This window comes from Peptostreptococcus equinus, from assembly GCF_027125355.1.
Taxonomy (GTDB): Bacteria; Bacillota; Clostridia; order Peptostreptococcales; family Peptostreptococcaceae; genus Peptostreptococcus; species Peptostreptococcus equinus.
This window is the reverse complement of sequence record NZ_CP114052.1, coordinates 1,557,133-1,614,803: the sequence shown is the minus strand read 5'-3', so window position 1 is coordinate 1,614,803 and position 57,671 is coordinate 1,557,133. Positions and strand designations below refer to the sequence as shown.

General features: G+C 28.0%; 55 protein-coding genes, 1 pseudogene and 1 CRISPR repeat array (2 of these 57 only partly in view). Of the genes and pseudogenes, 47 read left to right on the top strand and 9 right to left on the bottom strand.

The window, feature by feature from the left end:
• From grdB to O0R46_RS07930, 11 genes are all read left to right on the top strand, one after another.
• On the top strand, positions 1-18 hold the final stretch of the coding sequence (gene grdB, locus O0R46_RS07980; protein WP_269311227.1) for a glycine reductase complex selenoprotein B. It extends 1,293 nt beyond the left edge of the window; only the last 18 of its 1,311 coding nucleotides appear in the window; its start codon lies beyond the left edge, outside the window; its stop codon occupies positions 16-18.
• A gap of 91 nt (positions 19-109) precedes the next feature.
• Positions 110-1,645 carry a glycine/sarcosine/betaine reductase complex component C subunit beta gene (grdC, locus tag O0R46_RS07975; RefSeq protein WP_269311226.1) on the top strand — a complete coding sequence of 512 codons (1,536 nt, stop codon included), beginning with the start codon at positions 110-112 and terminating at the stop codon, positions 1,643-1,645.
• Between the two features lie 12 nt (positions 1,646-1,657).
• Positions 1,658-2,800, top strand: a complete 1,143-nt coding sequence (gene grdD, locus O0R46_RS07970; protein WP_269311225.1) for a glycine/sarcosine/betaine reductase complex component C subunit alpha — start codon at positions 1,658-1,660, stop codon at positions 2,798-2,800.
• A 295-nt stretch (positions 2,801-3,095) separates the two neighbouring features.
• Complete coding sequence (locus O0R46_RS07965; protein ID WP_269311224.1) at positions 3,096-3,797, top strand: DUF1129 family protein; 702 nt, start codon at positions 3,096-3,098, stop codon at positions 3,795-3,797.
• 385 nt (positions 3,798-4,182) lie between these two features.
• A complete protein-coding gene (cas12a, locus tag O0R46_RS07960) occupies positions 4,183-8,220 on the top strand; it encodes a type V CRISPR-associated protein Cas12a/Cpf1 (protein ID WP_269311223.1) in 4,038 nt (1,345 codons plus the stop codon).
• Positions 8,213-8,770 (top strand): type V CRISPR-associated protein Cas4, encoded by a 558-nt coding sequence (cas4, locus tag O0R46_RS07955; protein WP_269311222.1) that lies wholly within the window; start codon positions 8,213-8,215, stop codon positions 8,768-8,770. The genes cas12a and cas4 overlap by 8 nt, the downstream gene beginning before the upstream one ends.
• A complete protein-coding gene (gene cas1 / locus O0R46_RS07950; protein WP_269311221.1) occupies positions 8,767-9,732 on the top strand; it encodes a type V CRISPR-associated endonuclease Cas1 in 966 nt (321 codons plus the stop codon). Before cas4 ends, cas1 begins: the two co-directional genes overlap by 4 nt.
• 4 nt (positions 9,733-9,736) lie before the next feature.
• Positions 9,737-10,012, top strand: a complete 276-nt coding sequence (gene cas2, locus O0R46_RS07945; protein ID WP_269311220.1) for a CRISPR-associated endonuclease Cas2 — start codon at positions 9,737-9,739, stop codon at positions 10,010-10,012.
• Positions 10,013-10,148: 136 nt separating this feature from the next.
• Positions 10,149-10,684: direct repeats of the CRISPR family, unit length 36 nt; unit sequence GATTACTATATATATTAATTTCTACTTAGTGTAGAT.
• Positions 10,685-10,724: 40 nt separating this feature from the next.
• The gene (locus O0R46_RS07940) at positions 10,725-11,693 is read left to right on the top strand and encodes an alpha/beta hydrolase fold domain-containing protein (RefSeq protein ID WP_269311219.1); all 969 of its coding nucleotides are present in this window, start codon (positions 10,725-10,727) and stop codon (positions 11,691-11,693) included.
• Between the two features lie 170 nt (positions 11,694-11,863).
• Positions 11,864-12,367, top strand: a complete 504-nt coding sequence (locus tag O0R46_RS07935; RefSeq protein WP_269311218.1) for a ferritin — start codon at positions 11,864-11,866, stop codon at positions 12,365-12,367.
• Between the two features lie 176 nt (positions 12,368-12,543).
• On the top strand, positions 12,544-13,863 hold the full coding sequence (locus O0R46_RS07930) for an MATE family efflux transporter (protein WP_269311217.1): 1,320 nt from the start codon (positions 12,544-12,546) through the stop codon (positions 13,861-13,863).
• A gap of 34 nt (positions 13,864-13,897) precedes the next feature.
• Here O0R46_RS07930 and O0R46_RS07925 read toward each other — a convergent pair whose 3' ends face one another.
• Together O0R46_RS07925 and O0R46_RS07920 are read right to left on the bottom strand one after the other, a co-directional pair.
• Positions 13,898-14,086, bottom strand: a complete 189-nt coding sequence (locus O0R46_RS07925) for a helix-turn-helix domain-containing protein (RefSeq protein ID WP_269311216.1) — start codon at positions 14,084-14,086, stop codon at positions 13,898-13,900.
• Positions 14,087-14,117: 31 nt separating this feature from the next.
• Positions 14,118-14,684: a TetR/AcrR family transcriptional regulator gene (locus O0R46_RS07920; protein ID WP_269311215.1), complete on the bottom strand. Its 567-nt coding sequence runs from the start codon at positions 14,682-14,684 to the stop codon at positions 14,118-14,120.
• Positions 14,685-14,902: 218 nt separating this feature from the next.
• Between O0R46_RS07920 and O0R46_RS07915 the strand changes: the two genes are divergently transcribed.
• The 14 genes and pseudogenes from O0R46_RS07915 (at position 14,903) to asrC (ending at position 31,062) form a co-directional block, all read left to right on the top strand.
• Complete coding sequence (locus O0R46_RS07915; RefSeq protein ID WP_269311214.1) at positions 14,903-15,817, top strand: ABC transporter ATP-binding protein; 915 nt, start codon at positions 14,903-14,905, stop codon at positions 15,815-15,817.
• A complete protein-coding gene (locus O0R46_RS07910) occupies positions 15,817-16,755 on the top strand; it encodes an ABC transporter ATP-binding protein (RefSeq protein ID WP_269311213.1) in 939 nt (312 codons plus the stop codon). Before O0R46_RS07915 ends, O0R46_RS07910 begins: the two co-directional genes overlap by 1 nt.
• Positions 16,756-16,844: 89 nt before the next feature.
• The gene (locus tag O0R46_RS07905) at positions 16,845-18,140 is read left to right on the top strand and encodes an ABC transporter permease (RefSeq protein ID WP_269311211.1); all 1,296 of its coding nucleotides are present in this window, start codon (positions 16,845-16,847) and stop codon (positions 18,138-18,140) included.
• Between the two features lie 65 nt (positions 18,141-18,205).
• A pseudogene (locus tag O0R46_RS10230) lies at positions 18,206-18,879 on the top strand (HAD family hydrolase).
• 519 nt (positions 18,880-19,398) lie between these two features.
• Positions 19,399-20,700 carry an ABC transporter ATP-binding protein gene (locus tag O0R46_RS07890; protein ID WP_269311207.1) on the top strand — a complete coding sequence of 434 codons (1,302 nt, stop codon included), beginning with the start codon at positions 19,399-19,401 and terminating at the stop codon, positions 20,698-20,700.
• Between the two features lie 8 nt (positions 20,701-20,708).
• On the top strand, positions 20,709-22,361 hold the full coding sequence (locus O0R46_RS07885; protein WP_269311206.1) for a glycine betaine ABC transporter substrate-binding protein: 1,653 nt from the start codon (positions 20,709-20,711) through the stop codon (positions 22,359-22,361).
• A 27-nt stretch (positions 22,362-22,388) separates the two neighbouring features.
• A complete protein-coding gene (locus O0R46_RS07880; RefSeq protein WP_269311205.1) occupies positions 22,389-23,024 on the top strand; it encodes an ABC transporter permease in 636 nt (211 codons plus the stop codon).
• 301 nt (positions 23,025-23,325) lie between these two features.
• Positions 23,326-24,801, top strand: coding sequence for an aldehyde dehydrogenase family protein (locus O0R46_RS07875; RefSeq protein WP_269311203.1), 1,476 nt, complete (start codon positions 23,326-23,328; stop codon positions 24,799-24,801).
• 211 nt (positions 24,802-25,012) lie between these two features.
• A complete protein-coding gene (locus O0R46_RS07870) occupies positions 25,013-26,485 on the top strand; it encodes a protein adenylyltransferase SelO (RefSeq protein ID WP_269311201.1) in 1,473 nt (490 codons plus the stop codon).
• 226 nt (positions 26,486-26,711) lie between these two features.
• Positions 26,712-27,464, top strand: coding sequence for a type I 3-dehydroquinate dehydratase (gene aroD, locus O0R46_RS07865; protein ID WP_269311200.1), 753 nt, complete (start codon positions 26,712-26,714; stop codon positions 27,462-27,464).
• 17 nt (positions 27,465-27,481) lie between these two features.
• Entirely contained in the window at positions 27,482-28,165 is a 684-nt protein-coding gene (locus O0R46_RS07860; RefSeq protein WP_269311199.1) for a Crp/Fnr family transcriptional regulator, read from the top strand.
• Between the two features lie 105 nt (positions 28,166-28,270).
• A complete protein-coding gene (gene asrA, locus O0R46_RS07855; protein WP_269311198.1) occupies positions 28,271-29,269 on the top strand; it encodes an anaerobic sulfite reductase subunit AsrA in 999 nt (332 codons plus the stop codon).
• 15 nt (positions 29,270-29,284) lie between these two features.
• Positions 29,285-30,079: an anaerobic sulfite reductase subunit AsrB gene (asrB, locus tag O0R46_RS07850; RefSeq protein WP_269311197.1), complete on the top strand. Its 795-nt coding sequence runs from the start codon at positions 29,285-29,287 to the stop codon at positions 30,077-30,079.
• Positions 30,080-30,090: 11 nt separating this feature from the next.
• Positions 30,091-31,062, top strand: coding sequence for a sulfite reductase subunit C (gene asrC, locus O0R46_RS07845; RefSeq protein WP_269311195.1), 972 nt, complete (start codon positions 30,091-30,093; stop codon positions 31,060-31,062).
• 292 nt (positions 31,063-31,354) lie between these two features.
• Here the strand turns inward: asrC and O0R46_RS07840 are convergent, their stop codons facing one another.
• Entirely contained in the window at positions 31,355-32,089 is a 735-nt protein-coding gene (locus O0R46_RS07840; protein WP_269311194.1) for a LytR/AlgR family response regulator transcription factor, read from the bottom strand.
• 8 nt (positions 32,090-32,097) lie between these two features.
• Positions 32,098-32,682, bottom strand: coding sequence for a sensor histidine kinase (locus tag O0R46_RS07835; protein WP_269311193.1), 585 nt, complete (start codon positions 32,680-32,682; stop codon positions 32,098-32,100).
• 308 nt (positions 32,683-32,990) lie between these two features.
• Here O0R46_RS07835 and O0R46_RS07830 point away from each other — a divergent pair, with 308 nt between their 5' ends.
• The 5 genes from O0R46_RS07830 (at position 32,991) to O0R46_RS07810 (ending at position 38,665) form a co-directional block, all read left to right on the top strand.
• Entirely contained in the window at positions 32,991-35,552 is a 2,562-nt protein-coding gene (locus O0R46_RS07830; protein WP_269311192.1) for an ABC transporter permease, read from the top strand.
• A gap of 2 nt (positions 35,553-35,554) precedes the next feature.
• On the top strand, positions 35,555-36,217 hold the full coding sequence (locus O0R46_RS07825) for an ABC transporter ATP-binding protein (protein WP_269311191.1): 663 nt from the start codon (positions 35,555-35,557) through the stop codon (positions 36,215-36,217).
• A gap of 223 nt (positions 36,218-36,440) precedes the next feature.
• Positions 36,441-37,301 (top strand): cation diffusion facilitator family transporter, encoded by an 861-nt coding sequence (locus tag O0R46_RS07820; protein ID WP_269311190.1) that lies wholly within the window; start codon positions 36,441-36,443, stop codon positions 37,299-37,301.
• A 178-nt stretch (positions 37,302-37,479) separates the two neighbouring features.
• Positions 37,480-38,175 carry a ferric reductase-like transmembrane domain-containing protein gene (locus tag O0R46_RS07815; protein WP_269311188.1) on the top strand — a complete coding sequence of 232 codons (696 nt, stop codon included), beginning with the start codon at positions 37,480-37,482 and terminating at the stop codon, positions 38,173-38,175.
• A gap of 31 nt (positions 38,176-38,206) precedes the next feature.
• Positions 38,207-38,665: an FMN-binding protein gene (locus O0R46_RS07810; RefSeq protein WP_269311187.1), complete on the top strand. Its 459-nt coding sequence runs from the start codon at positions 38,207-38,209 to the stop codon at positions 38,663-38,665.
• Between the two features lie 231 nt (positions 38,666-38,896).
• On the opposite strand, the gene O0R46_RS07805 is transcribed toward O0R46_RS07810, so the two are convergent.
• Positions 38,897-40,354: a glutamate synthase-related protein gene (locus O0R46_RS07805; protein ID WP_269311186.1), complete on the bottom strand. Its 1,458-nt coding sequence runs from the start codon at positions 40,352-40,354 to the stop codon at positions 38,897-38,899.
• A 253-nt stretch (positions 40,355-40,607) separates the two neighbouring features.
• Here O0R46_RS07805 and bcp point away from each other — a divergent pair, with 253 nt between their 5' ends.
• The 3 genes from bcp to O0R46_RS07790 all read left to right on the top strand — a co-directional run bounded on the left by bcp (position 40,608) and on the right by O0R46_RS07790 (position 42,218).
• Positions 40,608-41,072: a thioredoxin-dependent thiol peroxidase gene (gene bcp, locus O0R46_RS07800; protein WP_269311185.1), complete on the top strand. Its 465-nt coding sequence runs from the start codon at positions 40,608-40,610 to the stop codon at positions 41,070-41,072.
• A gap of 99 nt (positions 41,073-41,171) precedes the next feature.
• Positions 41,172-41,933 carry an SDR family NAD(P)-dependent oxidoreductase gene (locus O0R46_RS07795; protein ID WP_269311184.1) on the top strand — a complete coding sequence of 254 codons (762 nt, stop codon included), beginning with the start codon at positions 41,172-41,174 and terminating at the stop codon, positions 41,931-41,933.
• 3 nt (positions 41,934-41,936) lie between these two features.
• The gene (locus O0R46_RS07790) at positions 41,937-42,218 is read left to right on the top strand and encodes a DUF1905 domain-containing protein (RefSeq protein WP_269311183.1); all 282 of its coding nucleotides are present in this window, start codon (positions 41,937-41,939) and stop codon (positions 42,216-42,218) included.
• 111 nt (positions 42,219-42,329) lie between these two features.
• On the opposite strand, the gene O0R46_RS07785 is transcribed toward O0R46_RS07790, so the two are convergent.
• Positions 42,330-43,349: a diacylglycerol/lipid kinase family protein gene (locus O0R46_RS07785; RefSeq protein ID WP_269311181.1), complete on the bottom strand. Its 1,020-nt coding sequence runs from the start codon at positions 43,347-43,349 to the stop codon at positions 42,330-42,332.
• A 220-nt stretch (positions 43,350-43,569) separates the two neighbouring features.
• A complete protein-coding gene (locus tag O0R46_RS07780) occupies positions 43,570-43,734 on the bottom strand; it encodes a hypothetical protein (RefSeq protein WP_269311179.1) in 165 nt (54 codons plus the stop codon).
• Positions 43,735-44,059: 325 nt separating this feature from the next.
• On the opposite strand from O0R46_RS07780, the gene O0R46_RS07775 reads away from it, so the two are divergent.
• The 7 genes from O0R46_RS07775 to O0R46_RS07745 all read left to right on the top strand — a co-directional run bounded on the left by O0R46_RS07775 (position 44,060) and on the right by O0R46_RS07745 (position 49,308).
• Complete coding sequence (locus O0R46_RS07775) at positions 44,060-44,599, top strand: helix-turn-helix domain-containing protein (RefSeq protein ID WP_269311177.1); 540 nt, start codon at positions 44,060-44,062, stop codon at positions 44,597-44,599.
• 19 nt (positions 44,600-44,618) lie between these two features.
• Positions 44,619-45,662: a spermidine/putrescine ABC transporter ATP-binding protein gene (gene potA, locus O0R46_RS07770; protein WP_269311176.1), complete on the top strand. Its 1,044-nt coding sequence runs from the start codon at positions 44,619-44,621 to the stop codon at positions 45,660-45,662.
• A gap of 2 nt (positions 45,663-45,664) precedes the next feature.
• The gene (locus O0R46_RS07765; RefSeq protein WP_269311174.1) at positions 45,665-46,534 is read left to right on the top strand and encodes an ABC transporter permease; all 870 of its coding nucleotides are present in this window, start codon (positions 45,665-45,667) and stop codon (positions 46,532-46,534) included.
• 106 nt (positions 46,535-46,640) lie between these two features.
• Entirely contained in the window at positions 46,641-47,327 is a 687-nt protein-coding gene (locus O0R46_RS07760; RefSeq protein WP_269312550.1) for an ABC transporter permease, read from the top strand.
• Positions 47,328-47,344: 17 nt separating this feature from the next.
• Positions 47,345-48,412, top strand: a complete 1,068-nt coding sequence (locus O0R46_RS07755; protein ID WP_269311173.1) for an ABC transporter substrate-binding protein — start codon at positions 47,345-47,347, stop codon at positions 48,410-48,412.
• Positions 48,413-48,516: 104 nt separating this feature from the next.
• A complete protein-coding gene (locus O0R46_RS07750; protein WP_269311172.1) occupies positions 48,517-48,771 on the top strand; it encodes a GlsB/YeaQ/YmgE family stress response membrane protein in 255 nt (84 codons plus the stop codon).
• Positions 48,772-48,954: 183 nt separating this feature from the next.
• Positions 48,955-49,308 (top strand): Spx/MgsR family RNA polymerase-binding regulatory protein, encoded by a 354-nt coding sequence (locus O0R46_RS07745; RefSeq protein WP_269311171.1) that lies wholly within the window; start codon positions 48,955-48,957, stop codon positions 49,306-49,308.
• 90 nt (positions 49,309-49,398) lie between these two features.
• Here the strand turns inward: O0R46_RS07745 and O0R46_RS07740 are convergent, their stop codons facing one another.
• A complete protein-coding gene (locus O0R46_RS07740) occupies positions 49,399-50,328 on the bottom strand; it encodes an NAD-dependent epimerase/dehydratase family protein (protein ID WP_269311170.1) in 930 nt (309 codons plus the stop codon).
• A 210-nt stretch (positions 50,329-50,538) separates the two neighbouring features.
• On the opposite strand from O0R46_RS07740, the gene O0R46_RS07735 reads away from it, so the two are divergent.
• From O0R46_RS07735 to O0R46_RS07725, 3 genes are all read left to right on the top strand, one after another.
• Complete coding sequence (locus O0R46_RS07735) at positions 50,539-51,381, top strand: DUF5685 family protein (RefSeq protein WP_269311169.1); 843 nt, start codon at positions 50,539-50,541, stop codon at positions 51,379-51,381.
• Between the two features lie 182 nt (positions 51,382-51,563).
• The gene (locus O0R46_RS07730; RefSeq protein ID WP_269311168.1) at positions 51,564-51,773 is read left to right on the top strand and encodes a helix-turn-helix transcriptional regulator; all 210 of its coding nucleotides are present in this window, start codon (positions 51,564-51,566) and stop codon (positions 51,771-51,773) included.
• Between the two features lie 81 nt (positions 51,774-51,854).
• Positions 51,855-52,628 carry a DUF3169 family protein gene (locus O0R46_RS07725; protein WP_269311166.1) on the top strand — a complete coding sequence of 258 codons (774 nt, stop codon included), beginning with the start codon at positions 51,855-51,857 and terminating at the stop codon, positions 52,626-52,628.
• A gap of 229 nt (positions 52,629-52,857) precedes the next feature.
• On the opposite strand, the gene O0R46_RS07720 is transcribed toward O0R46_RS07725, so the two are convergent.
• The gene (locus O0R46_RS07720; protein ID WP_269311165.1) at positions 52,858-53,538 is read right to left on the bottom strand and encodes a class A sortase; all 681 of its coding nucleotides are present in this window, start codon (positions 53,536-53,538) and stop codon (positions 52,858-52,860) included.
• Positions 53,539-53,717: 179 nt separating this feature from the next.
• On the opposite strand from O0R46_RS07720, the gene O0R46_RS07715 reads away from it, so the two are divergent.
• The 4 genes from O0R46_RS07715 to O0R46_RS07700 form a co-directional block, all read left to right on the top strand.
• Positions 53,718-55,052, top strand: coding sequence for a SpaA isopeptide-forming pilin-related protein (locus O0R46_RS07715; RefSeq protein ID WP_269311164.1), 1,335 nt, complete (start codon positions 53,718-53,720; stop codon positions 55,050-55,052).
• Positions 55,053-55,308: 256 nt separating this feature from the next.
• Positions 55,309-56,094 carry a Fe-S cluster assembly ATPase SufC gene (gene sufC, locus O0R46_RS07710; protein WP_269311162.1) on the top strand — a complete coding sequence of 262 codons (786 nt, stop codon included), beginning with the start codon at positions 55,309-55,311 and terminating at the stop codon, positions 56,092-56,094.
• Positions 56,084-57,505, top strand: coding sequence for a Fe-S cluster assembly protein SufB (gene sufB, locus O0R46_RS07705; RefSeq protein ID WP_269311160.1), 1,422 nt, complete (start codon positions 56,084-56,086; stop codon positions 57,503-57,505). The genes sufC and sufB overlap by 11 nt, the downstream gene beginning before the upstream one ends.
• Positions 57,506-57,515: 10 nt before the next feature.
• Positions 57,516-57,671, top strand: partial view of a SufB/SufD family protein gene (locus O0R46_RS07700; RefSeq protein WP_269311158.1) — the beginning only. 678 nt of this gene lie beyond the right edge of the window; only the first 156 of its 834 coding nucleotides appear in the window; it begins with the start codon at positions 57,516-57,518; the stop codon falls past the right edge of the window.

The window sequence follows — 57,671 nt, the reverse complement described above, 5'->3', positions numbered from 1 at the left end:
ACAGTTTTTGAAGACTAGTTATTACTTTTAGCTATAAACAATATTGGTAGACTTATTTTAAGCCTACCAATATTACTATTTTAAATATTATTGAATTTGGAGGTAAATTATGTCATTCCCAGTATTTAGAGGAGCAGGTTATGTACTTGTACATACTCCTGATATGATTGTAAAAAATGGTACAACTTGCACAATAGAACAGGAAATAAATCCTGATTCTGAGTTCCTAAAAGAAATAAAAGCTAAAATTAGAAGCTACGAAGAAGTTGTGAATTATATTCCTAACCAAGTTTATATAGGAAATGTAAGACCAGAATTTTTGGCAGATAAGAAGCTTCCATGGTGCGAAATTGAACACAAGGGAGAAAGATATGGTAAATTTGGTCAGATAGTTCCAGAAGACGAGTTTTTAGCATTAATGCAAATATGTGATGCATTTGAGTTAGTAAAATTGTCTAATGAATTTGTAGATAATGTAAAAACTAAAATAGAAGAAAATTATTCTGAATTAAAGGATTTTTTCCATATTTTAGTTGGAGAAGACATAAGTGGTTCTGAAGAATTACTAGAAAATCACATAGCTCAAGGACTTTACTTTGAAGATAAGCTGGTAGGCTATGTAAAAAGAGCACATGATGTTGATGTAAATTTAAGTGCTCATACAATGTTTGAAAATCTAGTAGTAAAAACTTCAGGTGTAATTTCAGCTCTTGAAGTTCTTAGAAGTTCAGGTGTAGATAAAGACTCTATAGATTATGTAATTGAGTGCTCTGAAGAAGCTTGTGGTGATATGAACCAAAGAGGTGGAGGAAACTTTGCTAAATCAATAGCAGAAATGGCAGGTCTTACAAATGCTAGTGGTTCAGATACTAGAGGTTTTTGTGCAGCTCCAGCACATGCACTTACAAATGCAGCAGCACTTGTTAAAGCTGGAATACATAAAAATGTAATGGTAGTAGCTGGTGGAGCTTCGGCAAAATTAGGAATGAATGCAAAAGATCATTTGAAAAAAGGTCTTCCAGTACTTGAAGATGTAGTGGGTGGTTTTGCTGTAATTATTTCTGAGAATGATGGCGTAAATCCAATTATTAGAACAGATCTAGTAGGAAAGCATACAGTTGGAACAGGATCAGCACCTCAGGCTGTAATGACATCATTAATTACACAAGGATTAGATAGAGATGGATTGAAGATACCAGATGTGGATATATTTTCAGTAGAAATGCAAAATCCAGATATAACAAAGCCAGCTGGTGCAGGTAATGTTCCAGAAGCAAACTACAAGATGATAGGAGCACTTGCAGCAACTAGAGGTGAGATAGAAAAGAAAGAATTAAAAGATTTTATTGCAAATCATGGTTTACCAGGATGGGCTCCTACTCAAGGACATATACCTTCAGGAGTACCATATGTAGGTTTTATGATAGATGACCTAACAGTAGGTGAGAGAAATAGAGCTATGATTGTAGGTAAGGGAAGCCTATTCCTTGGAAGAATGACAAACTTATTTGATGGTTTATCATTTATAGTAGAAAGAAATCCAGGAGAACAAGAAGAACAAAGTTCATCTATTTCAAAGGATGAAATAAGAAAAATAATTGCAGAGTCTATGAGAAATATAGCCCAGGACATGATAAATGAATAGGAGGGTGTAGATATGTCAAATAAATTGATATCTGATGTATTACTAGAAGTTGCAGATGCAATAGAAACTGGTAATTTTGGAAAGAAAATAAAAATAGGACTAACTACACTAGGAAGCGAGCATGGAAGTGAAAATTTAATTAATGGAGCTAAACTAGCAAAAAATCCTCTATTTGAAATTGTATTAATTGGAAAGTCTGATCAAGGTTTTGAATCTTATGAAGTAGACACTGAAGATTTGATGTATAAAAAAATGGAAGAATTGCTAGATGCAAAAGAAATAGATGCTTGCGTAACTATGCATTACAATTTCCCAATAGGAGTTTCTACAGTGGGAAGAGTAGTAACTCCTGCAAGAGGCAAAGAAATGTACTTAGCAACTACTACAGGTACATCTGCGACAGATAGAGTAGAAGCTATGGCTAGAAACGCAATTTATGGAATAGCAACTGCAAAAGCTTGTGGTAAGAAAAAACCAAGTGTAGGTATACTTAACCTAGATGGCGCTAGGCAAGTAGAAAAAATATTAATAAATTTAAAAGAGAATGGATACGATTTTGAATTTGCTGAATCACTTAGAGCAGATGGTGGATCAATAATGAGAGGAAATGACTTATTGATGGGCGTACCTGATGTAATGGTGACAGATAGCCTTACAGGAAATTTGTTAATGAAGATGTTCTCATCATTCAATACGGGCGGAGATTTTGAAGCTCAAGGATATGGTTATGGTCCTGGAGTTGGAGAAGATTATGATAGAAGAGTATTAATATTATCTAGAGCCAGCGGTTCACCAGTAGTTGCTAATGCCCTTAAATATGCTTATGATGTTGTAAAAGGTGATATTAGTGAAGTAGCAAGAAAAGAATACAAAGAAGCAATAAAATGCTGTTTCGATAAAGAAATAAGTGAATTAAAATCAAAGAAACTGTCTCATGAAGAAGTAGAAGAAGTTAAGGTTCCAGAAAAAGAAGTAGTGACTGAAACTATTGCAGGGGTTGATATACTTGATTTAGAAGATGCTGTAAAAGCGTTGTGGAAAAAGGGTATATATGCAGAAAGTGGTATGGGTTGTACTGGACCGGTAGTAATGGTTTCAAAAGAGAAAATAAGCCATTCAATTGAAATACTAAAAAATAGTGAATATGTTAAATGATTTAATAGAGATATTTAATATGTTGCAAATTACAGGTTAGATAATTTAGTTATACATTGGTTAAAACAAAAAATTATTATAAAAAAACAATTAGCACAAAAGTAGCCTTCCTAATACTAGAAGGCTACTTTTGATATTGTGTAAAAATATAGATAAATTTAAAATACTCTTCCTTTTTTGTGGCAAAATCATAATCTTTATTGACGTATATATGAAATTGAAATATAGTTACTATAGAAATGATAATTAATTTAATTACTAATAATGAATAAACAAAAAATACGTGGAGATATATATGAGCAGAATAAGAGATTTAAAAAAAGAAAATAGTATTTTGGATAAACGAATTAGTTCAGAATATAAAAAAGATTATATGGATATTATGTCCTATTTAAGAAAATCTGGAATAAATCAGTATCATCAAGAATGCGTAAGAAAAAGAATAATAAAAAAAATATTTGTTGCAAAAGAAAGTGGGATTTCAAGTAAAGAATTATTTGGAGAGAATATTAAGTTTTTTTTAGATACAATGATATATAATATTCCTAAAACTGGTAAAAAAGAAAGGGTTCTTTGTGATATTTCATTAGTATTACTGGTATTAATAATTCTGTCGATTATAAATATTATAACAGATTTGATATCTTGGGCAATCTTAGATTCAGAAGAGATATGTACAATCGGAATTACTTTATTAGATATAATTCTATCAATTATGATATGTGTAGAATCTATATTTTTTGCAAGGTTTATGAAGAAATTTACCAATAATGAAAATAATGGCAAAAAGAGTAAGAACTTTTTAGTTAAGGGTGCTTATGTAGGTGGAATAGTTGCATTTGGAGTTGTATTTATTGATACAATAATAATTGGTCATAGTAAAGATATGTTATTTAAAGTTCCAATTGGAGCTTATATTTTGATCTGTGCTATTTTGTTTATAATTAGATACTTAATAGAAAGAAAATTGAATTTAAATTGTTATACAGATGTGTAGAATGGAGACTAATTAGAATACTAATTAGTCTTTTATATTGCTTCCTTGTCGAATAAAGTTGGTGAAGAATTAGTAAAAAATTATATAGTGAAATCTGATATATATTGTGTTGGATTCGTTGTTTTTTGCATATTTTTTAAGACTATTTAAACTAACTCTAAAACAATCTGTAATTAGTTTAATATAGCTTTAAGATTTTTAAACAAATATAAAATATTATTTTAAAAAAATAAAAGGGTTTTGTATTTTAATGTTGAATATATATATTATAAAGACTAATTTCTACTGCTAAGTAGATATCATTCAACGTGCGTTGATTATAGAATCTAAAAGAAAAAATATTTAATAAAAAAATTATTTGAGAAAAAATATTTGAGGAGGTAGAATGATTAGGAAATTAGAAAAGAGTAGTTATGAAAGTTTTACACAATTATTTCCTAAACAAATAACTTTAAGGAATGAATTAATTCCGATGTGGGAAACAAAGGACAATATGATTTCAATGAAAGAAATTGAAATTGATAAGAATAGGGCGGAAGATTATAAACGAATAAAATCAATAATTGATGATTTTTATAGAGTACTTATTAATGAAACCCTTAAGGAATCCAAAATTGATTGGACGGATTTATCTGATATGCTAAGAGAAAATAAACCAGATCAAAAGAAGATGGATAATATAAAAAAAATATATAGAAAAGAAATTTGTGACTTGATGGATTCCTATAGTATTGTGACAGAGCCTAAATTTAATATTATAAAGAATAATGATAATAAAAAGTCTTCAATAGTAAAATTATGTACAGGAAAGGATTTAATAAGAGTTATTTTACCTAGTTTTGTTGATTCTTATTATGAAAAAGAAGTTGCAATAAAGAATAAAGATATAGTAAACAGGTTTAAAGATTTTACAACATATTTTACAAATTTTTGGGATACTAGAAAGAATATATTTTCAAGCGAAGACAAATCTACGGCTATATCTCAGAGAATAATATTTAACTTTGAAAGGTTTGAATCAAATATAGCTATTTATAAAGAAATAAAAGAATATTTAGCTATGAATATTTTGCATATAGAGAATGAGTTTATAGAAAACGATATCTTAAAAAAATATGAAAAAATTGAACAATTTTTTGATTTATCTTATTTTAACAAACTATTTATACAAAAAAATATTGATATATATAATACAATAATTGGTGGATTTTCACCAAAAGACAGAAATAAGATAAAAGGAATTAATGAACTTATTAATGAATGGAATCAAGTAAATAAAAAAAATAAGATTCCTAAACTAGCGTCACTATATAAACAAATTTTATCTGATAGAAGTTCGAATTCTTTTATTTTGGATGTATATGATAATGACAAAGATGTTTTTGATGAAGTGAAAAAATATCATGAACTATATGTAATATCTGATTCTGATTTAGGCGTTAATCTTTTAAATGTACTTGATATTATAAAAGATGTGAGTATCTATGATTTGGATAAAATATATATTAAGTCAAGCTATCTTACTAAAATTTCAAAGGATATATTTGATAACTTTAATATTGATGAGTCGATTGCATCTTGGAATATAATAAATTTAGCATTAGAAAATTATGCTACAAAGGATAATAATATATTAATAGAAAAAATAAAAAAATATAAAAAAGAGCAAAAAAACGAAAATAGTAATAAAAAATCAAGTATATATTTTAGTATGAGTGAATTAGATAGAGTAATAAATGAATTTATTATAAATAATAATTACAATATTGGGAAAAAATATCTGATTAAAGATTATTTTGAAAATTTAATTACAAAAGAAGATATTATTTTAGTAACAGAAGCTTTTAATAATTTTGTTAATACTTATCAATCAAATAATAAAATAAAGACTCATGAAGAAACTAAAAATATGCTTAAATTGTATTTAGATAGATTGAAAAGCATTGAAAATAAAATAAGATATTTTTCTTCTAATGAGTTATTAGATTTAGATATGGTGTTCTATTCTGATATAAATATATTGCTTGATAATTTCAGTGATTTTAATAGTATATATAATAAAGTTAGGTCTTACATTACTAAGAAAGAATTTGCGGATAATAAAATTAAAATAAATTTTAAATCACCGGATTTGCTGACTGGTTGGGCTGAATCAAAAGTTCAGGAAAAAGGAGGAATTCTTTTTAGAAAAAATAACGAATATTACCTAGGGATACTAAATAAAAATAAAAAAAATGCTTATAAAAATATGAAGACTTTAGTGGATAAAAAAGGCGAATATGAAAAAATGGTTTATTATTTATTCCCAGATGCAGCCAAGATGATTCCAAAGTGTAGCATAAAAAAAAACGATGTAAAAAATCATTTTGCAAAATCAAAAGAAGATTATAAACTTAAAGTAGGTTTTTCTGAAGATTTAATTATAGATAGAAAATTATATGACTTATATTATACTCAGTATGATGGAAAGAAAAAATTTCAAACAGAATATTTGAAAAATACTGGAGATGAAGAGGGTTATAAAGAATCTCTAATATTTTGGATTGATTTCTGTAAAGACTTTTTATCAAAGTATGAATCTACAAGTATATTTGATTATGGAATATTAAAAAGTTCAAATGAATATATAAACCTTGCAGATTTCTATAGAGATGTTGATTCAGTTTCTTATAAAATAGAATATGAAAAATTAAATGAGAATGATATTAGAGAGTTAGTTAAAAATAATGAAATATACCTATTTAAAATATACAATAAAGATTTTTCTTCTAACTCCAAAGGAAAGAAAAATTTACATACAATGTACTTTGAATCAATTTTCAGTGATTTAAATCAAAAGAATGGTATTGTAAAATTAAATGGTAATGCTGAGATATTCTTTAGAGAAAAGCAAATAGATAAGGAGTTTAAGCATAGTTCAGGTGAGTATTTAGTTAATAAAATTGATAAAAATGGTTTAAAAATTCCAGAGGATTTATATGTAGAAATATTCAATTATGTTAATGGAAGAATTAAAAATTTCAGTTCAAAGAATGCGAAGCAACTGTATGATAGTGGGGATGTTACAGTAAAGAAAGCTAAATATGACATAATAAAAGATAGAAGATATACACAGGATAAATTATATTTTCATGTGCCAATAACTATAAATTATAAAGAAAATTCATCATATAAGCTAGATGATAAAGTATTAAGAAAAATTGCTGAATCAAAGTCACAAAATGTTATAGGTATTGATAGAGGTGAGAAAAATCTAATTTATATAAGCGTAGTCAATCCACAGGGAAAAATACTCGAACAGAAATCTCTTAATATCATTGAGAAAGAGATTAAATCAAAGGATAAAAGTATAATAAGCAATATAAATTATAAAGACATATTAGATAAAAAAGCATTTGATAGAAATAATGAAAGACGAAGTTGGGATACTATAGAAAAAATAAAAGATTTAAAAGAAGGTTATGTATCTCAGGTAGTCCATGAAATATGTAAAATGGTAATAAAATATGACGCTATAATTTCTATGGAAGATTTAAACATTGAATTTAAAAATTTAAGGAAAAAAGTAGAACAACAAGTATATCAAAAGTTTGAAACAGCTTTAATTAAGAAACTTAATTATTTGGTGTTTAAGGATACTGATTTTACAGAACCTGGAGGAGTGCTGAATGCGTTTCAATTAGCTAGACAAGTTGATACGCTAAAAAAAGTAGGAAAACAGTGTGGAATAATCTTCTTTGTAGATCCAAGAAACACTTCAAAAGTAGATCCTACTAGTGGATTTATAAATCGTATGCCTATAAAAAATATCAAAAACAAGCAAGATAAAATTAAATTTATAAAAAAATTTGAATACATAGGATACGATAATGAAAAAGATATGTTCTATTTTAAATTTAACTATAAAAATTTCATTAATACAGAAGTAAAGGTTACTGATTGGTGTGTATATACTAATGGAATAAGGTGTAAGTATAATAGAAATACAAAGAAAAGAATAGAAATAAATCTTACAGAAGAAATGAAAAATATAATGAATAAATATAAAATACCATATTTAGATGGAAATCTAATTGAGAAAATACTTGAAAAAGAGAAATCAATAGATAAAATTATTAATATTTTAATAGAATTATTGAATATGAGAGTAAGCACAGACAGTGAAGACTATATTATTTCTCCTGTGATAAATTCTAAGGGAGAGTTTTTTGATACTAGGAATCAAAGTAAAGATTCTATTTTGCCAATAGATGCAGATGCGAATGGTGCATATAATATTGCTTTAAAAGGTCAGATTTTAGTAAAAAGAATTATAGATAATAAAGAAAAAATAATTACAAATAATTTTAATAGGGGAAAGGACATTGATTTAATAGTTAAGAGAAATGATTTTCTAGACTATGTAAGTAAAATAAATGGATAACCTTATTATTATTACAAATTTAAATGACTTTATATTTTGTCCAGCTTCTATATATTTTCATAATTTGTATGGAAGCTTGGACCCTATTATCTATAATTCTAATAAACAAATTGATGGTAAAAATGCTCATGAGAGTGTGGATAAAAATAAGTATTCTACAAAGAAGAATATTTTAACTGGTATATCAGTTTATTCAGAAAAATATGGTCTAACAGGTAAAATAGATATATTTGATTCTGAACAGGGATTATTAACAGAAAGAAAAAAGAAAATAGTTAATATTTATGATGGTTACATATTTCAATTGTATGCTCAATACTTTTGTATGAAGGAAATGGGATATGATGTAAAGAAATTGAGGTTTCATAGTATTGATGACAATAAAAACTATGAAGTTAATTTACCAGAAAATGATGTTGTTATGTTTGGGAAATTTGAGAATATTATTGAACAAATGAGGACATTTGAGTTGAGCAAATTTAAACAAAATAATATATCTAAATGTAGGAATTGCATTTATGAGCCAGCATGTGATAGGAGTTTGATATGATTCAGAGAACCGACTTTGAAAAGAAACAAATATTATTTGTATTTACAAATAAGAAAGAAAAATTATCAATATCTAATCAAAATATAATAGTGAAAGACGAAAATGGAAAAATAAAACATCAATCAACATGTCATAGATTATACCTAGTATTTATTATAGGGCATATGTCGATTACAACTGCATTAATACAAAAAGCAAAAAAATATAACTTTACAATTTGCCTAATGAATACAAGTATGAAGATGTATGAACTAATCGGTACAAAGATGGAAGGTAATACATTATTGAGGAAGGCTCAGTATGAATATAATGGTTTAGATATTGGCAAGGGTATAATATCTAATAAAATACATAATCAAAGCCTTGCATTAGGTAAAATAAGGAAAAAATCTGAAAAAAGACAAAAAATTATTGAGGAGTTAAATAACATTAAGGATAAAGTAATTTTTACTGCTAACACAGGTCAAGAAATAATGGGATTAGAAGGTCAAGCATCGAAACTGTATTTTTCGCAAATATTTGAAGGTATTGAATGGAAAAGAAGAGTACCAAGAATAAAGGAAGATTATATAAATTCAACATTGGATATTGGATATACGGTATTATTCAATTTTATTGAATCTTTGTTGAATATATATGGTTTTGATACATATTATGGTGTATTACATAAAGAATTTTATATGCGTAAATCTTTAGTATGTGATTTGATGGAACCATTTAGATCCTTAATTGATTATGAAGTAAGGAAAAATATTAATTTGAAAAAATTTAAAAAAGAAGATTTTATATTGGTAAATAAACAATATCAATTAAAATGGGAAAATTCTCCAAAGTATGTGTCTGCACTTGCCAAACCAATAATTGAAAATAAAGAGGAAATTTTTCTTTATTTACAGACATACTATAGAGCCTTTATGAAAAGAAAATCTATTGATGGGTTCCCAGTATATATAATGAGGTGATAAGATGTTAATAATTAGCTATGATATATCTGACAATAAGCTTAGAACTCAATTTTCTAAATTTCTATCTGCATATGGATATAGATTACAATATTCAGTTTTTGATATTGAAAATAGTGCTAGAATGATTGATAATATAACTTCACAGATAGAGGGAAGATTTATGAAAAAATTTTCTAATTCTGATTCAGTAATAATGTTTAAAATAAAAAATGAAGATGATATAATAAGATATGGATATGCCAAAAATGATGAAAAAGATATGATTGTAATTTTTTAGCAAACCTCTGTCTTAATATTTTTGGGTAATTTATAAATATATGTAGTAATAAGGCTTTCGGATATTCTTAAAAATATTGAATAAAAATAAACTAAAATAACATGTAGTAATCTCAATATGTTTATATGCATATAGGGATTACTATATATATTAATTTCTACTTAGTGTAGATTGAAAAATAAAGCATACTTAGACAACGATTACTATATATATTAATTTCTACTTAGTGTAGATCTATTTTCCATACCATCCATTTTTACGATTACTATATATATTAATTTCTACTTAGTGTAGATCCCTCCTAGAATTTGTATTCTGTAAGTGATTACTATATATATTAATTTCTACTTAGTGTAGATATATATAACATTAACTGTTACAGAATTGATTACTATATATATTAATTTCTACTTAGTGTAGATCAACTTTATATGTTCGTCTTGTAATTGATTACTATATATATTAATTTCTACTTAGTGTAGATTTAGAAGAAAGTTTGAAACATGAAAAAGATTACTATATATATTAATTTCTACTTAGTGTAGATCCTTCTCTTTGAGTTTGTTTTGCTACTGATTACTATATATATTAATTTCTACTTAGTGTAGATTGTATAAAAGGGGGTGTGCAATGTGTGATTACTATATATATTAATTTCTACTTAGTGTAGATCATTCCAATATGGATCTATTAAATTTATGGAGGTATGATTATGTCAATATTTAACAAACTAAGAATATCACACCTTATAGACCCTCAAGAGAAGCAAGCATTATCTAAGCAGGAAGAGCTTTCACCAGGTCTATATAGTCAAAATCTAAGCATAGAAGATATAAGAAAAGTATATGAAAACGAAAGGCAATACTGGAATCAGAATCTTCCACTAGTAAAGTATATAGAAGAAAAATCAATTAAAACTAGATATAATAATGTAAAAGTTCATTTATTTTCAAATATCAAGGAAAAATCCCCTGCAATAATTTTTATTCATGGTGGAGGCTTTATACTAGGAAGTACAAATACACATAGGTCAATAATTCATAGACTCTGTAATTTATCAGGTTATAAAGTAATTTCTATAGATTATTCTTTGGCACCAGAAGCAAAGTTTCCTCAGCAATTAGAAGAATGTATGGATGTGATTTTAGATATAAAAAACAATTCTACTAAATGGAATATTGATCCAAAACAAATTTCTTTTTGTGGTGACTCTGCAGGTGCAGCCTTATCTCTAGGACTTTTTTTGAAATTAAGAGATGAAAATATTCTTGATGAGAGGCTAAATATAAAGAGTTTATTACTTGCTTATGGAACTTATGGATTGAGAGATTCAATGACTAGGCGACTTTATGGAAATGAATTAGATGGTCTAACAGAAGAAGAATTAGACAAATATTTTAAATTATATTTAAATGACCAAGAAGAGGCAAAGAATCCTTATATTGATTTGTTGAGTGCTGACTTAAAAAACAAAATTCCACCAACATATATTGTAGGAGCGGAATTAGATCCTTTATTGGATGATTCAAGAGCCTTATATACAATATTAAAATCAAATGGCATAAATTGTGAAATAGAAATTGCAAATGGAGTATTACATGCATTTTGGCAACATTCTTTAATGGTTGATAAGGCAGAAAAATCAATAAAAATGGCAATAGAATTTTTAAAAAATATTTGATGTAAAAATATCTATATAGAAAGTAATAAAAATATATTTATAAAAATATGGAAAGTATTAAATTATAAATTTCTTTTTGTGGTATAAATATAAGATAGAGTTTAAAGTCTTAATGTTATAAGACTAAAAATTATATCTATTTACTAATTATATTTTAAGGAGGTTTTATTATGAAAGCAGAAGTAGCAAAGGCTTTGAATGATCATATTAATTTTGAATTTCATTCAGGGTATATTTATCTACAGTTAGCACTTGCAATGGAAGAGCAGAATTATAAAGGATATTCATCATGGTTGATGCAACATTATAATGAAGAGTTATTGCACGCACAGGCTTTTATCAATTTTATGATAAAGAGAGATGAAACACCAATTCTTGAAGATATAAAAGCTTCACAATTTGATATGAAGGAGCCGGTTGAAGTAGCAAAATTTATATATGAACATGAAAAGAAAGTGACAGAGAAAATATATAAGATAAATGATATAGCGAAAAAGGCGGATGACTATGCCACTGAAATATTTATGCATACTTTCATTAATGAGCAGATAGAAGAAGAGGATATAACAAAGGACATATATGATAAATTTACTTTAAGTGGTGATAGTATATCAGCAAAGATGTTGGTAGATAATAATTTATCTACTCCATCACCTGCAGATACGACATTATAAGTAAAAAATATATAAGAAAAAATAATATTTAAATTATATTTTGCGTAGTAGTCGTTATTGATTACTACGCTATTTTTATGTTTAATATTTGTAGAATAATAATTACATAAATTGTGATGATAAAAAAATATAAATATTGTATTATAATAATAGAATCTATTTGTTAGGAGGTAAGTATGAATATAGATCTAACACAAGATAATATTACAAAATCTTTGATAAGATTTGCTATGCCTCTAATGCTAGCCAATATAATGCAACAATTTTATAATATTACAGATACTTTTATAGTAGGTAGATTTATTGGACCTAATGCACTAGCTTCAGTGGGAGCATCTTATGCATTAATTATTTTTATAACTTCAATAATAATTGGTTTGTGTATGGGAAGTGGGGTTTTTACATCTATACAATTTGGCAAAAGAGATTTAAATATGCTAAAAAATGGGCTTTTTATTTCATTTACGATTGTTGGTATTTTTACTTTAATTTTAAATTTTTTTGCCTATATATATTTGAATGAGATAATAAATATTCTTCAAATACCAAAACAGATTTTTAAAATGACCAGAGATTACTTAAATGTAATATTTTTTGGTATATTCGCTACTTTTCTATATAATTATTATGCTAATATGCTTAGGGCAATTGGAAATTCATTAATACCTGTTATATTTTTGGGTGTTTCCTTAATTTTTAACGTTGCATTGGATATTATTTTCATTGTTTATATGAATATGGGTGTATTTGGTGCGGGTTTTGCTACAGTAATATCTCAATATATCTGTGCGGTTGGAGTAATAATATATTCATTTAAATTTGAAGAATTAAAAGTAAATAGAGAGAATATGAAGATGGATAGGGATATTATAAAATCTATTGCTAATTTGTCTTTACTTACAAGTATGCAACAATCTATTATGAACTTTGGGATTTTAACTGTACAGGGATTAGTAAATTCTTTTGGAACAATTGTTATGGCAGCCTTTTCTACTGCTGTGAAGATTGATACTTTGGCATATAGTCCAGTTCAAGATTTTGGAAATGCATATTCTACATTTATTGCACAAAACTATGGTGCAGGAAATAGTGACAGAATTAAAAAAGGAACGAAGATTTCAATAAAAATAGTTATTATATTTTGCATGGTTATTAGTTCCTTTGTATATATTTTTGCTCCTAAACTTATGAGTATTTTTGTGGATAAAAGTATGTATAATCTTATAAATATAGGCGTGCAATATTTGAGAATAGTATCTGTATTTTATATAGGAATTGGAATATTATTTATGTTTTATGGATATTTTAGAGCAATCAACAAGGCTGAAATATCTCTAGTATTGACTATAATATCCCTAGGAACTAGGGTTGCACTAGCTTTTACTTTATCGTCTATTCCATTTATAGGAATAAAAGGTATATGGATTGCAATACCTATTGGCTGGATATTGGCTGATTTATGTGGATTATTTTTTTATAAAAAGCCTATTGTATAAAGCTTATATAAAATTTAAAGAAATAGATGATCTATTAATTTAGATCATCTATTTCTACATCTAGTACTCTTGCTAGTTCAGCTAACTGCATAATATCTAAATAATTTTCTATATTATCTTTTTCAATTATTTTTTCTAATTTATCATCATTAACGTTTATAGATGCTGCTAAAAGACTAATATCTATTTCTTTTTCTATCATTAATTTCTTAAGTTTTGACATTTTCTCTCCTTCATTTTAATTAAAAAATAAATTAATTATATTTTTCTTTTAGTCGATTAATAGTGGCTATAATGCCATGTCCCAAAGGTCTATTAACAATTGTAGTTAAAATTTTTGGATCTTTTTCTATTATAGGGTTTGCAACTAGGCTGGTAATGCCATTAAAAATAAACTCTAAATCTACTAAATCTTCCTCTTCTAAATAATTCAAATCTACATTTATAGCTAGTAACCATTTTTCAAGCATTATATTTTTAATATTATTGTACAGAAAAATAGAGTCGCCTCTTGCGAATAAACGTATTTTCATAAATGTGTCTAAGAGACCTTTTTCTATCAAGAAGTTTTCGTAATTAATTTTTTTATCAACATCTGATAATATTGATAAAAACAATTCTGGTAAATCATCTATTATCACATCATCCAAAGCAGTTAGTGCAATTTCGTCAATATTTTTAAAATGATAGTAAATAGTGTTATGATTTACTTTTGCATCAATTGCTATTGATTTAATTGTTATATCTGAATAATTATGTTTGGATAATAATTTCCAAAAACTAGATATTATTCTATTCCTAGCAGGTATACTATTTGGCATATTTTTCCTTTCCATCTCATATATATTAAAAATGAATAAATACTAGAATAATTTGCTCTAAGTGTCTATTTTATTATAAAAATATATTTAATATAATATATAATAAGATAAAATATATTATAGATTATAAATGTATTGTCAAACATATTTATTAGTTAGTATATTTAGATTATATCAGATAGAATTAATTTAATGTAAAAAAAATAGGTGGTGATATTATGTCGATTATTAAAGTGGATAATTTGACTAAAGATTATGGTCACGGCAGAGGTATTTTCAATGTCAGTTTTAAAATAGATAAAGGAGAATGTTTTGGATTTTTGGGACCTAATGGAGCGGGAAAGACTACGACAATAAGGCACTTGATGGGATTTTCAAAACCCCTGTACGGAAATGTTTCAATTTTAGATAAGGACTGTTGGGAAGAATCATATATTTTAAAAGCTAATATAGGATATCTTCCAGGAGAAATTTCCTTTCCTAATTCTATGACTGGAAAATCATTTTTAGATATGATGGCGAATATGAGAAATTTAGTAAGTAGAGAATATGAAAAATCATTGATAGAAAGATTTAATATAGATATTGATTTACTAATAGATATGATAAGTTTGGGCGATAAAAGAAAGTTAGCTATAATCACTGCTTTTATGCATGATCCTGATATTCTGATATTAGATGAACCAACTTCAGGATTGGATCCAATAATGCAGGATACTTTTATTGATTTTATTAAGAATGAGAAAGAAAGAGGAAAAACTATTTTATTGTCCTCTCATATTTTTAAAGAAGTAGAGGCGACTTGTGACAGGATTGCAATAATTAAAGATGGGAGAATAGTAGATGAGTTTTTGGCTAGAGATTTCAAAGAGAACGCAGATAGAAGTTACAAGATGGTATTTGAAGAAAAATGTTCTGTATACAATCTTATAGATAAATTCCATGATTTTGAAATAAAAAAAGAAAACGAATTAATAGCTACTATAAAATTAAAAGATAATGATATATACAAATTAATTGAGTTTTTGGCTGGAGAAAAAATTTCTGATTTTACAGAAAATAAATCTAGCTTAGAAGAATATTTTATGGAATTTTACGAGTTGGATAGAGACTTTGAGGAGGTGACTCTTTAATGCCTATAGAAAAAAAAAATAAAGCATTTATACAAATAAAAAATCTTACCAAAGATTATGGTAAAAATAGGGGTATATTTGATATAAATCTAGATATTAAAAGAGGACAGGTCTATGGTATAGTGGGAACCAATGGTTCTGGAAAGACAACAACCATTAGAAATATAATGGGCTTTGTAAAAGCAGATAAAGGTAGTGTTACAATAAATGGTTTAGATGCTTGGAAAGACGCATTAGAAATTAAAAAATTTACATCATATGTACCTGGAGAGATTTCTTTTCCTAGGTTGCCTACAGGTAAAGATTTTTTGAAAATACAAGCAGAATTTTTGCAGATTAAAGATCCAACATATATGAACTATCTTTTGGATAAATTAAAATTAGATCCTAATGCCGATTTAAAAAGAATGTCAAAAGGCATGAAACAAAAAACAGCATTAATTGCAGCTTTGATGGGAGAAAAGGATTTACTTATATTGGATGAGCCAACAACAGGATTAGACCCACTTATGAGAGATGTATTTATATCACTTATACGTGAAGAGAAATCCAAAGGAAAAACGATTTTAATATCCACTCATATTTTTGGCGAATTGGAAGCTGTTTGCGACAAAGTTGCCATGATAAAAAATGGAAGAATAATAAATGTAGTTGATGTGAATGATATAGATGAAAAAACTGTTAAAATTTTTAGATTAGGCTTTGAAAATAAAGAGGAACTAAAAGAATTTTTGAATCAAAATGAAGATGAAAAATCAAGCTTTCTTCAAATAAATAAAGTTAAAGAGGATTATTGTAGAATATCATTTGATAAAAAAAATATAAACCAAGTTTTTGAGTTATTAAGCAAGCATAAGGTTAAATTTTTTAGAGAAGAAGAATTTGCTTTAGAGCATAAATTTAAAGAATCATTTTATGAAGATGAAAAAAATACATAAAATTTTTTAATAATAAAAATATCTATTTATATAGAATGTATAAAATGAAACAATAAAAAAATATAAAGACGAAAATAGGAGAGATTTTTATGTCAGATAATATAAAGAGTAGGAAGTTTTTTTCTCTTCCTCTTATGAAACAAAATATAAAGTCAAATATGATTGTTGTGATAGCAATAACTCTTATAATGTGTATGGTTGCAACAGTAATCAACTATGCTATGTCAACACTTCAAAAAGAGACTATAAGTGATCAAATAAAAAATGCAGAAAAATCTTTTTACGCTCATATGTTTGTTTTGACTTCATATAATGAACAAAGTCAAAAAGCAATAGAAAATATGATAAAATCTAATCCTTCTATGCAGAATATAAGTCAAGAACAAAAAGATACTATAATAAGAGATAAAGTAAAAAAATTATCTTATATGGATTTTGTAAACAGGAACAATAGAAAAGTATATGATGAATTGTTCGATAAGGCAGAAAAGACAAGAAATAAAAAAAATAATAAGTATAAGATTTCTTCTGATGAATTAGATAAGGATATAAAAATATTAAAAAAATCTAGCGTCGATATGAATGTGTATGTAAAAAACTTCGATTATTTATATAATTTAAAGGACAAAAAAGGTGTTTTTAGTGGAAAAGATTTAAGTACTAGAGATATGATAAATACAAATATGAAAGCATTAGGAGTATCAACACAATTTATAAAAAATATGACTGATATGGATATGGGTACAATGATGAATCAGATGTATTATACAGTTATGGGATTGCTTCCGATTTTCCTTTTAATAATAATAGTATCTAATAATTTGATAGCAGATCAAGTCGACAAGGGGTCTATGGCATATATACTATCTACACCTACTAAGAGGTCAGCTGTTGTTACAACTCATATGATATATATGATAGTAATGCCAGCCTTAGTAATTTCAATAGTTTGTCTAGTAAGAGTTTTCACTTCATATATGTTTTTTGATACTGTAAATCTTGATAGAATAATAGGACTTCATATTGGAATGTATGCAATTGTAGAAGCTGTATCTGGAATTTGCTTCTTGGGTGGCTGTCTATTTAATTCTAGTAAAAATGCAATGGCATTCGGTGGAGGACTTACAATGTGGTTTTTTTTATGTTCCCTTCTAGGATTTTTTGGTTCTGATGATATTGTGATGCTTGGTATAGGAGTAGAAAAATTAAGTTTATTCAACAAGATGACAATAGTAGGTTTTTATGATATTAAATCTATATCAACCTTGGGTACATCTAATATTGATTATGGATTTGAGTGGAAATTAGCAATATTATTTATTATTGCAATTCTTACATATTTGATTGCTAGTATAAAATTTGTAAAAAAAGATTTACCATTATAAAAGATTATTATACAATTTAATAACTAAAACTATTAAATTGTATAGGTAATAGGAGGAGGGATATAATGACTGTAGAAATAAAAGCTGTGATTTTTGATATGGATGGTTTGATGTTTGACACTGAATCACTATGCACTAAATGTATGATAGAGGCATCAAAAATTCAAGGAGTAGAAATGACCCCAGAAGAAACGCACTTAGTGCTTGGATTTAAAAAAGAGGGTATATATGACTTTTATGAAGAGTATTTTAGAGGTAAAATGGATGGTAAAAAGATGGTAGATGATCATTTTGTCCTAATGAATGAAGTTTTGTTTTCAAAAGGTCCCGACAAAATGCCATATCTAGTAGAAACGTTGGACTACTTAAAAAAAATGGATATAAGATAGCAGTGGCATCAGGTTCAAATAATGATCACATAATAAATAATATTGAAAAAAATGATGTTAGTGGATACTTTGATGTAATAGCAAGTGGTGAAGAAGTACAAAATGGAAAGCCAAGTCCAGATGTTTTTTTGTTAGCAGCACAAAAATTGAATATTAATCCCGAAAATTGTTTAGTATTGGAAGATTCATCTAATGGTATAGAGGCTGCGAAAGCTGCAGGTATGTATAGAATAATGGTTCCTGATTCGTATCAACCAGATGAAAAAGTAAGACAAGAATCTAATGCTATCGTAGATAATCTTTACGAAGTCAGATTCTATTTAGAAGATACAAATAAATTATGTATATAAACTATATAGTTTATATACATAATTAAAGAAATTTAAAGATATTGTAAAAAATAAGCTCAAATAACAGTGGGCTTATTTTTTTGATTAATAAAGTATAATTAATTTTTAATGTTAAATTTAAAAAATATGTATAAAAAATATGTATAAAAAATATGTATAAAAAATATTTTGAAATATAGTTATATTGAAAGTGTATTGTTTGAAAATACTCTTTAATGGGTATCAATTGAAAGAACTAATCCTTAATTTTTTTGCAATTATAAAGAAATAGAATATTTTTCTATTTTAAATAGCTTAGAAAAGTTTAAAATTTGCAATACTCAAAGTTTCAGGCAAAAAACATTAACTAAGTCTAAGGATTATTGTAAGAGATTTATGAAATCCTTAATTTAGTCAATTTTATTTGCCATAAAGTCACGAAAAATATCAAAAAATGAAAATCTAGTATTACTGAGCTAATAAGGACAGAAATATCATAAGAGCTATTATAAAAATACACGCTGTGGGAGGTGCTTAATTATGATAGAATACAAAAATATATCAAAGAAATATCCAAATGGAAAGATGGCAGTAAGAGATGTAAATATGAAGTTTGATAAAGGAGAGTTTGTTTGCTTTATAGGTACATCAGGTAGTGGTAAAACTACTTTAATGAGAATGTTAAATAGAATGCTTGAACCAACAAGTGGAGAAATAACAATTAGTGGAAAAAATATAAAGGACTATAATGAAGTTGAATTAAGAAGAAAAATCGGTTATGTTATTCAACAAATCGGACTAATGCCACATATGACAATATATGAAAATATAACTATGGTTCCAAAGTTATTGAAGTGGCCAGAAGAAAGAAGAAGACAGGTTGCTCAAGAATTGATAAAAATGGTTGAATTACCAGAGAGTTTTTTAGAGAGATACCCTTCAGAATTATCTGGTGGTCAGCAACAGAGAATAGGTGTTATTAGAGCTTTGGCTGCAGACCAAGATGTAGTATTAATGGATGAGCCATTTGGTGCACTTGACCCATTGACTAGAGAATCCTTACAGTCTACAGTTAAGAGACTGCAACAACAAATGGGCAAAACATTTGTATTTGTTACACACGATATGGACGAAGCAATAAAATTAGCTGACAAAATAGCCATAATGGACAAAGGAGAGTTAATTCAGTTTGATACTGTTGATAATATACTTATGAATCCAGCAAATGACTTTGTTAGAAATATGATAGGCGAAGATAGATTATCGGAAGCACAGTTTAATATGGATACAGTAGAACATATAATGATGAAAAGTCCAATAAAGGTAAATGTTAATTCTACTCTTAGAACAGCCGTAAATATGATGCATAATAACAGAGTTGATACTCTATTTGTAGTTGATGATAACGATGTTTTATTAGGAGCTTTGGACGTATTCGCACTAAGAGGCGAAAAGAGACTGCTTACAACGCCAATCAGCGATTTATTGAAGAGAGCTAATGCTATTTCTAATACTACAAAGGTTAAGGATGCTCTATATTATATAAATGAGTTACAATATAGAAATCTTCCAGTAATAGATCATGAAGGTAAGTTAGTTGGTTTGATTACTAGGGCTACAATGATGGATTGTCTATATGATAATTTCTGGAGCGGTTATGAACCAGAAGAAAATGAAGTCGTAATCACTGATGGTTATGTAATGGAAGATCATAAAAATACTGAACCTAAAGTTGATTTAAGTTTTTTAAAAAATGATAAAAAAATAGAAAATAATGAAAATTTATCAGAAGATAATTCTAATGTTAGAGTCGTAAATAAATCTGAAGAAGAAGTAAGGTAGGTGATATTATGTTAGAATTTTTGAGTTCAAATGGTGCAAATCTATTAGTCAAGATTGGCGAGCATTTAACGATATCTATGGTAGCCTTACTCTTGGGGATTTTAGTTGCAGTACCAGTAGGAATATTACTTACAAAAAATAAAGCCGTATCAAAGATTGTTATGTCTATAGCATCGATTTTACAAACTATACCATCACTTGCTTTACTAGCAATTATGGTTCCATTATTTGGAGTAGGAAAGACACCAGCTATAATAGCTATATTTATATATTCTTTACTTCCTATATTAAGAAATACAGTCTTAGGTATGGAAGGTGTAGATAAAAATATACTAGACGCAGCAAAGGGTATGGGTATGACCTTTACACAAATTATCAAAGATATACAGCTAAAACTTGCAGCACCAGTAATAATGTCTGGTATAAGATTATCTGCGGTATATGTTATAGCTTGGACTACGCTAGCGTCATATGTAGGTGCAGGTGGATTAGGTGATTTTATATTTACTGGTCTTACACTATTTGATGTACCAATGATTATTTTAGGTGCTGTTCCAGTAACTTTATTGGCATTATTAGTAGACTTTTTATTAAGCATGCTTGAGAAAGCAGTACAGCCAAAAATAAGTTCAGAAGACATAAGAAAAAATAAAAAAAATAATAAGAAATCAAAGACTGCTAAGAAGTTAGCTATGTCTGGAATTGCTGTTTTTACAGCTTTGTCTTTAACAGCTTGTTCACTTCCCGGATTAGGAGGAGATGCAAGAAAAGGAGATATAGTAATAGCAGGTGGTAGTACTGCTGAAAGACAAATTTTAGGTGAAATGCAAAAACAGATGATAGAACACTACTACCCAAAACAAAAGGTTAGTACAATAAACAATTTATCATCAGCTATGTTAATTTTCCAAACAATGCAGGGAGAATACGCAAATGTAGCATCGATAATGTACACAGGTACATCTTTGACCGGTGAATTAGGTATGGATCCAATTACAGATCCAGAACTTGCATTAAACAAGGTTGTAAAAGGTTATTATGATAGATTTAATTTGATATGGATGCCAACATATGGATTTGAAAATACATATGCATTTATGGTAAAGAAGGAATTTGCTCAAAAATATAATCTAAAAAAAGTAAGTGACTTAAAACCAATAGCAAAAGATTTAAAAGCAGGTGTAGATACAAGTTGGATGGAAAGAGAAGGAGATGGTTATAGAGCCTTCAAGAACAAATATCAATTTGACTTTAAATCAGTTTTACCTATGGATGTAGGACTAGTTTATAGTGCTGTAAATAGTGGAAAGATGGATGTTGTTCTTGGGTACTCAACTGATGGTAGAATTAACTCTTATGATTTGGTTGTATTAGAGGATGACCTTAGGATATTCCCTCCATACGATGCCAGTCCAGTAATTAGTAAAAAGACTATGAAAGAACATCCTGAAATAGAAGAAATTTTACTGAAATTAGAGGGCGAAGTAAGTAGTGAAACTATGCAGAAATTAAATGCGGAATCTGATGGCAAAAAAATCGAACCAAAGGTTGTTGCAGAAAGATTCTTAAAGGAAAAAAACTACTTTGAAGAAAAGAAAATCAAACCTCTAAAAGACAGACCAATGTATAAAGATATGTTGAATAATAAATCTAAAAAGTAATTTTTAAGAAGATAAGGATGTGATTAAATGAAAGAGCTAATACAATATTACCAGGTAAATGGCGCTATAGTTTTAGAACAATTTTTTACACACTTTTTAATATCTATATATGGAGTATTGTTTGCTTGCATAGTAGCTATTCCTTTGGGTATGTATATTAGTAAGAGTAGGAAATTATCAGCAGTTACGATAGGTATAGCTAATATAATACAGACAATTCCTTCGTTGGCTTTACTTTCTTTATTAATGGTAGCCATGGGATTAGGTACTAATACAGTGGTAGCAACAGTATTTTTATATTCATTATTGCCAATTCTAAAAAATACATGTACAGGATTAAATAATGTTAATAAAAATTTGTTAGACGTAGCAAAAGGTATGGGTATGACAAAATCGCAAGTAATGATGAAAGTAAAGATGCCATTAGCATTATCGGTTATAATGGGTGGTATTAGAAATGCGCTAGTACTCGCAGTTGGTATAGCCACAATAGGTACATTCATCGGAGCTGGTGGTCTAGGAGACATTATTTCTAGAGGTATATCAGTAAGTAACGGAAGTGCAATTATTTGGGCAGGTACTATACCAACCGCATTAATGGCCGTAATTTTTGACTTGGTTCTAGCAGGGTTAGAAAAGAAGTTCACAAATTATTCGTCATAAAAGAGATAATACTAGAAGAAGAGGTAGTGAGGCCAACTTTTTAGGAGTGGACATCACAAAACCTCTTCTTTTTTATTTAAAATAAATTTATTTAAAAAATAACTATTATTAGATAAAGTAATGGATATTTTAGAGATTGAAATTATTCATAAAAATATATTTTTATGAATAATAAAATTCATGCTGGGTAATATTATATTAGTTAAATAAAAAATGATAGTATAAGAGAAGTATTATCAGTAAATTATGGATTTTCGAATACGACGGACGAAAAGCCAAATTATTATTTTGGAGGTAAATAATGTCAATTTTAACAGAAAAGAGATACCAGTTATATATTAACGGAAAATGGATGGATGCATCGGATGGAGATTATTTGAAATCAATAAATCCTGCTAATGGAGAATTTTTAGCAGAAATAGCAGATGCTTCAAACGAAGATGTAGATGCAGCTGTAAAAGCAGCAAGAGATGCATTTGAATCTTGGTCACAGACTACTACAGCTCAGAGAGCCGATATACTTGATAAAATAGCAGCAATAATAGAAGAAAATGCTGAATTCTTGGCAAAGGTTGAAACTATGGATAATGGTAAACCAATTCGTGAAACTAAGAATGTTGATATACCACTTGCAGCAGATCATTTTAAATATTTTGCAGGGGTAATAAGGAGTGAAGAAGGTTCAGCAAATGTATTAGATGGAAATAAGCTAAGTATAGTACTTAGAGAGCCAATTGGTGTAGTAGGACAGATAGTACCATGGAATTTCCCATTCTTGATGGCAGCTTGGAAGCTTGCTCCAGTAATTGCTGCAGGTGATACAACAATACTAAAGCCATCTAGCTCAACATCATTATCAATATTAGAATTAATGAAATTAATAGAACACTTGATTCCAGCTGGTGTAATTAATATAATTACAGGTAGAGGTTCTAGATCGGGTGATTACCTAGTACAGCACGAAGGTTTGGACAAATTAGCCTTTACAGGATCAACAGAAGTGGGTAGAAATATAGGAATAGAAGCAGCCAAGAGAATAATACCAGCAACTCTTGAATTAGGTGGAAAATCGGCTAATATATTCTTTGATGATTGTGATATAGAGCAAGCTCTTGATGGAGTACAATTAGGTATATTATTCAATCAAGGTCAGGTTTGTTGTGCAGGTTCAAGAATATTTGTTCAGGAAGGCATTTATGATGAATTTGTAAAAAAAGCTGTAGAAAGATTCAAGAAGGTAAAGGTTGGAGATCCATTAGATGAAGAAACAATGATGGGTGCACAGGTAAATATAAGACAGGCTGAAAAAATATTAGGTTATGTAGAGACAGGTAAAAATGAAGGTGCTAAGGTGGCTGTTGGAGGTCAGAAGGCTTGTAAAACGCAGTTTGCTGATGGAGCTTTTGTAGAACCTACACTACTAGTAGATGTAACTAATGATATGGTTGTAGCTCAAGAAGAAATATTTGGACCTGTAGGGGTTATTATAAAGTTCAAGGATGCTGATGAAGTTATAAAAATGGCTAATGAATCAGTATATGGTCTAGGCGGTGGTGTATACACAAAAAATATAGACACAGCATTAGATGTAGCTAGAAGAATTAAGACTGGTAGAATCTGGGTTAACACATATAATCAGATACCTGCTGGAGCACCATTTGGTGGAGTAAAGCAGTCTGGTATAGGTAGAGAAACACACAAGATGATATTGGATAATTATACACAAGCTAAGAATATAATGATAGATTTGACTGGTAAGGGCAGTGGATTCTATTAAGTCAAAAAAAATATTATAAGTAAATGAGATTATATGTAAAATATCCACCTAAAGTTTTTGGGTGGATATTTTACTATTAAAAATTAGGGTATAATACTTATAATAATATAGACAAAAATAAAAAAATATATATTAAATAATAGAATAAAAAAATATATATAAGTTGATGTATGTAAGGAATAAAATAAATAATATAGAAAGGAATGATATTATGACTTGGAATATAGATACAAGCTATAAGGCTTTGCCCAAGATGTTTTATAGAAATGAAGGTCCTAGAGAATATAGAGACTTGAAGTTATTAAAACTAAATGAATTACTTGCTAAAGAATTAGGGTTAGATGTACAAGCACTGAAAAGTGAAGATGGTATTAAAATATTGGCGGGGGCGAAGCTTCCTGAAGGTGTTGGGCCAATATCTCAAGCATATGCTGGACATCAATTTGGGCATTTTACGATGCTAGGTGATGGAAGAGCTATGTTATTAGGGGAACATATAACTCCAGATGGGAAAAGATATGATATTCATTTAAAAGGTAGTGGTAGGACTGTATACTCAAGAGGAGGAGATGGAAAGGCTGCTGTTGGCCCAATGCTTAGAGAATATATAATATCGGAGGCTATGTATGAATTAGGCATACCTACTACTAGAGCCTTATCTGTAATTGCGACAGGTGAAGATGTATATAGAGAAAACCTATTACCAGGTGCAGTCTTGGCTAGAGTAGCATCTAGTCATTTGAGAGTTGGAACTTTTCAATTTGCTGCAACAAATACAAGTAAGGATGATTTAAAAGCACTGACTGATTATGCAATCAATAGACACTACCCTTTTTTAAACAAAATAGAAAACGAACAAGAAAGATATTTAGAATTTTTGGAAGAGGTAGTAAAAAATCAAGCAAAGCTAGTAGCAAAGTGGATGCTGGTTGGATTTATACATGGTGTAATGAATACAGATAATGTTACAATTAGTGGAGAAACTATTGACTATGGTCCATGTGCTTTTATGGATATCTATGATCAAGCTACAGTATTTAGCTCGATAGATTATAAATCAAGGTATTCCTATGAACATCAGCCATCAATAGCTGTATGGGATTTATCAAGATTGGCTGATGCAATGATTACACTATTTTCAGATAAGCAAGATGATGCTGTAAAATTTGCAAGTGAAAAAATCAAAAAATTTGATATATATTATTATAAAGAATTTTTTAATGGAATGAGAAAAAAACTTGGTCTACTAGGCGATAAAGAAGATGAAGATAGAGTGTTGGTTTATGGCTTATTAGCCTTGATGGAAAAGTATAAAGCAGACTATACAAATACATTTATAGATTTGACATTTGACAATTTAGAAGAAAATGGACTTACAAAATCAGATGAATTTAAAAAATGGTATGATTTGTGGAAAACAAGATTATCTAGTGAAATTAAAAATGGGATAGCAAAAGAGAATCAAGCATTTGAATTAATGAAATCCTCAAATCCTGCTATAATACCTAGAAATTCATCAGTAGAAGAAGCATTAGAAGAAGCTAGCAAAACAGGAAAAATAGATAAGTTTGAAAAGCTACTAAAAGCATTAAAAAATCCATTTGAGCATAATGAATTACAAAAAGAATACAGAGAAGTAGAAAAGACATTTACAAGAAAATATAAGACATATTGTGGGACATAGGAAATTTTTGAATTTCAGACACTTCTCAACTATAATAATTGAATAATAATATTAATTGAATAAGATTTATATCTTATAAAAAAGTGAAGCAAATATTTGTTTCACTTTTTTATTTGCACTAAGATATTGACCCGAGTTAGCCTTTATAAGTATAATAAAGCTAAATATAATTTTGTTGAAAAATAAGTGATAATTAAATATATACGGCTTGAAAAAGGAGGTACTTATGAAAACATATATGGTTAGAAATGTTGAAATTGGAAAAGATTCTCCAAAAATTTGCGTTCCAATTGTTGGAGAGGAAATTGAAGAAATATTAGAATCAGCTGCTGAGATTGCAGATACGAAGGCAGATATAGTTGAATGGAGAGTAGATTATTTTAACTCATATGACAATTATGAGCAAATATTAATATGTTTGAAAAAGTTGAGAAGTTTGTTAAGAGATATACCGATTATATTTACTTTTAGAACGGATAAAGAATGTGGTCATAAAAATATAGATAGAGATTACTACACTAAATTAAACAAATTAGCTATAGAATCATCTTTAATAGATATTGTAGATATAGAAGTTAACACTATTGGAGATGATATGAAAGAATTAATTGAGTTGGCTCATAAAAATAATGTGCTATTGATAGGTTCAATCCATAATTTTGAAAGCACGCCTACAAGAGAGGATATTATGGAAAATCTTAAGTATATTGAGTCATTGAATGTAGATATACCAAAAGTAGCATATATGCCAAACTGCAACGAAGATGTCATGAACTTACTTGCAGCGAGTAAAGATATATACGAAAATTATAGCGATAGACCATTTATAGCTATATCTATGTCTGATATTGGCTTTATTAGTAGAATATGTGGAAATAGATTTGGATCAGCTATTACATTTGGAACAGTTGGTAAAAATTCTGCTCCAGGTCAGGTAGATATAGATAATCTGATAGATAAAATGGCCCTATTTAGTTAGAAATAGAGGAGGAATTTATGATTGATTACACTTGTATTAAAGTGTTTGAAGGTCTAAAAAAGGAAACTTTAGATAAGGTAGCTTTATGTAGTGATATAATTAAATTAAAGAAAAATCAATGCTTATATACTGATGGTCAGGAATTAAAATACGTATACTTTCTCTTATCAGGGAAGATAACTTTATCGAAACCTAATGAAAATGGAGAGTCCAGGATAATTTTTATACTTACACCAGGAGATACAATAAATCAGCCTATAATGAGAAAAAATACATCTGCGGTTGAATGTTGGGGTTTTGAAGATAGTAAAATACTTAGAATAACATTCGAAGAATTTGATAGATTAATGAGTCAAGACTATAATCTTAGCAGAAATTGTATGATATTTATGGAAAAGAGAATTAGACGTCTTTATAGGCAATTAAAAAATGGTGTACTGGGAAATTTAGATAAAAAACTAGCAGCTAAATTATATAGACTTGGAATAGAGCATGGTATAAAGTCAAATGATCAAATGACAAAAATTGACTTAAAGATTACAATCACATATTTAGCTAAAATGATTGGATGTCAAAGAGAGTCATTATCTAGATCTATCAAATATCTTAGTTCATTAGACATTATGAAATATGAAGATAAGTATTTTTATGTAGATATGAAAAAGGCAAATAGATTTTTTAAAACAAGTGAGAAACTGTGATTATTATCACAGTTTTTTTGTTTTTCGACTGATAAAATTATAACTATAACAAATAGAAATATTGAATTTACTAGCGTAAGGCGTATTTTATATTGGGAGGTTAACATGAAATTAAAGTTGAATGTAGAACAATTCGACAAAGGATTAGCAGAATTGAGTAAGACTTATAAAATTTATGCACCAAAATCATTTGAAAAAAGGGGTACATATTCAGACACTGATGTTATTAAATATGATATAGTTGAAAAATTTGAAGATATGGAGTTAGAAAGAAAATCAAATTTTTCTGCAAAAGAAACTTTTTTGCCTATAAATCAGGTATTATTTTATTTTACTGAAGATGAATATAGAGAGACTAGTATTGATGAAAAGAATATTTTAGTATTTCTCAGAGCATGCGATTTAAATGGAGTAAAGAGAGTTGATCAAATTTATCTTGGAAATGGTGAAGAAGACTATTTCTATAAAAGATTAAGAGATAAGGTAAAGTTTGTTGTAATAGGATGTCCAAAGAGCTTTAGAAATTGTTTTTGTGTAAGTATGGATTCAAATAAAGCGGACAATTATGATGCTGGAATGAATGTAAGAGGAAATGAAATATATTTAGATTTAGTAGATGATTCCTTAAAGATATTTGAAGGTGAAGAAACTGAATTCGAAGTCGATTATGTTAGAGAAAATAATTTTATGGTAGATGTACCTAAAGAAGTAGATTTTGAAAAAATGGCAAATCATGATATGTGGAGAGAATATGATACAAGGTGTATTGGCTGTGGTAGATGTAATTTTGTCTGTCCAACTTGTACATGTTTTTCTATGCAGGATATCTTCTATAAAGAAAATATAAAGGTAGGAGAAAGGCGCAGAGTACACGCTTCTTGTCAAGTTGATGGATATACTAATATAGCTGGAGGCCATTCATTTAGAGAAAGGCACGGTCAAAGAATGAGATTTAAAACTATGCATAAAATTCACGATTTTAAAGAAAGATTCGGATATAATATGTGTGTCGGATGTGGTAGATGTGATGATGCCTGTCCACAGTATATATCATTCTCAAAAGCTATAGACAAAGTAAGCCAAGTGATGAGAGAAGAAGACTAAAAGGAGGTAAAAATAATGAAAAATAATTATATACCAGTAGCATCAGAAATATTAGATATAATAAAACACACAAAGTCTGAATGGACATTTAGAACAAAGACAAATACTGAAGGAGTAAAACCAGGGCAATTTTATGAAATTTCTTTGCCTAAAAGAGGTGAAAGTCCAATATCAGTATCTGGGATAGGAGAAAATTATATAGATTTTACAATCAGAAATGTAGGTAAGGTGACAGGAATTTTATTTGACCATAAGGTAGGTGATAAATTATTTATTAGAGGACCTTATGGAAATGGATTTGATATAAATAATTATAAGGGAAGAGATTTAGTAGTAGTGGCAGGAGGTAGTGCCATTGCGCCTGTAAGAGGAATTATACAACATGTTTACAATAATCCACAAGATTTCAAATCATTTAAACTAATAGTAGGATTTAAATCACCAGATGATATATTATTTGCTAATGATTTACAGATGTGGTCCGAAAAACTAGATATAGTAGTAACAGTAGATGATGCACCAGAAGGATATCAGGGTAATGTTGGATTGGTTACAAAATATATACCAGAATTGAAATTTGAAGATTTAAGTGAAGTTTCTGCTGTAGTAGTAGGACCACCTATGATGATGAAATTTGCTGTTGCTGAATTTTTGAAGTTAGATATAGCAGAAAAAGATGTATGGGTTTCTTATGAAAGAAATATGCACTGTGGTCTAGGTAAGTGTGGTCACTGTAAGATGGATTCAACTTATATTTGTTTAGATGGACCAGTATTTTCTTACGATTTTGCAAAAACATTACAAGACTAGGAGGGACAGATATGATTAGAGATTTAAATACTAAAAAGACAATGAAGAATGCTTTTAGAATTACAAAAGAAAAATATATGACTTCTTTGAGAGTTAGAGTTCCTGGTGGTTTGATAGATCCAGATTCTATGATGGCAATTTCTAAAATAGCTACTGAATATGGTGATGGACAAATACATATAACAACTAGACAAGGGTTTGAGATTCTTGGAATTCCAATGGAAAAAATGGATGAAGTAAACAAACTTGCTCAGCCTTTAATAGATAATTTGAATATAAATCAGGCAGAAAGAGGTACAGGCTATGATGCTGCTGGAACGAGAAATGTAACCGCATGTATAGGAAACAAGGTCTGTCCAAAGGCCCAGTATAATACTACAGCATTTGCAAAACGCATAGAAGACAATATATTCCCTAATGACCAGCATGTAAAAGTTGCTTTGACAGGATGTCCAAATGACTGTATAAAAGCTAGAATGCATGACTTTGGTATTATAGGTATGTGTCTACCTGAATATGATATGGATAGATGTGTAGCATGTAATGCTTGTGTAAAAAAATGTAAGAAAATTTCTGCAGACGCTTTGAAAATGGAAAACAACAAGATAGTGAGAGATCAAAAAAAATGTATAGGTTGTGGAGAATGTGTTTTAAATTGTCCAATGTCAGCTTGGACTAGAAGTCCTAAAAAATATTATAAGCTAATGATTATGGGTAGAACGGGTAAGAAAAATCCAAGATTAGCTATAGATTGGTTAAAGTGGGTAGATGAAGATTCAATAATAAAAATAATAAACAATACTTATGCATATTGCAAAGAATATATAGATCCCCAGGCTCCGGGCGGAAAAGAACATATTGGATATATGGTTGATAGAACTGGTTTTCAAGAATTTAGAAAATGGGCTCTAAAAGATGTAGAACTTCCACCAGAAACAGAAGAAATGGACAATATGTATTGGACAGGACCAAAATATTACTAAGATATATAGTAAATAAATAGATATATTATATAACATATCTACGCTGAATCAAACTAATTTATTAAAGTATAATAAATTGGTTATATATATATGGATAACTATTTTATTGTATTAATTCAAATAATATAAGCTTTTATGCAATTAATGACTATGATTTTTTAATAAAAAATAAATGTTCTAGAATTTGATAATCAAATATTTAAAGAACCTTTAAAAAAGATATAATATAATTTAAGATATTATGAAAACTATTTTATATAAATTAAGGCACACTTGGGATTGTATAGTGTGCCTAGTATTTTGTTGTATGATATTTAGATAAAAAAGATACTTCTTTTTTCTTATCTAAATATGCAGATAAATTTGAATCAGTAAAGAATATTTCAGAATGAGTTCTGCTAGAAGGCACAACCCTATATACTTTTTTCAAGTTAATTATGTATTTAGAGGAAGATTGAAAGAAATAATGTGGAACTCTATTAATTATATTTTGAAAATCACTATAAAATTTGATTAGAGTATCATTATCTAAACATAAATTGACACTTCGGCCAGATTTTTCAAAGAATAATATATTATCAAAATTCACCATATTAATAGACTTCCTAAACTTATATGTAAAAATGCTGTCCTCAATACTTATATGTTTGTTTATTTTTTTAGATATTAAAAAATCGTTAGCAATATTTATTGATTCAATTAGTCTAGAATAATCAATAGGTTTTACTAAAAAATCGATAGGTCTTACTTGATGACTATTGATTGAATACTTTGGGTAAGCTGTAATAAAAATAGTTAATAAATCATTGTTTATGTTATTTTTTATATTCTGTGCCAAGTCCAAACCGCTTAACTTTGGCATATCTATATCAGTGATAAGTAAATCAAATAAATTATTTTTCGCAATCTTTAAAGCTTCACTACCATCATTTGCAGTTAAAACATATTCAACACATTCAAGTGTTTTTATATTATTTTTTATTGTATTTAAATCTTTATTATTGTCTTCGCATAAAAGTATTTTCATTATTTCTCCTAAAATTTTGGTAATATAACTGTAAAAGAAGTATGTAGGGAATTGCTATTTACAATCATTGATCCATTGTGTTTTTCAATAACTTCTTTTACTAAATTCATGCCAAATCCATGGCTATTATCCAGTGAGGAACTTGTTCCCATATGGAATATATCATTTGTGTTTTTTATTTCTGGACCATTATTTATAATATTGATACAAGTTTCAATATCATCTTCAAATATGTTAACCCTAATATATGAAAAATCTTTCTTTATTTTTTCTAGAGCATTAATTGAATTATCAATAAGATTTGTGATAATTATATTAAAATCTAAATAAGGTATAAACTTACTCTTTATATTATTATCTATAGAATATGAATAGTTTATTCTTTCTTTATCACAAATTTCTTGATAAGAGTTCAATATTTTTTCTAATAAATCAATATCATCATAATTTTCCTCTAAGCGATTTAATAAGGTAATATTCTTTTTATTGTCATGATTTGATTTTCTCAATTCCATAATTAAAGAATTCTTGTTTTTTAATAGTCTTTCCTTTTGGTTCAACTCTTCCTCAATTTCTTTTAACTCATTATTCAAATAATATATTTTATGAAGGAGACTTAATGATAGCAAAAAAAGTGCTGTTAAAATCGTTAAGAGAAAAAGTATTATAAATGTATTTTTCATAAGCACCTCAAAAAGTTATATATTATAAAATATATTATATACAATTTATTATAAACAAGCAATATAGCCAAAAATTATGCAAATTACATGCTATAGTATATATGAGTGAATGAAATCGTACTTACGTTGACTGTGTGTGAATAATTTATGCATTTATATAAGTTGAATATTTTTTTATAAGCAATATAATGGTCTTAAATAATACTTAGGAGGGCGATATGTATTTTAAATTTGGTCTTAGATATATAAAAAAATATGAAAAAAGATCTTTTGTTATTTTTCTTGGATTTTTGTTGGCTATTTTAATTGGTTCTACTAGTAGTATAATGAAGCAAATTGCGAATAATGCCGCATTGAAACAATCAATAGAATATAATAAATATCACATAATAGTTAATAATGTAGATGAAAAGTTATTAAATTATATTTCAAGAGATAAGAGTATTAAAAACTATAAATTGGTCAATTATATTGATTCATCTGATATATCCAATCCTATTATTTTTAATATTATAGGTACAGAAGATGGTTTGATTAATAATAAAATAATAAAAGGTAGGATAGCGAACAATAAAAATGAAATTAGTGCACAGAGCTGGGTTTTAAAAAATTTAGGTAAAAATGTTGGAGATACACTGACTTATAAATCTTATAAGGAAAAAGGTCTAACAAAGTCTTTAAAAATTGTAGGACAAATTGAAAATAATAAAAATGATTTAGAAAAAGGAATTATTGAATTAAATACTAAATCATGTGGGAGAGAAATCCAAAAATATAACACGTTAAATATAGAATTAAAAGATAGTCCACAGTTAAGAAGAAGTATAAGTTTATTAAAAGAAAAAATTAAAAGAAGTTATAAAATAGAAGAAAAAAATATTATTTTGAATGAAGAATTAATAGAGGCATATGAGAATGATGGAAGTGGCATAAAAGAAAGTTTAATAATAATATCTCTTGTGGTTTTATTTTCTTCAATAATAATTTTTTCTACATATTATGTATCTTTAAAAGATAAAATAGAAGATTTTGCAATATTAAGAGCTCTAGGCATTAAAGATAGTGATTTAGTAAAAATAATTTTTACAGAATTATTTTTATTATTTATACCAGCTTTAAGTATAGGTATCATAGGAGCATTAATTCTCAGTGTTTTACTTACTGATATGGGTTTAAATACAATGGCAGAATTGGTGGATAATAATAAGATAATATATGATATAAAGTTACCTTGTGAGTTGTTAATTTCTTTAATCTTTGTATTTACACTCGTATCATTAGTAATAGCACTTTTTACATATTTTATGTCTGTAAGGAATATTCCTATAGGATTAATGAAGTTTAATAGTGGAATAAAAAAAATAACATATAAAAGGGTGAATGGCAAGTATATTGATAAAATAGGAATCTCAAATTATCTTTCTTTAAGATATTTAAAAAAGGATAATATGGCATTATTTTTAATTATTATATGCATAGCCTTATCCTTATCTCAAATTATATATCAATCTTTTTTAAATGATACTGAAAAAATTGTTTTTGAAAATTGGAAAAATAAAGGAATACAATCAATATCTGTAAGTAAAAGTAACCCATATAATGAAAGAGCAAGGATGACAGAAAATGATATAAAAGAAATAAATAATATAAATGCTATAAAAGCAAATTTATGGTCAGCAAATATTTATACTAGAATGGATGTACCTAAAAGCAAGATTAATTCTATGATGTATTTTAAAGATATTAATAAATCTGAATATGTAAAAAACGTATATAAGGGGATGTATAAAGAATATGAAGATAAATATACAATTAAAAATAAAATATTAGCCTATAATGATGATGCATTGAAATATTTAGAAAAAGATCTAATTTCAGGAAGTATAGATATTCAAAAGATGAAGAAAAATAATGAGTGTGTTCTACTTTATCCTAAATATTATATAAATTTAGATAAAAAAATAGATCAAAGAAATTTAATTCTAAAATATAAAGTAGGAGATCAAATAAGTGTAAAAATACCTAAAAATCTTGAAATAAGCTCAAAAAATCCAGAACAGTTGTATCAATATTGGCAGATGAATTATAATCCTAAAATGAAAGAAGAAAAATTTAAGATTTCTGCAATTGTACAAGATACGTCAATACAGCATCAATTTTCTGTACAGTCTGTTGATATTATACTTCCATATAAGACAGTAAAAAAAATAGATTCAAATATATATTTCGATTCTGGAGAAGTGATTGTTAAAGATAAGAAAAATAGAAAAATTGTAGAAGATAAACTTATTGATAGATTTTCTAAAGGCAATGGTTTTAATGTTATGAATAGTTTGCTTTATTTTGACAGAGAAGAGAGTGAATTTAATGAGTATTTAAATATAGGTAATGCAAAATTATATGCTTTTATAACTTTGTCATCCATATGTCTTATTAATATATTGAACTATAAAATTTTTAATAAAAGACATGATATAGGTATTTTAAGGGCACTAGGGATGACAGATGGTCAGATTAAAAATTTAATATATAGTGAAGCATATGCATATGCTATAATTTCGACAATTTTAGCATGGTTAATTGCTATATTTAGACAAATAAATTATATAAATACTATGGAAAAAATAAATCATGTTGTTGGCATAAGGCTAAGTATATCATTAGGTAATTATTTATTTGTATTTATATACTGTCTACTACTATGTTTTTTTGCTAGTTATTTACCAATAAAAAAGATATTAAATCATTATATTAGTGACGAGATAAGGAGTTTAGAATAAATATGGCTTATGTAGAATTAATAAATATAGGAAAAGTATACGATAAAGGTGAAAACAAATTTAATGCCCTAAAAAATATAAACTTAAAAATAAATGAAGGAGAATTTGTTGTAATAATGGGTCCTTCAGGTAGTGGAAAAACCACTTTACTAAATATTATAGCGGGTATAGATACACCAACATCTGGAAGTATATTAATAAATGAGATAGATTTAAAAGATAAAAATAAAAGTTCCCTTGCAAGATATAGAAGGAGAGATATAGGAATAATTTTTCAACAATATAATTTAATAAGAGTTTTAACTGTTAGAGAAAATATTGAATTACAAGTAAGATTAGATAATAAAAAGCCAGATAAAGAAGACGTTGATAACTTAATGGATTCTATTGGTTTAAAAAAACTAGAAAATAAATTTCCAGATCAATTATCTGGTGGAGAACAGCAGAGAGTTGCAATAGCTAGAGCCCTTGCAGCAAATCCTATATTATTATTAGCTGATGAACCAACCGGTAATCTGGATTCAAAAACAAGTAATGAAATATTGAAAATAATAAAAAATATTTCTAGAAATAATAAGCAAACTATTATAATGATTACGCATGATATTAATGTTGCAGATTATGCTGATAGAATCATTAATATTAAAGATGGTCAAATTATATAAATATTTCTTAAATAATTTAAATATACAATCAAATATCAATTGATAATAAATACATAATGAATAAATATTTTAAAAGTGCTATTTAACAATAAAAATAGCACTTTTTTATGATTATTAATAAAACTATTTATATCAATTGATAATTAAATAAAAAAGAGGTATACTAATATGATAGTGATAAATACAGTTATATTTTATGTATTTTAAAGTTAGGAGAACAAAAATGGATAGAAAGACAAGAGTCGCCCTACTATCAGTAGGGTCAAATATATTATTAGTGATATTAAAAATTGTAGCGGGTATACTAAGCGGTTCTATAAGTATAATTTCGGAAGCGATGCATTCGGGTGTGGATTTATTAGCATCAGTTATTGCTTTTATTTCAGTAAAAACATCCTCTAGACCAGCAGATGAAAAACATCCGTATGGACATGGTAAGATGGAAAATATTTCTGGGTTTATTGAAGGCTTGTTGATTTTTATAGCAGCAATTGCCATAATAAAAGAAGCAATAAACAAAATGATAGAACCAGTTTCTATAGAACAAGCACCCGTTGCGATTGTAGTGATGTTTTTTGCAGCTATAGTCAATTTTTTTGTATCAAGAAAGTTACATATTGTTTCCAAGGAAGAAGATTCTCAAGCACTTGAAGCTGATTCACTTCATTTAAAAACAGATGTATATACATCACTAGGTGTAGGTGTGGGTATTGCTTTAGTAAAGCTGACTGGAATTAGTATACTAGATCCAATTGTAGCATTATTAGTTGCTTTATTGATAATTAAAGAAGCGTATGAACTATCTTCAAATGCATTTAATATTTTATTAGATGGGAGCCTTCCAGAAGATGAATTAAATATAGTGATTAAAGCAATTGAATCGCATAAAAATGAGTTTTTAGACTATCACAAGTTAAAGACCAGAAAGGCTGGTAGTATGAAATATATAGATTTTCATATTACAGTACCAAAAGAAATGACAGTAGAAAGATCTCATCAAATTCAAGGAAACCTAAAGAAAGATTTAAAAGATGCTTTGGTAAATACACGTGTAAATGTACATATAGATCCTGAAAAAAAGTAATAATCAATAAAAATAAAAAATAAGTTTAGACTAAAATTTTAGTTTAAACTTATTTTTTATTTTTCACTTTTATGCCATGTAAAAGACACATTATTAGTTGATAATAAAATTATAAAATAATAAATCTAAACGGACAGCATAAAACTTAAAAAAGTAAAAAATATAAAAGGAGGAAGCTATGAGAATAATATTATCTTTTTTAATAGTAACTTTGCTAGCATATATTTTATCTAAGAAAATAAATAAATATTGTAAAGAAATATATATTGTTAGTTTACTAATTTCAGGAATAGTTCTATGGCATACATATTTAAGTTTAAATGGATACATAATTACATACTCACCTATACTAAATATATTAATGGATGCGATTAAATCGGGAGCCTTAGGTGGAGCAATTTTTATTTTAGTGATGTATATGGGAGTGTTTGACAAATCAAATAATTTTACTAGAAGACTTAGAAAAAATAGGGGTGTATTATCAATTATAGGCTCTATATTACTACTACCACATATATTAGCTTATATGATTTCTTATATACAAAATGCTACAATATTAACGGAAAATGGATTTAATTTCGTATTAGCCTTAGTTTTATTTGTCTCGGGATTGATAGCTTTTATTATAATGGTTCCTTTATTTATCACATCATTTATAAAAATTAGAAAAAATATGGATAGAGGTAAATGGAAAAAAATACAGGCTAATGCTTATATTTTCTACGCTATGATATTTATACATGTAATTGCACTATATTTATCAAAAAATCCTAGTTATTCTAGAAATATAAATTTAATATTTTATATTAGTGTATTTACATCATATAGTTTATTCAAGTTTATAGATACTAATAAATTATACCTTAATGTATAGAAACATAAATAAAATTAAAAAGGAGTAAAAAATGAGCATAAAAAGAATTTTTTTGACTATAATAATATGTATACTTACAACTATATTAATAAGTTATGGAAGTGACATAAAAAATACAAATACAAAAAATATTAAAAGTATATATGAAAACAGCAATAGTAAAAATGAAGTCAATGATGATAACGCTGATAATACAGTCATAAATAATGAGTCATCAGAAAGTTTCATATATAAAGATGGAGAGTATACTGGTGTTGGTAATGGATTCAGAGGGGAGACAAAGGTAAGCGTCAAAGTAGAATCTGGTAAGATAAGTAATATACAGATTTTAGAGAGTCAAGATGATGATAAATACTTGGATAGGGCATCAGAATTAATAAATCAAATAATAGAAAGCCAATCCACAACTGTCGATACGGTTAGTGGAGCTACATATAGTTCAAATGCCATAATTCAAGCAGTAGATAACGCACTTGAATCAGCAAAATAAACTAATTAATTTATTTATTTATTTATTTAAATCTCTTTTGATGAGTTTTCAATGGATATGAATGAGTACATATATTATTACACTAATGAGCGAATTCAATACAAAACAAAATGGATGCACCTACAAAATATAGGCAAGCATCCAATGTTTCTAACTAATTAAATATTGTGTCTAGTTTATTGGTAAACATCAATAAAGGGATTTTTTATTATAATTCTATATAAATTAATTTTATGCATGTTCAATAAATGTATTTTCAGCGATTTCTCTATTTACAGTACATAAATCTTCTAAAGATAAATCGTGAATATCTTCGTGACCAGTAATTCGAGCGAAAAGTCTTAATTCATCAGCACATACATTCAAATAGTTAGCTAATCTCTGGGCTGATTTATCTATTTTTAGTCTTGATCTTAGCTTAGGATCTTGAGTGGCGATACCAACTGGGCAATTACCTGAACCACATATTCTATATTGTTGACAAGCTATTGCAATTAATGCTGCAGAAGATATGGCTATTGCATCCGCTCCCATTGCAATAGCTTTTGCATAATCTGGAGAAACCCTAAATCCACCAGTCATTACGAGTTGTATATCTGATCCAGCCTCATCTAAATATTTTCTAGCTCTATGGAGTGCATATATAGTTGGAACAGAAGTAGATTCTCTCAAGAAATATGGGCTTGAACCTGTAGCTCCACCTCTTCCATCTATAGTAATAAAATCAGGTTCTGCAAATACACAGTGCTCTAAATCTTTTTCTAATTTTCCAGCCGCTATTTTTATACCTATTGGACGACCTCCAGAACGTTCTCTCAATTCATAAACTAGGTTTTTTAAATCTTCTTTGCTGTTTATACCAGGGAATTTTGAAGGACTTTGTATATCTTCTCCAACTCTAAAGCCTCTTATTCTTGCTATATCTTCAGTCACTTTATTTCCTGGGAGATGTCCACCCATACCTGGTTTTGTACCTTGTCCTATTTTTATTTCTATTGCATCAGAATTTCTAATATTTTCATCAGTTACACTATAAAGGTTTGGAACATATTCAAATATATATTTATATGCATTATCTCTTTCTTGTGGTAGCATACCGCCTTCACCACTGCATATTGCTGTGTTTGCCATAGCGCTACCTCTTGCAAGGGCTTCTTTTGTCTCAGCAGAAAGTGCACCAAATGACATATGCGAAATATAGACAGGAGATTCTAATACCATAGGTTTTTTTGCATTTTTTCCTATTACAGTTTGTATATTTACAGGAAAACCATCATCTAATGGTGGGGGATTCAGTTGTGCACCCATTATAAGTATATCGTCCCAAGAAGGCATAGCAATTTTTGTGCTCATAGCTGCACTTAGCATTTGTCCACTAATGGACATTTCATGTATTTCAGACATATACCTTTCTGTAGGGTCTTTGCGTATTAGAGCAGGTTCTATTTCTAAAGATTCATCCTTTTTCATTTCTTCTGCTTCATCTACTAATCTTTGAACATCCTTTTTAACCGATTCTTTATTCTGAATATCTAAAACCTTTTCCTCAATATTATTATCCTCTTGGATTAATTCAAATTTATCTCTTTTAACCTTACATAAAGGACAGCGCTCTAATTGCTCAAAAGGACGTCCTTCCTTTTCTTCATCATATATAAAACCACATACGACACAACGATATTTTGCCATAATATTTTACCTCCAAAGTGTAAATTTATAAATAATAATAACTACTTGTTTTAATATTACCCAAGTTATTTGAAAATCCACGTCATATACTTAATTTAAATTAAAATCGTTTAATTAACCTTATTAAAATGGGTATAAATAATGTATAATATTGTTTGACAAGTAATGATTAGTATAAGTGTTTTTTATAAAACATAGGCAATTATAAGCAAAAAAATTTTGAAAATATATGTAGATTTAGAGGAGGATTAAAATGAAGATAGGAGAAAAAGCTATAGATTTTACTTTAAAGGATAAGAATGGAAAAGACGTAAGTTTAAGTGATTATAAAGGTAAAAAAATAATACTATATTTCTACCCAAAAGATAATACACCTGGGTGTACAAAGCAGGCTTGTAATTTTAGAGATAATTATCCACATTTTCAAGAAAAGGGAGCAGTAGTAATAGGTATTAGTAAAGATGGTCAAAAAGCACATACAAATTTTACAGAAAAATATGATTTACCATTTATGCTTTTATCTGATCCAGATTTAGAAGTAATACAGAAGTATGGTGTTTGGAAAGAAAAGAAGATATTTGGAAAAACAGCTTTAGGGGTTGTGAGAACTACCTTTTTAATAGATGAAGACTTCAAGGTAGCTGATATAATGGACGGTAAAAGAATGAAGGCTTCAACTAATGCAGAGGATGTATTAAAAAGCGACTTTTTAAAGTAATAAGGATTAACAATTCAATTAATATACAAAATAAATAGAAAAATATTAATTTATATTATTTATTTTTAAAAATATTATTAAATAAGGTGGATTGGTGAAATGACAAATAAATTGGCTCTTATAACCGGTGCTAGTTCTGGTATAGGTAGAGAGTTTGCTAGATATTTATCTTCTATTGGCTATAATTTAATATTAGTAGCAAGGAGAGAAGATAGGTTGTTGGAATTGAAAAAGATATTGCCTACAAATGTTGAAGTGGTAACTAAAGATTTATCTAATAGGCAATCTGCTTATGAATTATATGAAGAATTTTCTAATAGAGATATTGATGTATTAATAAATAATGCTGGATTTGGGGATTTGGAAACCTTTGATAAAGCTGATAATGATAAGCTATTACATATGATCGAATTAAATGTAGTGGCAACACATATACTCATGAAGAAATTTTTAGAAGATTTCGTTAAAAAAAATAAAGGATATATTTTAAATGTAGGTTCTAGTGCAGGTTTGATGCCAGGAGGACCATATATGGCAACTTATTATGCTAGTAAGGCGTATGTAGTGAGTTTATCCAATGCTGTATACAGGGAACTTAAAAATTCAAATTCAAATGTAATGTTAAGCGTATTATGTCCAGGTCCCGTGGATACAGAATTTAATGAGGTAGCAAATTGTAAGTTTTCACTATCTGGAATATCACCTCAGTACTGTGCTAAATATGCAATTGATCAGATGTTTAAAGGAAAAGTAGTTATAGTTCCATCTATAAAAATGAAATTTGGAATATTTTTTTCTAGATTTTTATCTATAAAATATTTGGTAAAAATATGTGGAAAACAGCAAAAAAAGAAAGGGTAACTTATGTACGAATTTATTGCAGTAATAAAAGAGTCACAAATAGGCAAAGGTGGAGCTTATGTAGTGTTTCCTTATGACATAAGAAAAGAATTTGGAAAAGGTAGATTAAAGGTCCATGCTACATTTGATGGTGAAGAATACGATGGTAGTATAGTCAATATGGGAATAAAAAATCCAGATGGTAGTATTTGCTATATATTAGGTATTAAAAAAGAAATTAGAAAAAAGATAGGAAAAGATATTGGTGATAAAGTAAAGGTTAGAGTCGAAGAACAGGGACGATAATTGCTTTATTACACTGGAATATAAACTTAAAATATTAAATAAAAACAAAAATTAAAAATAATAATATAAACTAAGAGGACCTAAATTTAGGCCCTCTTAGTTTATATTAATCTATATCCAAAATTTTTGCTTATCCAGTTTAAAATGAATTTTGTATATATCTTTATTCCAAGATTCGCCATCTACTTGAATATGTGATGCAAGTTTATTTTCTATTGTAAATTCATCAGAGACTAGCCTTACAATATTATCATTTTTTTCAATATGATCTGATGTTTTCAATACTTGATAAATTATCTTGCCTATATTGTGAATACTTATATCATATCCGATTATTATACTTAATTTATGGTCATTAGATCTTAAATAAGGGTCTAATTTTACTCCACCACCAATATATGGATGATTCATCAAACAGGCTATTAGAAGATTATCATAAGAATATTTTTTTGAATTGGAGTCATAAATATTTACACTAAATTTATATTTATTAATTAATGCTTCAAATATATAAATAATATAAGATAGCTTACCGATACCAATTTTTTTAAAGGTTGTTTTGAAATGAGATTTTTCGCTTAAATAAATTATCAAGGCATCAAATCCAAAACCCACACTATTTACTGCATAGTCGACAGAATTATCTTTTAAATTCGTGAATTTTATTATTTCTATCTCTGTTGGAATATCAATTCTTTGTAATTTAGAAATCACCGAATCTACATCTTTTTTATATTTAACTTCTCTTGAGAAATCATTGCCTGTACCAGAAGGTAGATAGGCTATAGGAATATCTATATCTAACTTTTTTAGTGATGATATTGCTTCACTAAGAGTACCATCTCCACCTATTATTAATAATTTGGATACCTTATTTAATTTATCAAAAGAGTTTTCATTTGATTGATTAATAGAATTATCATTTTCTATTCTTCTAGCTATATCCTGTACTAATTTTATTGTATGTCCTTTATATTCAGATATAAAATATTCAAACTCAATACTTGATTTTATACATTTTTTTATGGTTTTTTTTAGAGATTTATGTCCAGTCTTACCGCCAGAACCTATATGTGCTACTATATACAACTTTAAGCCACAAAGTTTAATTTCACTATTTTTTTTATACATATACCACCCTTATATTAATAAAATTATTCAATTAATCTTATCAACTTTCATTTTTTTTATGAAATAATATTGCTTCAAAACTAATATATTTTCATTTATTTATTATACACGATAAAGGGTAAAAGAGGCTATTATTAATAGAAATATTTTTTTACATCAAAATACTTGATTTTTTGACTTATTGAATATATAATGTATTTTGTTTAGGGAAAATAAACTTTTAGTTTACTTTTACCAAAAAATATTCAAACTCAATACTTGATTTTATACATTTTTTTATGGTTTTTTTTAGAGATTTATGTCCAGTCTTACCGCCAGAACCTATATGTGCTACTATATACAACTTTAAGCCACAAAGTTTAATTTCACTATTTTTTTTATACATATACCACCCTTATATTAATAAAATTATTCAATTAATCTTATCAACTTTCATTTTTTTTATGAAATAATATTGCTTCAAAACTAATATATTTTCATTTATTTATTATACACGATAAAGGGTAAAAGAGGCTATTATTAATAGAAATATTTTTTTACATCAAAATACTTGATTTTTTGACTTATTGAATATATAATGTATTTTGTTTAGGGAAAATAAACTTTTAGTTTACTTTTACCAAAATTAATATTTAGTTTATATAATTAAAAAGTTTAGTAAAAATAAATAAGTATATGTAAAACGGAGGTAGCACCTTAGTGCAATAATTATGGATATTGGAGAAAAAGTAAAAAGACTAAGAACAGAAAAACAGTTGACCCAGGAAGAGTTGGCGAATAGGTGTGAATTGTCTAAAGGATTTATTTCACAACTTGAAAATGATTTGACTTCACCATCTATTGCAACTCTTATTGACATTTTAGATGTTCTAGGAACAAATTTAAGGGAATTTTTCGCTGAAGAAGTAAATGAAAAAATTACTTTTAAAAAAGATGATATGTTTGAAGTTGAAGATTTTGACAACAAGTATACATTTAGGTGGTTGGTTCCCAATTCACAAAAAAATGATATGGAGCCAGTTTTAGTAAAAATAGAACCAGATGGCAAATATAAGGAAGAAAAACCTCATGAAGGTGAGGAATTTGGTTATGTTATTAAAGGTACAATATGCCTATACATGGGCAACAAGAAATTTAAGGTAAGAAAGGGCGAGAGCTTTTATTATAAGCCAAAAGAAGTACACTATATTACTAATGAAGGTAAAGTGCCAGCTATGCTTATATGGGTGAGTTCTCCTCCATCATTTTAATAAAAGAGGGGTGTAATTATTGAATAATAATATTATAGAGCTAAAAAATATTTCAAAAACATATGATGATTTAACTGTATTGGACGATTTTAATCTTAGTATAAGCGAGAATGAATTTCTTACATTACTAGGACCAAGTGGATGTGGAAAAACAACATTACTTAAGATAATAGGTGGTTTTGAGTTTGCAGACGAAGGTGATGTATTCTTTGGCGGATACAAGGTAAATAATGTTCCTCCAAATCAAAGAAATATAAATACTGTATTCCAAAAATATGCATTATTTCCGCATATGAATGTATATGATAATGTAGCATTTGGTCTAAAAATAAAAAAAATGGATAAGGAAGATATAGATAAGAAAGTAAGAGAAATGCTTACAATGGTATCACTATCAGGTTTTGAAGATAGGAGTATATCATCATTATCAGGTGGTCAACAACAGAGAGTTGCAATAGCTAGAGCTCTTGTTAATGAGCCAAAGGTTTTATTGTTAGATGAACCACTTGGAGCACTAGATTTAAAACTAAGACAAGAAATGCAAGTGGAGTTAAAGAAAATACAAAAGAAACTTGGAATTACATTTATATTTGTAACTCATGACCAAGAAGAAGCTCTATCTATGAGCGATACAATTGTTGTTCTAAATAAAGGTGTAATACAGCAAGTAGGTAGTCCAATAGACATATATAATGAACCAGAAAATGCTTTTGTAGCGAACTTTATAGGTGAAAGTAATATTATTGATGGAATAATGCACGATGACTATGATGTGGAATTTTCAAATACTAGATTTGAATGTGTTGATAAGGGATTTGAAAAGGATGAAGAGGTAGATGTAGTAGTTAGGCCAGAAGATATAATAATGGTTGATGAAGCTAGCGGTATGATAACTGGTGTTGTAAAATCTTCTACTTTCAAGGGTGTTCACTATGAGTTAGAAGTTGAAGAAAATGGAAGAATGTGGTTACTTCAAAATACTAAATCGGCACCAATTGGTAGTAGGTTGGGTATGATAATAAATCCTGAGGATATACATATCATGCACAAAGGAGATGCTTAATTATGAAGAAATTTTTTGATTTTGAAGAAAGAGAAGTGGATCAAGGATCTAGACTTACATATCCCTATTGGATTTGGTCTATTATATTTGTTGTAATTCCATTGATATTAGTTTTATACTATAGTTTTACTCAGGTAGATGGAAATGGTAGATCATTTTTGACATTGGATAACTACAGACAGGTTGTAAATCCAATTTTCTTTAAGGTATTTGTTAGATCTTTCCTTTTAGCTGGAGGATCTACACTAGCATGTATAATTTTAGGATATCCAGTAGCCTATATAATAGCAAAAAAAGCTCCTTCAAAAAGCGGAAGTTTGATTTTATTATTTATACTTCCGATGTGGATGAATTTTTTGCTTAGAACTTATGCTTGGATAGCTATTCTTGGAAAAAATGGCCTATTGAATTCATTATTTGGATTGTTTGGGATAAATCCAGGATCAATATTATATACAAATTCGGCTGTAATGCTAGGAATGGTATACAATTTCTTACCATTTATGGTGCTACCAATATATACGGCACTTCAAAAAATGGATAGAGATTTAATAAATGCAGCCAAAGACTTAGGTGCAAGTAGTGTTGTAGTATTTAGAAAAGTAATATTTCCACTAAGTTTACCGGGTGTGATGAGCGGTATTACAATGGTATTTATGCCATGTGTAACTACATTTGCTATATCAAGATTATTAGGTGGTGGAAAAACTATGTTGGTAGGAGATTTAATTGAACAGCAATTTACAACTGTAGGAGATTGGAACTTTGGTTCATCGCTTTCAATAGTAATGATGTTGATAATATTAATATCAATGGCTATGATGAATAATATGGATAAAGAAGAAGTGAAGGGAGGCGGACGTCATAAATAATAAAAAGACAGCTTTAATATCAAATATTTACTTGATATTGATATTTATCTTTTTGTATGCCCCTATATTTGCTCTTGTAATATTTTCATTTAATGATTCTAAATCAATGGCAGTATTAAATGGATTTACTTTAAAGTGGTATGTAGAACTATTTAAAAATGAAACAATTCTATCAGCGCTTTATTATACTGTGACAATTGCTATAATAGCTTCTGTAGTTTCTACGATATTTGGAACTATTACATCTATTGGTATTCATAAAATGAAAAAAGGTAAGGCAAAATCAGCTCTATTAAATATAAATTACTTACCAGTATTAAATACAGAAATAGTAACAGGTGTAGCTATAATGAGTTTATTTGCTTTTGCAAAAATGGATTTTGGTTTTAATACAATGTTAATATCACATATAATGTTTTGTACACCTTATGTAATATTATCAGTGTTGCCAAAGCTAAGACAGCTACCAGATAATATTGAAGAAGCTGCTCTGGATTTAGGAGCAACTCCATGGTACGCAATTAGAAAAATAATAATTCCTCAGATAAAACCTGGTGTAATATCAGGCTTTTTGATGGCATTTACAATGTCTATTGACGATTTTATTATTTCATTTTTCAATACAGGAAATGGAGTAAGTAATCTTTCAATAGAAATATATGGTATGGCTAGACGTGGTATTAAGCCAGAAATAAATGCATTATCAACATTGATGTTTGCTACAGTTCTAGTACTTTTATTTTTGGCAAATAGAAAAGAATCAATTATTAAAAATGTAGCAAATAGAATGTAGTAGATGTGGAGGTAGTTATGAAAAAAAATAAAATATTTTCATTAAAAACACTAGCATTAGCTAGTTTAATATGTGCCACATCAATATTTTCAACTGGGTGTGGTAGCTCAGGGCAAGGATCTTCAAAAGTGCTAAACGTATATAATGTCGGCGACTATATTGATGAATCTCTGATTACTCAATTTGAAGAAGAAACAGGTATAAAGGTACAGTATTCAACTTATGATACAAATGAAATGATGTATCAAAAAGTGAAGAGTGGTAGTACAAAATATGATCTAGTATTTCCTTCAGATTATATGGTTCAAAAAATGAGTAGAGAAGGTATGTTGAAAAAAATTAATTTCAATAATGTGCCAAACTATAAATATGTAGATAAAGAATTTAAAAATACAAAATATGATCCTACAAATGAATATTCAGTACCATATATGTGGGGGACTCTTGGAATTGTATATAATAAAAAAATGGTTGATAAAGCTCCAACTTCTTGGGATGATTTATGGAATCCAAAATATAAAAGAAATTTACTGATGTTTGATTCAGTAAGAGATACAATGGGAGTAGCCCTGAAAAGGTTGGGATATTCTATGAATACTACTGACCCCAAAGAAATATCTAGAGCAGAAAAGTTGTTAGAAAAGCAAAAGCCAATTGTTCTTGCTTATGTGAACGATGATGGTAAGGATAGAATGATAGGTGAAGAAGCAGCTATGGGAATTTTCTATTCTGGTGATGTACCTTTAATGAAAGGTGAAAATGAAAATCTAGAATATGTAATACCAAAAGAAGGTACAAATGTTTGGACAGATGCCATCTGTATACCAAATACAGCAGATAATGAGGACTGGGCAGAAGCTTTTATCAATTTTCTGTGTGATCCAGAAGTAAATGCAAAAAATGCAGAGTATATTGGATATTCAACACCTATATCTCAAGGAAAAAATAAACTTCCAGAAGAAATGAGAAATGATAAAACTCTTTATCCGGATCCAAGTATTTTAAAGAAATGTGAACCATTTTTAGATCTAGAAGATAAAATCAAACTATATGATAAATCATGGATTAAATTAAAAAGTTTTTAGTGACATATAACTTATTTGATTTCAAATAAAATTGCTGGGTATAATAATATTACAATAAAATATTAGCAATATTAAAAATATTATTATAGAAAGGCGGTATTAGTATGGGAATAATATCATGGTTAATAGTAGGAGCATTAGCAGGATGGTTAGGTAGTATAATAATGGGTAAGAACGCTCAGATGGGTGCAATTGCTAACATTATAGTAGGTATTATAGGTGCTTTTATAGGTGGATTTATAGCACAGTCGTTCGGAGGCAGTGGTGTAAGTGGTATAAACCTATATAGTATAGCCATTTCAGTATTAGGTGCGGTAGTTCTTCTATTTATAGTTGGATTAATTCAAAGAAAAAGATAATAAAATTTAAAAAGTTATACAAATAAAAAAGTAGTCATTAATGACTACTTTTTTATTTGTATAAACTAATATTTACAGTATTTATAAACTAATAAGAAATATCACAGATAACTTGCTTAAAATTATTTATGATTGGTATAAAATATTTGAATATGAATTTAATAATATTTAGGAGGAATGAGTATGAATACGCTGATATGCTATAAAAAATGCACTACTTGTAAGGGTGTAGAAAAGCTAATGAAAGAAAAATCTATAGACTATAAACTTAGGGAAATAGATATAGAGAATCCTAGTGCAGAGGAAATAAAGATATGGAGAGATAAAACAGGTTTACCACTAAAAAGATTTTTTAATACAAGTGGTAAGATATATAGAGAACAAGCTTTATCTTCAAAATTAAAGAATATGAGTGATCAAGAACAATATGATTTATTGGCTACTGATGGTATGTTGGTAAAAAGACCCATATTAATAATGGAAGATGGACATATTTATGTTGGTCCAGACGTGAAAAAATATATAGAAAATTTATAAAAAATATACCGACTCAAAAAAGTTAGATTTAAAATTTAACTTTTTTGAGTCGGTTTTTGTTTAAGCATAATTTAGATTTTAATTAATAACTTATATATTTTTTAGCATATCTTCAGTCATCTTGTCTAGATCAAATTTTGGATTAAATCCCCACTGTTCTCTGGCGGCACTAGTATCTAGTGAATTTGGCCAGCTATCTGCAATTGCTTGTCTAATTGGATCAACATCATAATCCATAGTAAAATCTGGCATAATCTTTTGAATTGATTTCTTTATATCTTCTGGCTCAAAACTCATAGCAGATACATTAAATGCATTTCTGTCTATCAATTTATCAGGATTTGCTTCCATTAGTTGTATAATTGAATCAACTGCATCAGGCATATACATCATATCCATATATGTTCCTTTATCTATATAGGATGAATAATGTCCATTTTTTTTGGCTTCATGGTATATGTGGACAGCATAATCAGTAGTTCCACCGCCAGGAAGAGCCTTGTATGAAATAAGTCCAGGGAAACGAACACCTCTAGTGTCTAGTCCATATTTTAAATGGTAATAATCACATAATAATTCTCCAGTAACTTTGCTAATACCATAAGCTGTAGTAGGTCTTTGAATAGTAGTCTGTGGAGTATGATCTCTTGGAGTAGAAGGACCAAAAGAACCTATAGAACTAGGTACAAATAATGCACAACCAAGTTCTTTGGAAACTTCAAGAGAATTATATAAACCATTTACATTAATATCCCATAGTAAATTTGGATTCTTTTCACCTTGAGCTGATAGTATAGCAGCTAGATGTAGTATTGTGTCTACTTCGTGCTTTTTTGCTAATTCATAAAATGCTTTTGCATCAGTACAATCCATACTTTCAAAAGGACCAGCCTCATGAAATTCTGGTTTGTCTCTTCTAGAAGATGTGATCACATTGTCTCTACCATAAATTCTTCTAAGTTCCTCTGCTAAATCAGTTCCAATTTGCCCTGTTGCTCCAGTAATTAATATTTTTTTCATAAAAAAGTCCTTTCATATAAATCATATTTATAATAATATACCTTATTGATATGGAAATAATCAAGTTATATATGGTAAATTATTACAATAGAGTATAAAGTACATATAATAAATTATTTTAGTAGGCCAAAGTAATATAAAAAAGAAAATACTTTAAAGTTTGTTATAATATAGATATTATTTAAATTTAAATTTTTGGAGGAGAAATCAGTGTTTGGTTACGTTAGAATAAATAAAATGGATTTGACATTTAGAGAGTACTATCATTATAAGGCATATTATTGTGGGCTTTGCAAATATTTAAAGAGGAATCACACAGAAATATCAAGACTTAGTTTGAACTACGATATTACATTTTTGATATTGATTTTAACATCAGTATATGAACCAAAATCTGATATTTTCAATGAAAAATGTATTGTAAATCCAACAAAAAAGAAAATGCATATTTCAAATAAATATACTGAATATGCAGCTAGTATGAATATACTCCTAACATATTACAAATTAGAAGATAATGTGATAGATGAAGGTAGACTTAAGGATAAGTTCCTAAAAAGTGCATATGAGAAATCCTATAAAACAGCTCTTGCTGAATATCCAGAAAAGGCACAAAAAATAAAAAATCATATGAAAAAATTAAATAATTTAGAATTGGAAAACTGTCAAAATATAGATGAAATATCTAATGTATTTGGTGAATTGATGAGTGATATATTCTCATATAAAGAAGATGAATATATGGATAGGTTATCTAGAGTAGGTTTTAATATTGGAAAATATATATACATATTAGATGCATATGAAGATTTGGATAAAGATCTAGAAAAAGGATCATATAATCCTTTTAAAAAATACGAAAATGATAGAGAAAAATTAAGAGAAAATGTAGATAAAAATATTGGATTCACACTTACAATGTTAGAAGAGGCTATTAATTCTTTAGATATAAAAATTAATAAGTCCATAATAGATAATATTCTATATTCTGGTATATATCTAAGATACAAGGGGATTTTATTGGGGAAGATTAATGAGAAGAATATGAAATAAAATACGAGAAGTAATTAAAGAAAAAATGACAAATTTATTTGTCATTTTTTTGTGAAATCTATTGACAAGTATATTTGTCATATAGTATTATAGTTACATAAATCTGACAAGTATATTTGTCATAAAAAGAATCAAAATATAAACGTTTATAATAAATATTGTTTTAAAACAGGAGGAAATATATGGCCTTATTGAATAAAGTAAAAGAATATAGAAATCAAAAAGGAATTAATCAACAAGAACTAGGACAATTAGTAGGCGCTTCAAGGCAGACTATAAGTCTAATAGAAAGAGGAGATTACAATCCATCAATTATACTTTGCTTGAAGATAGCAAAAGAATTTGGAGCAAGTGTAGAAGAAATATTCCAATATGAGGAAGATGATGACTAAGAAAATAAATATAGAATAGTAATTATAAAATTGTAATAAGGATAAATTTATAAAGTTAAATAGTAGAATAGGAGAACAAAGATGTTTAAAAATAAAAAATCAACAAAAGAAAAAGGAATAGGTCATTTATTTTTATTGATGATAGCTGGGGGAATAGCTGGAGGAATAGTAGGTGGATTTTCAACGAAATTTGAAGATGTAATTGCTGGGGCCATAGAAAGTTTAAAGCTGTTAATAAGTACAAATATTTTTGGCATATATTTTGTGGGTTCTGCCATACTTTTAATATCAATAGTTGTAACTTTAAAAATAGGTGAGAAAAATCTAATAGATTCAATTAAAAATGAAGAGGATATATATAATGATGCCCAACTCGGAATATCCATGGCTTTAACGGGGATAATTATACCATTCATGATTGGTTCATTAGCAATTTGTTCAGGCAAAATAAGGACAAGTATAGAAATAAATGGCTATGTAGATAGAAATCTAATGATGCTATTTGGAAGTGCAGTAGCATTGTTGTTGATATTATCTATATTAATACCATTATGCCAAAAAAGAATTATAGATAAAATAAAAATTGCTTATCCAGAGAAAAAGGGAAACATATTTACCATGTCTTTCAAAAAAGACTGGGAAGCTAGTATGGATGAGAGAGAATTAAAAATAATGAATCAAGCAGCAAACAAAACATTTACCTTTACAACAATAATGTTATTAATAATGATAATTCTAGCTTTTATATTATCATTGATAACTGATATAGGAGTGTACCCAGTAATTATATTAGTACTAATATTCTCAGTGATGATGATTGTATATACTTACTGGTCAATAAAATTAGACAAATAGAGTTTAAGAAAGATTATAAATAAATCAAAAGATAGTATTATCTAATATATTATAGACAATATTAATAAAAAAAGTCTAAGTAGAAAAATCTCCTTAGACTTTTTTAAAGTTATAAATTTTTTTTGTGATTATTGTATAGGTGATTAACATATAAGCCTATACATAAAATTACAAATATTGCTAAAGTACCTTTGAGTACTCCAAATAAAAAACCCATAATTACCTACCTTTACTCCGATATACTTCTTAACATTTTATTAGAGCTATAAGGATATAACTTATCAAATTTACCGACTACAAAATATCTATACCCGTCGGTATCATAATAGCATGTCATCAATGATACTATTGCCTTGCCATCTGCTTCTGACATTTTAACATCATCTATTAAATCAGTACGATTATCTTTTACTTTTAGAGTTTTAAATACTCTGTATTCATAAATATTTTTCTTGTTTGTAAGTCTAATAACATCACCCTTTTTGACATTCATCAAACCACCAAAAAGTAGCTTTTCATTTTTCATATAATGACCAGCAATAGCATAATTTCCTAATCCCATCCTTTGATTAGGTTTCATAGTACATGCACCATACATCAAATTATTATTTTCTAGACCATCAAAAATAGCTATGTTTTTATTAATAGAAGGAATGACTAATTGGCCAACAATCTTTGACATATCAGCATCTTTTCTGTTTAATATTACACCATTGATATCAATAGGCTTGACTTTTGATTGATCGAAATTCTTGTCACCAGAGTTAGCATTTTTTTCTAGCTTATCAGAAGAGAGTGCATCAATTTTTTCCGCTTTATTTTGAGATAGTAGAACAAATTCAGAAATCTTCGGATAAGAAAAAATGATGAGACCAATAAATATCAATAAAAGAGCAATCTTTTTTTTCATAAATACCTCCACATTTGTATAGGAAAAGTATATCACAAATAAAAATATTATAAAAGAACATAAAATGATTAAAAATGATATTATAAATTGATAATCACTGAAAAAGAAGTTCAAATCAACGTTTCTTTTATTGTAAATGCAAATTATAGATGATATAATTAAACTAACTATAAAATATAATGAATAAGTATGCATATTATTTTGAATGGGGTGAAAAAATGAAAATAAAAAAGAAGATTTTAAATATCTTAATGGCACTGGCTATAGCTATACCAATGGTAGGGGCTGGAAGTATAGGTAGTTCTTTTGCGGTTGGAAGTATAAATTTCAAAAAAGTAGATTCTAAGCAGAGAGGTATTTCAGGTGCGGAAATAACATGTTATAAAATAGAAAATGGAGTCAATACACAATATTTTAAAGCAAAGACTGATATAAATGGTTTTATTGATACTTCTACAGTAACACTTTTAGAAAAAACTGATATATTTGCAAGTTATGGGAAAATAAATTTAGAACCTGGAGATTATAAGTTTATTGAAAAGAAAGCTCCAGAGGGATATAAACTTAATACTACAGAGTTTGTAAGAAAAATAGTTGATAATGAAGCTGCTGATCCCATTGTCATTCAAAATGACTATGAAAGTAATAAAATTGCAATAGAAGTGAAAACAGTAGATAAAAATAGCGGTTATGGAATAGAAGGTGCACAAATACAGCTTATAAGCGGTAAAGAAAATGTTACAACTTTTATAACAGGAAAAAATGGAATGTTGCAAATGAATGGTTCAACTATTGATAATCAAGAAATATATAACAAATTACAGCCAAAAGTCGTAAATGGTGTATTATTAATTAATATGGGTACAGGCGACTATACAATAAAAGAGAAAAAAGCGCCAAGTGGTTATAAATTAAATACTAATCAATGGACTTATGGTACTGTTAACAACAAAATGCAAGATATTATAATTGAACATGAAAAAACAAGTTCAGTGAGCAATGAAAATCCTAAAAAGATAGATACTGGTTTTAAACTAGAGGTTATAAATGAAGAATATGATCCTCTTAAGAATGTTAAAGTTGGGGTTTATAAAGTTGATTCTAAAAATAAAATAATTGAAAAAGTTTTTGTAGGCATGACTGGAGATAACGGAAGCTTTGATTCTAAAAAAGCTCAAAAAGGAGGAGAGTTAGTTTCTAATGGTGCAATATCATTAGAGCCAGGAAGGTATATGTATAAAGCAGATGGTTTAAGCAAGAATTATTATATAGATGTTAAAGAAGGACAAGTCCCTAAGAAGATTATTAAACTATCTCAAAAAGATATAACTTATTTAAACTCTAAGAAAAACTCTGATTTAATTAATAGTAAAACAAATAACAACAAAAACTATACTACTGCTAATAATAATAACAAAAGGTTAGCAAAAACTGGATCTGAAAATTCTATTGCCTATACTTTATCAGGTTTAACACTTTTGGTAAGTGGAGCATTCATCTTTATAAAAAAATAATATGTTAATATAAATAACTAGCTTTGAATTTTTAAAGCTAGTTATTTTTTATATAAATGTTATCTTAATGTATTTTTATATTTACATTTAAAGACTATAAATCCACTTATTGATATTGAATTTCATATGGATTAACTTAAATAAAAAAATTTATTATAATTCCTAGTAAATTAGTCAAGATTAATTGATTTTTTTGGGTAAACATAGTAATATAGTCTTGTACAAATTGTGATAACAATTAATTTTTATAATATATATGGAAAGGATAGTGAATTTAGTGAGTGATAAATTACTAGAAATAAAAGACCTATGTGTTAAAGTAGGGGACAAAGAAATACTAAAGAATATAAATCTTGTAATAAATAAAGGAGAAACTCATGTAATACTTGGACCTAATGGGTCAGGTAAATCAACTCTTGTAAATACAATAATGAGTAATCCAAAATATGTAATAACATCAGGTAAGATTTTCTTTGAAGGAGAAGATGTAACTGATATGGCAGCTGACGAAAGAGCAAGAAAAGGTATTTTCATGTCTTTCCAGCATCCAATTGAAGTACCAGGTATCAGTGTGGAAAACTTTATCAGGACATCAAAGTCTGCAGTTGATGAAAAGCAGGTTTCTGTGCTTAGATTCAACATGGATTTATCTAAGAAGATGAAAGAATTAGATATGAAACCAGAGTATGCTGGTAGATATATGAACTATGGTTTTTCAGGTGGAGAAAAGAAGAAGACTGAAATACTTCAGATGCAAATTCTTAATCCTAAACTAGCTATGCTAGATGAAACTGACTCAGGTCTAGATGTAGATGCTGTTAGAGTAGTTGCTGAAGGAATCAAAAACTTCAAGGATAATGATAAGTCATTATTAATAATCACACATCACAAGGAAATAATTCATAATATTAATCCTGACATAGTTCATGTAATAATAGATGGTTCTATAGCAAAAGAAGGAGATTCGTCATTAATCAATAGAGTTGAAGAAGAAGGTTATGGTTGGATTAGAGATGAGGTGAATTCATCGAATGGAAACTAAAGAAAGAAAGAAAAGAACTCAAATAAAAGATCAAGATCGTGGAATCTATGATATAAAGAATGAATTTAAATATAAGTCAAAGTCTGAAAAGGGTTTAACTGAAGAAATAGTAACTCAGATAAGTAAGGAAAAAGGTGAACCAGAGTGGATGCTTGAAATTAGAAAAGCATCTGTTAAAAAGTTCTATGAATTAGACAATCCTACTTGGGCACCAAATCTTGATGAAGTAAATATAGATGATATTACTACATATATAAGACCAGATGCTGACCTAGTTGGTGACTGGGGAGAGGTTCCAGAAGATATCAAGAATACTTTTGATATGCTAGGTATACCAGAAGCTGAAAGAGAAAAAAATCTTTCAGGTGTTGGTGCACAATATGACTCAGAAGTGGTATATCATAGCATTCAGCAGGAACTTTTAGACCAAGGTGTGGTTTATACAGATTTTGAAACAGGTGTTAGAGAATATCCAGATCTAGTAAAGCAGTACTTTATGAAGTGTATATCTAATGCAGACCATAAGTATGCAGCTCTTCATTATGCTGTATGGTCAGGTGGATCTTTTGTGTACGTACCAAAGGGTGTAAAGGTTGATGTACCGCTACAATCATATTTTAGATTAAATGCGCCAGGAGCAGGACAATTTGAACATACTCTAATTATTATTGATGAGGGTGCTTATTGTCATTTTATTGAAGGATGTTCAGCACCTAAGTATAACGTAGTAAATGTACATGCTGGGGCAGTTGAATTATTTGTAAATAAAGGTGCAACACTTAGATATTCTACAATAGAAAACTGGTCAAGGAATATGTATAATCTAAACACAAAAAGATGTATAGTTGAGGAAGATGGTAAGATCGAATGGGTATCCGGATCATTTGGCTCAAAGGTGTCATGTCTATATCCAATGTCTATACTAAAAGGAGCAAATGCTAAATCTGAATTTACAGGTATTACATTTGCAGGAGCAGGTCAATATCTAGATACAGGAACAAAGGTTATACATTCAGCTCCTAATACATCTTCAACAGTAAACTCAAAATCTATATCAAAAGATGGTGGTGTAGCAATATATAGAGGGCTTGTGAAGATGACAAAGAATGCCAAAGGATCGAAGTCTACTGTAAGTTGTGAATCGCTAATGCTAGATCAAGAATCTAGATCGGATACTATTCCAGTAATTGATATAGCTACTCAGGACGTTGACTTAGGTCATGAGGCTAAAATAGGTAGAATAGATGATGAAGTAATCTTCTACTTGATGTCTAGGGGTATTAGTGAAGCCGAAGCAAAATCTATGGTAGTAAGAGGATTTGCTGAGCCAATAGCTAAGGAATTGCCACTTGAATATGCAGTAGAAATGAATAACTTGATCAATTTAGAACTAGAAGGAACTATAGGTTAGGAGGAAAATTATGATAGCAAATACATTACCACTTCTTACTTGGAGATGGCTAAAGGTAAATGAATCCCTAATCGAGTTACCTGAAGTGAAAGACCAAGTAAACGAAATTGTGGCAAACGAAGGTGAAAAAGTCGAAGCTATGTTTGATATAAGCGAATTAGCTCAA

What these genes read in the sequence shown, in the direction of transcription:
- grdC (WP_269311226.1), top strand. Translation starts at nt 110, where the DNA reads ATGTCATTCCCAGTATTTAGAGGAGCAGGTTATGTACTTGTACATACT.
- grdD (WP_269311225.1), top strand. Translation starts at nt 1,658, where the DNA reads ATGTCAAATAAATTGATATCTGATGTATTACTAGAAGTTGCAGATGCA.
- O0R46_RS07965 (WP_269311224.1), top strand. Translation starts at nt 3,096, where the DNA reads ATGAGCAGAATAAGAGATTTAAAAAAAGAAAATAGTATTTTGGATAAA.
- cas12a (WP_269311223.1), top strand. Translation starts at nt 4,183, where the DNA reads ATGATTAGGAAATTAGAAAAGAGTAGTTATGAAAGTTTTACACAATTA.
- cas4 (WP_269311222.1), top strand. Translation starts at nt 8,213, where the DNA reads ATGGATAACCTTATTATTATTACAAATTTAAATGACTTTATATTTTGT.
- cas1 (WP_269311221.1), top strand. Translation starts at nt 8,767, where the DNA reads ATGATTCAGAGAACCGACTTTGAAAAGAAACAAATATTATTTGTATTT.
- cas2 (WP_269311220.1), top strand. Translation starts at nt 9,737, where the DNA reads ATGTTAATAATTAGCTATGATATATCTGACAATAAGCTTAGAACTCAA.
- O0R46_RS07940 (WP_269311219.1), top strand. Translation starts at nt 10,725, where the DNA reads ATGTCAATATTTAACAAACTAAGAATATCACACCTTATAGACCCTCAA.
- O0R46_RS07935 (WP_269311218.1), top strand. Translation starts at nt 11,864, where the DNA reads ATGAAAGCAGAAGTAGCAAAGGCTTTGAATGATCATATTAATTTTGAA.
- O0R46_RS07930 (WP_269311217.1), top strand. Translation starts at nt 12,544, where the DNA reads ATGAATATAGATCTAACACAAGATAATATTACAAAATCTTTGATAAGA.
- O0R46_RS07925 (WP_269311216.1), bottom strand. Translation starts at nt 14,086, where the DNA reads ATGTCAAAACTTAAGAAATTAATGATAGAAAAAGAAATAGATATTAGT.
- O0R46_RS07920 (WP_269311215.1), bottom strand. Translation starts at nt 14,684, where the DNA reads ATGCCAAATAGTATACCTGCTAGGAATAGAATAATATCTAGTTTTTGG.
- O0R46_RS07915 (WP_269311214.1), top strand. Translation starts at nt 14,903, where the DNA reads ATGTCGATTATTAAAGTGGATAATTTGACTAAAGATTATGGTCACGGC.
- O0R46_RS07910 (WP_269311213.1), top strand. Translation starts at nt 15,817, where the DNA reads ATGCCTATAGAAAAAAAAAATAAAGCATTTATACAAATAAAAAATCTT.
- O0R46_RS07905 (WP_269311211.1), top strand. Translation starts at nt 16,845, where the DNA reads ATGTCAGATAATATAAAGAGTAGGAAGTTTTTTTCTCTTCCTCTTATG.
- O0R46_RS07890 (WP_269311207.1), top strand. Translation starts at nt 19,399, where the DNA reads ATGATAGAATACAAAAATATATCAAAGAAATATCCAAATGGAAAGATG.
- O0R46_RS07885 (WP_269311206.1), top strand. Translation starts at nt 20,709, where the DNA reads ATGTTAGAATTTTTGAGTTCAAATGGTGCAAATCTATTAGTCAAGATT.
- O0R46_RS07880 (WP_269311205.1), top strand. Translation starts at nt 22,389, where the DNA reads ATGAAAGAGCTAATACAATATTACCAGGTAAATGGCGCTATAGTTTTA.
- O0R46_RS07875 (WP_269311203.1), top strand. Translation starts at nt 23,326, where the DNA reads ATGTCAATTTTAACAGAAAAGAGATACCAGTTATATATTAACGGAAAA.
- O0R46_RS07870 (WP_269311201.1), top strand. Translation starts at nt 25,013, where the DNA reads ATGACTTGGAATATAGATACAAGCTATAAGGCTTTGCCCAAGATGTTT.
- aroD (WP_269311200.1), top strand. Translation starts at nt 26,712, where the DNA reads ATGAAAACATATATGGTTAGAAATGTTGAAATTGGAAAAGATTCTCCA.
- O0R46_RS07860 (WP_269311199.1), top strand. Translation starts at nt 27,482, where the DNA reads ATGATTGATTACACTTGTATTAAAGTGTTTGAAGGTCTAAAAAAGGAA.
- asrA (WP_269311198.1), top strand. Translation starts at nt 28,271, where the DNA reads ATGAAATTAAAGTTGAATGTAGAACAATTCGACAAAGGATTAGCAGAA.
- asrB (WP_269311197.1), top strand. Translation starts at nt 29,285, where the DNA reads ATGAAAAATAATTATATACCAGTAGCATCAGAAATATTAGATATAATA.
- asrC (WP_269311195.1), top strand. Translation starts at nt 30,091, where the DNA reads ATGATTAGAGATTTAAATACTAAAAAGACAATGAAGAATGCTTTTAGA.
- O0R46_RS07840 (WP_269311194.1), bottom strand. Translation starts at nt 32,089, where the DNA reads ATGAAAATACTTTTATGCGAAGACAATAATAAAGATTTAAATACAATA.
- O0R46_RS07830 (WP_269311192.1), top strand. Translation starts at nt 32,991, where the DNA reads ATGTATTTTAAATTTGGTCTTAGATATATAAAAAAATATGAAAAAAGA.
- O0R46_RS07825 (WP_269311191.1), top strand. Translation starts at nt 35,555, where the DNA reads ATGGCTTATGTAGAATTAATAAATATAGGAAAAGTATACGATAAAGGT.
- O0R46_RS07820 (WP_269311190.1), top strand. Translation starts at nt 36,441, where the DNA reads ATGGATAGAAAGACAAGAGTCGCCCTACTATCAGTAGGGTCAAATATA.
- O0R46_RS07815 (WP_269311188.1), top strand. Translation starts at nt 37,480, where the DNA reads ATGAGAATAATATTATCTTTTTTAATAGTAACTTTGCTAGCATATATT.
- O0R46_RS07810 (WP_269311187.1), top strand. Translation starts at nt 38,207, where the DNA reads ATGAGCATAAAAAGAATTTTTTTGACTATAATAATATGTATACTTACA.
- O0R46_RS07805 (WP_269311186.1), bottom strand. Translation starts at nt 40,354, where the DNA reads ATGGCAAAATATCGTTGTGTCGTATGTGGTTTTATATATGATGAAGAA.
- bcp (WP_269311185.1), top strand. Translation starts at nt 40,608, where the DNA reads ATGAAGATAGGAGAAAAAGCTATAGATTTTACTTTAAAGGATAAGAAT.
- O0R46_RS07795 (WP_269311184.1), top strand. Translation starts at nt 41,172, where the DNA reads ATGACAAATAAATTGGCTCTTATAACCGGTGCTAGTTCTGGTATAGGT.
- O0R46_RS07790 (WP_269311183.1), top strand. Translation starts at nt 41,937, where the DNA reads ATGTACGAATTTATTGCAGTAATAAAAGAGTCACAAATAGGCAAAGGT.
- O0R46_RS07785 (WP_269311181.1), bottom strand. Translation starts at nt 43,349, where the DNA reads ATGTATAAAAAAAATAGTGAAATTAAACTTTGTGGCTTAAAGTTGTAT.
- O0R46_RS07780 (WP_269311179.1), bottom strand. Translation starts at nt 43,734, where the DNA reads ATGTATAAAAAAAATAGTGAAATTAAACTTTGTGGCTTAAAGTTGTAT.
- O0R46_RS07775 (WP_269311177.1), top strand. Translation starts at nt 44,060, where the DNA reads ATGGATATTGGAGAAAAAGTAAAAAGACTAAGAACAGAAAAACAGTTG.
- O0R46_RS07765 (WP_269311174.1), top strand. Translation starts at nt 45,665, where the DNA reads ATGAAGAAATTTTTTGATTTTGAAGAAAGAGAAGTGGATCAAGGATCT.
- O0R46_RS07760 (WP_269312550.1), top strand. Translation starts at nt 46,641, where the DNA reads ATGGCAGTATTAAATGGATTTACTTTAAAGTGGTATGTAGAACTATTT.
- O0R46_RS07755 (WP_269311173.1), top strand. Translation starts at nt 47,345, where the DNA reads ATGAAAAAAAATAAAATATTTTCATTAAAAACACTAGCATTAGCTAGT.
- O0R46_RS07750 (WP_269311172.1), top strand. Translation starts at nt 48,517, where the DNA reads ATGGGAATAATATCATGGTTAATAGTAGGAGCATTAGCAGGATGGTTA.
- O0R46_RS07745 (WP_269311171.1), top strand. Translation starts at nt 48,955, where the DNA reads ATGAATACGCTGATATGCTATAAAAAATGCACTACTTGTAAGGGTGTA.
- O0R46_RS07740 (WP_269311170.1), bottom strand. Translation starts at nt 50,328, where the DNA reads ATGAAAAAAATATTAATTACTGGAGCAACAGGGCAAATTGGAACTGAT.
- O0R46_RS07730 (WP_269311168.1), top strand. Translation starts at nt 51,564, where the DNA reads ATGGCCTTATTGAATAAAGTAAAAGAATATAGAAATCAAAAAGGAATT.
- O0R46_RS07725 (WP_269311166.1), top strand. Translation starts at nt 51,855, where the DNA reads ATGTTTAAAAATAAAAAATCAACAAAAGAAAAAGGAATAGGTCATTTA.
- O0R46_RS07720 (WP_269311165.1), bottom strand. Translation starts at nt 53,538, where the DNA reads ATGAAAAAAAAGATTGCTCTTTTATTGATATTTATTGGTCTCATCATT.
- O0R46_RS07715 (WP_269311164.1), top strand. Translation starts at nt 53,718, where the DNA reads ATGAATAAGTATGCATATTATTTTGAATGGGGTGAAAAAATGAAAATA.
- sufC (WP_269311162.1), top strand. Translation starts at nt 55,309, where the DNA reads ATGGAAAGGATAGTGAATTTAGTGAGTGATAAATTACTAGAAATAAAA.
- sufB (WP_269311160.1), top strand. Translation starts at nt 56,084, where the DNA reads ATGGAAACTAAAGAAAGAAAGAAAAGAACTCAAATAAAAGATCAAGAT.